Genomic DNA, 55,035 nt, shown 5'->3' on the forward strand with positions numbered 1-55,035 from the left:
CCGATCGCGGTGATCACCCGCGGCACCCCCGGATTCCGGGGGGTCCGGCGCCGGACCCCCAGCCGGCCGGTCAGACCGTCCCGTTCTCCCACCACCACGCGCGGCCCAGATCGGCCCGGCTGTCCACGTGCTGGTGGTCGGTGTTGTAGGTCTCCAGGCCGGAGAACCCGCAGGTTTCCGCCTTCTGGTAGACGGTCTTGTTGGCCACGCCCGGCACGTTCAGGTCGGCCGCCGTGCCGTACAGGTGCATGCTGTCGCTGGCGCCGCCGATCGCCGCGTTGTGCGCGATGCTGCGGAACCCGGAGTTCACCGTGATCGGCTTGTTCCCGAGCTTCTTGCGCAGCGCCTCCAGTTTGTACATGCAGCGGCGGGCGTTCTCCTTGGCGGTGGCCGCGCTGACCTTGCCGCCGCTGAAGGTGCCGCTCGTGCGGTCGGTGAACTCGCTGAAGTTGAAGTGCACGGTGGACCCGTCGCTCTGCTCCAGCGCGTTGAGCGCGGCCTGGGTGGCCGGCCCGGCCTGGCCGTCCGCGCCCAGGCCGTAGGCGGCCTGGAACCGGCGGACCGCCGCCGCCGTGCCGGCGCCGAACTCGCCGTCGATCGAGACCCGGCTGTGGCTGGGCGAGTCGGCCGCCCAGCCCGCGACCCGGATCTGGAGTTCGGTGACGTCGGCGCCCGTGCTGCCCTGGGCGAGGGTGCGGGGCCACGGGTACGCCTGTGCGGTGCCGGCCAGCAGCAGCGGGCTGACCGCGGCGGCCGCGCCGAGCACCACCGCGCCGCGGAGCACCGTGCGGCGGCTCATGGGGAGGGTCATTCTCGTTGAGTCCTTTCCTAGCGGGGATTCAGCGGTTGGCGAGCTGGTCGAGAGCGGCCTGGGTGCCGTTGAAGACGTCCCCGGTCGCCGGCGCGGGGATGCCGTCGGGGATGGCCGCGTCGGTGTACTGCCACATCAGCCAGGTCTTCGACCCGGCGGGCAGGGCCGGCTGCGTGACGGACTGGCGGTAGTCGGCGAGCTGCATCGGATAGGCGGCGAACGCCGTGGTGGCGCCCAGGCACGCGTCCAGGAACGACTTCTGGGTGTAGATGATCGGGGTCCGGCCGAACGCCGCCTGGACCTTGTCCAGCCAGGCCTTGGTGTCGGCGACGGTGACGTACGGCGGGCAGCCGCCGGAGCCGTCGTCCTTCCACTCCAGGTCGAACACGGGCGGCAGGTCGCCGGCGCGTTTGCCGGTGTAGCCGGTGGCCCGCACCGCGGCGATGAACCGGTCCGCCTGCGCGCCGCCGGTGCCGGCCGCCGTGCCCGTGTAGAAGTGGTACGGCGCCACGGCCAGGCCGGCGGTGCGGGCGGCGGGCAGGTCCGTGGCCAGGTACTCGTCGGTGGTGTTCAGGCCGCGGGTCGCCTTGACGGTCGCGAAGTCGACACCGGACGCCTTCACCGCGCCCCAGTTGATCGGCGCGCCCCCGGGGTGCTGGTACTTCGCCGTGTCGACACCGTCGATCGGGTGCCCGGCGGGCTTCGGCGGCGTGCAGTAGGTGTTGCGGCCCGACCAGTCGGCGACCTTCGCCCACGTGGTGGGCCCGGCGACCCCGTCGGCACTGGCGTTGACGCAGTGCTGGAACTCGATCACCCGGTTGCGGGTGCCGCTCCCGAAGTTGCCGTCCACCGTCAGCGGCGGGTAGTGCCCCGGTTCCATGGCGAGGTTCAGCCGGCACTGGAGTTCCTTGACGTCCGTGCCGGTGGAACCGCTCTGCAGGGTCGGGCGGGCCGTGGACAGGCCGCACACCGCGCCCTGCACGGCGTCCGCCGTGCCCTGGGTGGCGCACTTCCTCGGCCGCGCGGACCACGAATTCAACGCGGCCCACGTGTCCGGGCCGATCTGCCCGTCCACGCTCACCGCGGCGCACCGCTGGAACACGCGCACCCGGGCGTCGGTCGCCGCACCGAAGGAACCGTCCGCGCCGATGGGCGTGTACCGGCTCGCCTTCGTCGCCAGGTTCAGTTCGCACTGGGCTTCGGCGACCGCGGTGCCGGTCGCGCCTTGCTTCAGGGTGGGCTGGGCACTGGTGTGCCCGCACACCGCAACGGGTTCGGCCGTGGCGGTGGCGGCGGCGGTCGCGGTGGCGGGGAACACCAGCAGCACCGCGACGGCCAGAGCGAGTCTTTGCATGGCGAGGAGGCTGGCAGCGGCCACCCCCGCCGGTCGCCGGTCCACCCCCGACTCGGGACGCCGGGACAGTTCCACCCCGCCGGACCAGCGGAAACGCCCCGCCTGTGGGACGTCGCTGGGACGCCTGGCCCGACGTCACCGGACGACCACCGAGCGGCTGCCCGAACGGACGTGGCCCCCGCCGGCCGGTTCGGGCAACCTCGGCGACGGCGGGCGCCGCCGAGTAGTTCTCCCCTGTCCGGGTACGCGCTCGGTCGCGGTGCCGGTCCTCGGGCGTGCGGGGGATTCCGCGACAGGAGGGAGATTCGATGCCAGGCGAGTCGGGTGACGAGCACGGGAGCTTGCCTCTGCGGTCTTCGGCCGGGAGCCGGGACGAACCGGAACTGGAGGAGGCGTTCGACCGGATCATCGACGAAGGCCGCGACCGGCTCGGCCGTCCGTTGCTGCCGCTGGCGGCCACCGGCCTGCTCGGCGGGGTCGACGTCGCCGTGGGAGTGCTCGCCTACCTGGTCGTCGAGCACAAAACCGGGCAACCGTTGCCGGCCTCCCTCGCGTTCACCATCGGGTTCGTCGCGCTGCTGCTCGCGCGCAGCGAGCTGTTCACCGAGAACTTCCTCGTCCCCGTCACCGCACTGGCGTCCGGAACGGGCACCTGGCCGCGGTTGCTCCGGCTGTGGCTGGTCACCCTGGTCGCGAACCTGGCCGGGGGTTTCGTGATGGCCGGCATGATCGTCGTCGCCTTGCCCGACCTGCGTGCCACCGCGGCCGAAAACGGCCTGCACTACGCCACCCTGGGCATCTCCTGGCGCTCGTTGCTGCTGGCCGTGCTGGCCGGCGCGGTGATCACCCTCATGACCCGGATGCAGCACGCGACCAACGCCATGGGCGTCAAGCTCGTCGCCGCGGTCGCCATGTCGTTCCTGCTCGTGGCGGCACAGTTGTTCCACTCGGTGCTCGACTCGATCATCATGTTCGCCGGGCTGCTCGGCGGTCAGGCGCACTACTCGTGGGGCGACTGGGCCCTCGCGCTGGCCTGGTCGTCGCTGGGCAACATCCTCGGCGGCATCGGCCTGGTCACCTCGATCCGGCTGCTCCGGGTGTCACACCGAGTCGAGGAGGCCCAGGAGGAGGCCCGCGAGCAGTCCGGTGATCAGGCCTGACCGCCGTCGAGCGAGGGAGCGTCAGGCTCGAGGACCCGGCGTCAGATTGCCCGCTTGGGCGAACAGCCGCATGAAGACGGTACGTCGTCGGCGCGGTGCGGCCACCGCCCGCGGCCGGTCCACGCGCCGCCGGCTCGCCACCAGCGCGCCGGCCAGCATCACGAACAGCATCGCGGCCAGCCTGCGGTCCCGGCCGGGGCCGTAGTAGCGCCGGAACCCGGTCCGCAGCCGCCGGATCTTCGCGGCCAGGCCGGCCACGTCGGTCCCGCCGTGGGTGGCGGCCGTGACGACGCCGTCCCGGTGGTCGATCGCGACGTCGTGGAAGTCGTCGAGCAGCTGCAGGACGTCGCCGAGCTCCAGCAGGACCACCCGTTCTTCCGCGCTCATCCCGGGACGCAGCAACGCGAACAACGCGGTGAGACCGAGGCCGCCCTTGCCGCGGGTGATCCGCTGGACTTCGAGCGCGGAGATCCGCGGATCCCGCTGCGCGCGCGAGGCCCACTCGTACTCGTGCAGTTCTCGCATGATCGGGAACAGCGGATCGTCCGCGGGGCGCGCGACCGCCGTTTCGATGGCGCGATAAATCAAGAGCAGGAGCGTTTCCGGACCGGACAGCGGAACGAACACCTCGCCGCGGAACAGTCCGGCGAGGCGGTCGTCGAGCCGGTGCCCGGCGAAGTTGTCGACGAGATCGTCGTAGATCCGGGTGAACGAACTGCCGAGCGCGGCGAGCGCGGCGTCGAACGGCACGCCGGCCATGGCCGCGTAGCCCCACATCGCCAGCCCGACCTTGACACTCGTTGCCAGCAAAGCATTGTAGGCGTCCTCGGCCAGCCGCGAATCGTCGCCGATCGCTTGCTCGATCAGCGGTGCGACCACTGCGTCGAACGAACGCGTCACTTCGTTCGCATCACGGCACACGTAACGGAATACGGCGGGGATCCCGGCGGCCATCGCGGTGCAGCGCGCGACGCCGAGCGCGTCGCGGAGGACCCCACCCATGGATCGCATGCTAACGCTTCGACGGGCTGTCGCTCGCAAGGAGCTCGGCAATCACCGTATCGAACCAGTCCCTTGTCAGACTCCGGCGAGCGGTGGACGCTGGACCGGTGACGACCGCCGCGCCCCGACGAGAGGCGGAGCGATGTGAGCAAACGCGAGGGTCATTCGATCGCCCGGTCCCCCGCCGGCGAGCTGCGGCCTGATCTGCGCATTCCCCTCCAGACGGCCGCGGATGACGGCCCGGCGCTGCTCCCGGTGCTGGCCAGGCTCGGGGAGCCGCGCTTCGCCGAGGCCTACCGCGGGGCCTGGCGGCGGCTCGCGCTGATCGCCGGAGTGGTGGCGAGCCAGTTCCTCGTGGCCGCGTGGGTGAGGCCGTGGATCGTGGCCGTCGCCGCCGCGGCGACGCTCGACCTGATCGTGCGCGTGACCGCGCTCAAACTGCTGGAACACCGCCAACGCGCGTTCGAGCAGCGGTGGCTGGACGTCCAATCCGGCGTGCTGCGCACGGCGACGTTCGAGGTGCTCCGGTTGCGCGTGAAGCGCCGCGGTTACGACTTGACCAGGCAAGACGAGGTGAGCGAGCTGCTGCGGCGCCGGGACACCGAGCGGGCGTCGCCGCTCAAGGTGGAATTCGGCTACCCGATGGGCACCCGGACCGCGGTCGAGACGGTGCACCTGGACCTCGCCGACGCCGCCCTCGTGACAGCGGCGGGCGCCCGCCGGGTCCGGATCCGGTTCCCCGAGGCCAGGTACCACGCCCAGCCGTCCATGGACCGTCTCGGCTGGCGGTACCCGAGCCGCACGACGTTCTGGGTTCTCGGCTCGGCGATCCTGTCCGCCGTGCCACCCGGCACCCCCACGCCGGACCCGTCCGGCGGCTCGGCGGTGTCCGCCTCCGGTGCCTGAAATCCCGCCGGCGCCCGGTTGACGGGCGCGCGGCTCAAGGCTTTCGGCGCCTTGCCCTCCTCGGGCAGAACCGGTGGCTGCGACCGCCGCCCCCTTCAGGGGAACAGTGGCGGATCGGGGAGTTCGAGCCATTCCAGGTCCATCGGCACCAGAGTGGTCGAAAGCACCAGTTCCCGCAGCAGGTTCACGGTCAGGGTCAGCCCCACCGGCTCCCCACCTCCTCCCGCCGCAGCCCGTGCACCCCGGCGTCGGAAAGCCGTTGCCGGACCCGGGAAACGAGGTGCTCGACGCGCTTGACCGTCCAGTTCTCGTGTGGCCGCCGTTCGGCGAGTTCGGCGGCCGTCTGCTGCCGGGAAAGCGGCAGCGGCTGGGAGTCGTAGCCGAGGTAACGCTGCCCGAGCACCGCCAGCACGAGGTGCTCTTCCGGGGACAGCCGCCAGCGTTTCGGCGGTGCCGTCGGGTGCATCGGGCGGCGCGGGGTGACGCCGGCCTCGCCGTCGGAGACGAGCAGTTCCAGCACGTGCTCGCGAGTGCCGCGCAGGAACAGCGGGGTGTAGCCGTCGGCCAGCGGCAGCGGTTCGCTGTCGCGGTGCACCAGGACGCTGTCGGACAGCCGGATCGGCGAGCGGCCGGTGTTGCTCAGCCACCAGCGGTCCCGCTCGCGCACGAGCAGCCCGTGGACCCGGCTGATCCGCACGTCTTCCTCGCCGACGCAGACGTCCACCTCCAGCCGGCTGCGCCCGAAGGTCACCCGGCTGCCGGGCGACGGCGGCACCGCGATGCCGCCGGTGACGCTGAGCGCGCTCAACGTGCCCGGCACGACGTCGGCCACGCCGTGACGCAAGCTGCGCCGTCGGTGCGGGTCCAGGCGTCCGGTGGTCACGGCCGGCTCCGTTCGCCGGCACCGATGCCGAAGCCCGCGCCGGCCGGCACGAGCCCGCCGTTGGCCCCGACGCGGTCGAACGCGAGGCGGTGCGCGCCCACGGCATACCCGCCGGTCGAGCGGGACACGGGCGCGGCCTGGACTCCTGCGTACTTCCGGTGCGACCCGGCCCGCCGGGTTCGCGGCACCGGTCCGGCAGCCCCCTCGACTGCCGGACCGGCCATCGCCACCACCTGGAGCGCCGCGCCGGCCAGTTCCCGTATCGCCACTTCTCGTCCCGTCTTCTCCGGCCCGTGAACCCGGTCCCGGCTCTCCCTTTCTAGCCGGGGGCGCCGGGGACCGGTCCCGGACGTCCCGGCCGATACTGCCGAAGCAGCACGCAGCACCGGAACTCGTGAGGGAGCGGTGGCCACGACAGGCGAGTATCCGCAGGTGCGGCTGGCGTGCGTCCACGGCGAGCGACACCGCGAGTACGTCGTCAGGCCCACGACCACCGTGGAGTACTCGCTGAGCGACATCCCGGTTTCGCGGGCCGCCACCGGCCTCGTCGAAACCGTGGTGGCCTGCGGCTCGTGTGAGAACCGATTGCGGGTGCGGGTGTTCAGTCCGGCCAAGCGCCGGCGGCGGAAACTGGCGTGGTTCGGGTTGTTCCTGCTCGGGGCCCTCGTCGCCACGCCGTCGGCCATCCGCCTCATCGCCTTGGACGCCCTCGGCGACCCGGCCCCGCTGCCGTACGTGCTGCCGGTGCTCACGACGTCGGCCGGGCTCGGCGGGGCGGTCGTGGGGGCACTGTTCTTCTTCACCGAAGACGGTGTCCGGCTCACCTCGGTGTGGGGCGACGCCGGTCATCGTCTGCGCCGGTGGTGACGCCGACGGCGAGCCGGTCCTGCAGCAACGCGTGGCGGAACTGGTAATGCGATCCGGTGTGCCTGAGCACGCCCAGCTTGTGCGCGTCCTCGAGGAACGACATCAGCCGGAACGGCGTCATCCCGGTCAGCCAGAGCCACACCCGCGCCGTGATGAAGTGCCCCCACGCGCTGGTGGCCAGCACCATCATCCCCAGCCCCGCGCCACCGAGGCCGAACCCGCCCAAGCCGCCCAGCAGGGCCCGCTCGACCGGCGTGAGGTGGAAGATCAGCTTGCTCGCCATGTCGGACTCCGCCACGCCGAGAACGCTTCCGACGACCAGGCCGACGAGGGCACCGAGCAGGCACCCGTAGTACACCGCGGCCCGGTCGCCGCGCAGCACCCCGATCGGGGTGACCGCCTCCTTCGGCTCGGCCGGCCGGGTGAACCGCCGGACCGCCGCGAAGGTCAGGCCGAAGATCAGCCCGCTGCCCACCCCGTACGCCGGCGCGACCAGCTGGCCCGCGATCAACCCGCCCGCCGCCGCGCCGAGAAGACCGAAACCGATGTCCTGCAGCAGGAATCGCCGGCCGAGCGCGTTCCAGCGCGGTGCGCGCGGCACGAACCGCAACGGCGGTTCCGGCCGGATCACGCCCAGCGCGAGCCCGCCGGCCGCGCCGATCGTCAGGCCGAACACGAGCCCGAACACCGGCTGCGCGTACAGCCCGAACAACAGCGAGCCCATCAGCCCGCAGCTCGCGGCGCCCAGCACCACCGGCGTGATGACGAAGACCGCACGCGGTACCTGCCGGTACAGCTGCCACCAGCTCAGATCCGTGGCGCCGCGATCGCCCTCCATCCGGACGGAGTCGAGGTAGCGCGCCAGCGACGTGAGCGTGCGCTGCGCCTTCCCCGGTCCCCAGCGGCCGGACGCGCGCGCCGGATTGTCGTGGGGCGGCGTCGGCCGGCGGGCGAAGACGGTCGGGACGAAGCTGTCGAGCAGGTGGTTCTCGATCAGCTCGCCGGTGCCGAAGCGCTCCTGGTCCAGTAGTTCGGCGGGCTCCTCGGCCGGTCGTTCGTAGGTCGTGCGCGCGAGGAACAGCATCAGCGGCTTCGTCAACGTCGTCGCCAGCAAGCCGTCCGGATTCCGTTCGACGTCGTCGAGTACCGGTGCCCACCGGTCGATATCGGTGCTGAAGACCTCGCGAAGGTAGTCGCCGACGGCGTCCCGTTCCATCGGCAGCAGCCGGACCACGGTCTTCCCGCCGGCCCCCCGTTTGCCCGCGGCCAAGGTGAATTCGGCGGTCCGGCTGGTCAGCACGAACGGGGAAACGAAGGCCGGATTTTCGCGGACGGTGCGCAGGACCGCGGCCCGGCCCTCCTCGGACAATTCGTCGAGCCCGTCCAATATCGGCAGCAGCCGGGCGTCCGCCAGCAGTTCCTTGGCCGCGGTGGCGCCCCAATGCGTCTCGTCGTCGAGAAACGGATAATCCTCGACCAGCCTGCCGAGCAGCCACCGTTCGAAGTTCTCCGCCGGATCCCACGACGACAGCTGGAACATGACCGGGATCCGCCGTGCCGATTCCTTCTTGACCAGTTCGAGAGTGAGCAGAACGCACAAGCCGGTCTTGCCCGAACCGGCGTCCCCGATCGCGATCATCGGCCACGGATCCGCCGCGTACGCGTCGAGGAGCTGTTCGATCGACCCGCCGTCGGGGACGCCGTCCGCGTCGCCGCGCGGCCTGGACACGACTTCCCAGCGGACGCCCATCCGGTCCTCGTCGCTGAAGTGGTGGCGTCGCCCGGCTTCCTCGGTCCACTGGTTGCGGACGGCCTGCCGCAAGGCGAGCGCGGCTTCGTTCACCTGCGACGCCGTGCTCGCGACGCCGTTGCGCGTCCACCACCGCCGCACCGCCGGCGCGAACGGCGCCGAGGCCAGGAGCGCCACGACGATGCCCGAAACAGCCGTGACGGAGCCCGCGCCGTACCGCATGATGACCCAGGTAACTCCGGCCGCCAGGAACAGCCAGAGGACCACGGGCCCGACAACTCGGCGTCGCATACGTCCATCTAACGGGGCGCCGTCCAGGCCGACAAGGTGAATCGTTCCGGTTTCGGCCATCAAGGTGCTGCTGCTCCACCTCGCTCGGCGGCAGAGCAGCAGCACCGTGGATCAGCAGGTGCGGCGGACGTAACCGGCTTCCCCGGCGGGAAGCACATCCTTGTCACGCTGAACAACACTGATCGTGCCCTTCCACGAAGCGCACGCCCTGCTCAACCCCGTGTTCGAGTATTCGACGTCGACGACCCGGTTCGCGAACGGGCCCGTGTAGTCGCCGCACTCGGTGTAGTAGCCGCATTCCTCCACCACCGCGAAGTCCAGGCCGTTCGCGCTGCGGTTGCCGGCCAGTTCCGGGGTGTTCTTCTGGGCGATCGCCAGCCCCTTCGCGTGGGCGTGACTCGACAGCAGCTTGATGTAGTCCTGGGCCTGGGTGGTGCTGATCAGGTTCTTCGAGCGGGAATAGCTGTCGTAGTTGTCCGGCTCGACTGCCTGGAACCCCTTGCTCGCACAGCTGTCGATGATCCCGTCGATCTTCGCGGCGACCCGGGTGCGCTTGTCCGCGGTGCGGATGTCGAGCAGGGTCTCCTTCCAGTCCTTGTCGATGACCTTGTTCCCGTTCGCGTCCCGCAGCAGAAGGTCGCTGCTCCACTCGCCGTCGAGACCCGGGTTGACCTGGAAAGCGTTGATGTAACAGATGTTGTACTGCCCGCTCGCCGCCGGGTCGGAGTTGTCCCGGCTCACGATCTTGACGCCGGACGGCGGCGTGTACGCGCCGCCGATCTGGTAGTCCCACGGCGCGGCGAGCGGCGGCAGCGTCACCGCCGCCGAGGACGTGCCCGCCATCGTCACCAGTCCGGACGCCGTCAGGGCCGCGGCCGTGACCACCGTCGCCACCCACGACTTACGGCCGTGCGAGAGTCTCTTCACATCGGGCTCCACATGCTCGGGCACACCGGTTCCGCGGCAAAACGGCGTGCGGGGAAAGAGTCCCGTGCAACCTAAAGGGCCGGTTGGGGAAGGTCAAACAATCGCGCACCCGCGATGCTCGTTTTCGCCGAGCGCGCATCCTTCCCGCGTCAGCCGGGCGATCGCTTGACCGCCTTTCCCGGGCGGCCGTCCACCACCGTCACCCGCACACCGGCCGCGCGGATCGCGGCGACAGCTTCGGGGCCGGCGGTGGAATCCGTGATGAGCTCGTGGATCTCGCCGACGTCCGCGATCCGCGCCAGGGTGCGCTCGCCCAGCTTGCTGCCGTCGGCCACCACGACCACCCGCTGGGCCCGGCAGAGCATCGCCCGGTTGGTCCGCGCCTCGTTCTCGTCGTGCGTGGTGAGCCCACCCGCCACGTCGATCCCGTCGACACCGATGAACGCCGTGCCGATGTTGATGGACGCCAGTACCTGCTCCGCCCACGGCCCGACCAGCTCGTAGGACCGCGGCCGGGAGACGCCGCCGACCACCACCAGCTTCACCCGGGGGCGCAGCACGAGGTCCATGGCCGTGTTCAACGCGTTGGTGACGACCGTGAGGTCGGCGCGCTGGGGCAGTTCCTTCGCCAGCGCCGCCGTGGTCGAGCCACCGGTCAGGCCGATCACGTGCGGCTCCGCCGGCACCCTGCGGACGGCCTCGCGCGCGATCGCCCGTTTCGCCTCCCGTGACCGGGATTCCCGGTAGCGGACCGGCAGTTCGTGGTCCACGTCCTGGGCCAGGGCACCGCCGTGGGTCCGGGTGAGCAGCCGCTGCTCCTCCAGGGCGGTGAGGTCCCGGCGCAGCGTCGCCTCGGAAACCCCGAACCTCCGGGACAGGTCGCCGACGTGCAGCGAACCCGACGCGCTGAGCTCGTGCAGGATCTGCGCCATGCGCTCGGGACGGGCCAGGCGGCCACGACGCCGATCCGCAGCGCTGCCGGCGGGAATGCTCATGGTGCACACGGTACTGACGTTTCGAACGAATTCGCCCACCGAATGTGCTCACAGTGTCCATACAGGACAACTACGGTCCGCACCGGACCGTGGCTGCGCGCCCGCACGTGGCCCGGAAACGCGCATCCGCGATGTTCGTTTGCTCGATATCCCTTGCTCACCGATCTCTTCGGCGCGTACCAAAAGAAGCACTCGCCGATCCGGCGCAAGTGCACCCTCCGGACGCCATCCCGGCCGGGGGCGGTCCGGAGATCGAAAGGTGAAGTTCTTGACAGAGGAAGAGAAGCAGTGGGGCGGCAGCCGCACCGCCGCCGAGATCCGGCAGCAGCCCGGCGCCTGGCGCCGGGTGGCCCGGGCGGTGGCGCAGGCCCGGTCCGACGTCGACCGGCTTCTCGGCGAAGCGCTGGTGGACCCGCGGGCCAGGGTCGTCCTGACCGGAGCGGGCACCTCGGCGTTCGTCGGCCGGGTCGTGGCGCCGGACCTCAGCCGCCACCTCGACCGGCAGGTCGAGGCGATCGCGACGACCGACATCGTCGCCGACCCGCGCTCGGTCGTCGCCGGCGACCGGCCCCTGCTGCTGGTGTCGTTCGCCCGCAGCGGCAACAGCCCCGAGTCGGTCGCGGCGGCCGACCTGGTCAACCGGCTGGCGCCGGCCGCGCACCACCTCGTCATCACCTGCAACGCGGCGGGTGAGCTCGCCCGCCGCTGGTCGGACGCCAAGAACGCCGTCGTGCTGACCCTTCCCCCGGAACTGAACGACCGCGGGTTCGCCATGACCTCGTCCTTCACCGGCATGGTGCTGGCCGCCTTGCTGAGCCTGGGCCCCGAAGTCGACGTCGAGGCCGCGGCACGCGCGGCGTCGGCCGTGCTGGAGACCGCGGCGAGCCGGGCCGCGGCGGTGGCCGCGGCCCGGCCGTCCCGCTTGGTCTACCTGGGCTCCGGCGCTTTGCAGGGACTGGCGCTGGAGGCCGCGCTCAAGTGCCTCGAGCTGACGGCAGGCGGGGTCGTCGCCGTCGGCGATTCGCCGCTGGGGTTCCGCCACGGTCCCAAGTCCATTTTGGACGAAGGAACCACCGCCGTCGTCTTCCACTCGGCGGACCCCTACACCCGCAGCTACGACGAGGACATCACCCGCGAGCTCGTGCGTTCCCTCGGCCCGGACCGGGTGATCGCCGTCGGCGGCGCGGACGAAGCGCCGGGCGGTGCCCACGTCTGGCCGGTGCCGGGCACGGCGGGCTGGCCGGACGCGCTGCGAGCCGTGGTCGCCGTCATCCCGGCGCAGGCGATCGCCCTCGCGTGTTCGATCGCCAGGGGACTCGAACCCGACAACCCCTTCCCAGGCGGCGAAGTGAACCGCGTCGTGCAAGGAGTCGTCATCCACGCATTCGCACCCCCGGCGGAGGGCTGACCATGTTCCTGGGAGTGGACGGCGGTGGCACCAAGACCGCGTTCTGCCTCATCGACGCGCACGGGACCGTGCTCGCCGAGGCCCGCACGGCCAGCATCTACTACCTCATGCAGGGCATCGGCATCGTCGAACCGTTGCTGCGCCAAGGCATCGACGAAGTCTGCGCCACCGCGGGCGTTTCGCCCGGCCGGCTGTCCTACGCCTTCTTCGGCATTCCCTGCTACGGCGAGATCAGCGCCGACGTCCCGGTGCTGGACGCGCTGCCCGCGCGGATCCTGGGCCCGGTCGGCTACGCGTGCGGCAACGACATGATCTGCGGCTGGGCGGCTTCCCTCGGCGGTGCCGACGGGATCAACGTCGTGGCCGGGACCGGCTCGATCGCCTACGGCGAAAACCGGGGCCGCCGGTGGCGGGGCGGTGGCTGGAGCGAGCTCTTCGGCGACGAAGGCTCGGGATACTGGGTGGCGGTCAAGGGACTCGCCGCGTTCAGCCGGATGAGCGACGGGCGCCAGCCCGCCGGAGTCCTGGCCGACGAGATGCGCGTCGAGCTCGGCCTGGCCACCGACCTCGACGTCATCGACGTCGTCGTCAACCGGTGGCACGGCGACCGGGGGAAGATCGCCGGTCTGAGCAAGGTCGTCACCCGCGCCGCGGACGCGGGCGACCCCCGGGCCGTCGAGATCCTGCGCGAGGCCGCCCGGGAACTCGCGCTGCACGTCGACGTCGGCGCCGGCGCTCTCGGCTTCGGCGCGGACGAGACCGTGCCCGTCTCCTACTCCGGCGGCATGTTCGGCGTCCCGCACGTGCTGGACGCCTTCCGCGAGGCGCTCGCGAGCAGTCCGCACGGCTACGACCTGCGTGAGCCGCTGCTGCCCCCGCACGTCGGCGCGGCCGTCTACGCCGCCCGGCTGTCCGGTCACCCCGTTCACCCCCGACCGGGCTCCCGGCCGGCGCCTGACCTCGAGAGGCTGACATGACGACACCGCACGCGCCCGTCCACCGTCGCGCCGCCTGGATCCCCTACGCCGGCCTGCTGGTCCTGTTCTGGGGCGTCTGGGGCGCCTTCTCGAGCCTCCCGACGTCGCTCTACAAGTACCCGGACCCGATGGTCTACGTCATCTGGTCGGTCACGATGCTCATCCCCGCCTGGTTTTCGCTGCGCGGGCGGAAGATCGACCGCCGCCCGATCGCCGCGGTGTACGGCCTGCTGATCGGGCTGACCGGGGCCGGTGGGCAGCTGGTGCTGTTCAAGGCGCTCACCATCGGCCCGGCCTACATCATCTTCCCCATCGTCGCGCTGTCGCCGGCGATCACGGTCCTGATGGCGTTCGGGGCCCTGCGCGAGCGGCTCAGCACACTGAGCTGGATCGGCGTCGCGCTGGCCCTCGTGTCCATCGTCCTGTTCTCGGTCTCCTCCGGTGCCGCGGCACAAGCCACCGGCCCGTACCTGCTGCTGGCGATCCTCGTGTGCGTCGCGTGGGGGGTGCAGGCGTACTTCATGCGCAAGGCCGCGGTCGTCGGGGTCAACGACGCGACGACGTTCGGCTGGATGACCGTCAGCGGCCTGCTGCTGATCCCCGTCGCCCTCGTCATGATGGGCGGCCTGCCGCTGTCGTTCCCCTGGCAGGCACCCGCGCTGACGGCGATCACCCAGCTGCTCAACGCGGTCGGCGCGCTCTTCCTCGTGATGGCCATGAGCCGGGGGAAGGCCTCGATCGTCGCGCCGGTCACGAACGCCCTGGCCCCCGTCCTGACCATCGTGCTGTCGCTGATCGTGTTCCAGACGCTGCCGACCGGTTTCCAGCTCGGCGGGATCGTCCTGGCGCTCGTGGGGTCGTCGCTGATGGTCTACAGCTCGGAGAAGACCGGCGAGCTCACCCCCGCCGTCGAGCCGCGGGAACCGGCGTCGTGACCATCCTGACGGTCACGCTGAACCCGGCCATCGACGTCACCTACCGGATCCCCGCGCTCGAAGCCGGCACGACGGTTCCCGTCACGGAGGTCCGCACCCGCGCCGGCGGGAAGGGGGTCAATGTCGCCTCGGTCGTGCGGGGTCTCGGTGGTGACAGCCTCGTGCTCGCCTTCGCCGGGTTCGCGCAACCGGACGGGTTCCGGGCCGGTCTGGACGCGCTCGGCCTGCGCCACCGGCTGGTGCCCGCGTGCGAGTCGGTCCGCCGGACCGTCGCCGTGGTCGCCGACGACGGCACGACGACGAACCTCAACGAACCGGGCGCCGAGGTGACGACCGGGGCCGAGGCCGCCATCACGGCCGTGCTGCGCACCGAACTGGCCGCCGGCGCCGGTGCGGCCGTCATCTCGGGCAGCGTCCCGCCCGGGCTCGCCGCCGAGGTCCCCGCCCGGCTGGTCGCGGTGTGCGCCGGGTACGGCGTCCCGGTCATCGCCGACGTCTCCGGCGCGGCGCTGCGCGCGGTCGCGACGGCCGGAGCCGTGCTCATGCCCAATCGCCACGAACTGGCCCAGCTGCTCGGCCCGCTCCCCCGGTCCGCCGCGGACGTCACGGCCGCCGGGCGCCGGCTGGTCCGCGACGGCGCCGCCGCGGTCGTGGCCACCGCGGGCGAGGACGGCGTGATCGCCGTGACGCCGGGAGGTGCCTGGAGCGCCCGGCCGGTGGAAGCCGTCGCCGGAAACCCCACCGGTGCGGGGGACGCCGCCGCCGCGGCACTGGCCCGGCACCTCGCGGCCGCCGGCTCGGTGTCCGGAGTGGACTGGCCGGCCGCCCTCGCGGACGTGGTCGCGACGTCGGCGGCCAGCGTGCGGGAACCGGTCGCGGGCGAGATCGACGCCGAGGCCAGATCCGGCTGGCTCGGCGCGGTCACCGTACGGGAGACGGCGTGAACGCGGACGCCGCGGCCATCTTCGCCCCGCTGCGAGACGAACCTCGGGCGGTCGGCGCGTTCAACGCGATCCTGCTGGAACACGCGGAGGCCATCGTGGCCGGCGCCGAGCAGGCGGGCCTGCCGGTCATCCTGCAGATCTCCCAGAACGCGATCCGGTACCACGGCTCGCTCGAGCCGTTCGCCGTCGCGTGCCTGCGCCTGGCGGCCGGTGCGTCGGTGCCGGTGCTGGTCCACCTCGACCACATCGAGGACCGGCGGCTGGTCGGCGAAGGCCTCGCGCTCGGGATCCGGTCGATCATGTTCGACGCCGCGACCCTGGGCTACGAAGCCAACATCGCGGTCACCCGCGAGGTGACCGGGCGGTGTCACGCCGCCGGCTGCTGGGTGGAGGCCGAGCTCGGGGAGATCGGCGGCAAGGACGGCGCGCACGCCCCGGGCGTGCGCACGGATCCGGCCGAGGCGGCCGGGTTCGTCGCCGCGACCGGCGTCGACTCGCTCGCCGTCGCCGTCGGATCCTCGCACGCGATGGCCGGCCGCGACGCCGTGCTCGACGACGAGCTCATCGGCGCACTGGCGGCGGCGGTCCCCGTTCCCCTGGTCCTGCACGGTTCCTCGGGAGTCCCCGACGACGGCATCCGGCGAGCGGTGGCCCGCGGCATCGCGAAGGTGAACATCGGCACCCGGCTGAACCAGGTGCTCACCGGTTCGGTCCGCGCCACCCTCGCCGAACGGGCCGACCTCACCGATCCCCGCCGCTACCTGGCGCCCGGGCGCGACGAGGTCCGCGACGAGGTCGCCCGGCTCCTGCGCCTGCTTCGGGTGCGTGACACCTGAGCGCCGCGCCGCGAGGAGCGGTCACGCGCTGTGCCCGGGCGTTCCCGAACCGCCATCACGGCTGCGTGACCGGCGCCCAGGGTGAGGCACGTTTCTCGCGGTGGAGCAGAATGCAGCGGTGGTTCACCCCGACCGGAACGACACGCCCGCTGCGGCCGGGCGGAATCCGTCGGCGCCGCACCGGCCGCGGGTGATCGGGGGCCGCTACCGGCTGGGCCGGCTGCTCGGGCGCGGCTCCATGGGCACGGTGTGGGCGGCCTACGACGAACTGTTGCGGCGGGACGTGGCGGTGAAGGAAGTCCTGCTGCCGCCCGGGATGCCCGCCGGCGCGGCCGTGGAGCTGCGGGAACGGGCCATGCGGGAGGCGCGCGCGATCGCGGCGCTGTCGCACCCGAACGTCGTGACCGTGCACGACGTGGTCCGGCAGGACGACGAGCCGTTCGTGGTGATGGAACTGGTCGCCTCGGTCAGCCTGGCGACGCTGGTCGCCGACCGGGGACCGCTGGACCAGGCGCGGGCCGCCGCGGTCGCGGACGCGGTGGCCGCGGCGTTGCAGGCCGCCCACCGGCGCGGTATCACCCACCGCGACGTGAAGCCGGGCAATGTGCTGCTCGGCGAGGACGGGCTGGTCAAGCTCACCGACTTCGGCTTGGCCCGCAGCGTCGCCGAGGCCACCATGACCCACGCCGGGCTGATGCTCGGCACGCCGGCCTACATCGCTCCGGAACTGGCCAGTGGCCAGCCGACCACGCCGGCGGCGGATCTGTGGGAGCTCGGCGCCACGCTGTTCGCCGCGGTGGCGGGCCGGCCGCCCTACGACGTGAACGGCGACCCGCTGGACACCGTGCACGAGGTGGTGCACGGCGCCGTGCCGAGCCTGGCCGGGGCCGGGCCGCTGCACACGGTCATCGCCGGGCTGATGATCAAGGACCCGGCGGCGCGGATGCCGCTGGCCGACGTGCGCCGGCTGGTGCGTCCCGTGCTGCCCGACCCGGGCCAGTCGCTGTGGGACATTCCCGCTGCCGGCGTCACCGGGGTGCGCCGCCCCGCTTCCCGGCCGGCACCAGCGTTCCCCTCGGCCGGCGGCCCCGCGCCGGCGAGCGAGCCGGCTCCGCTGGCGTCCGGCCCCGGCCCGCTGCCGTTCGCGGAGCCGCCCGCGCAACCCCACCGCCGGCGTCGAGGCCGAACGCTCGGGTGGGCTGCCGCCGCGCTGGTGGTCGCGGCGCTGACCGCGGGCGGGATCATCGTCTTCGGCCGGACCGGCGAGGATTCTCCCGCCCCGGCCGCCCCTCTCGCCGCCGGCAGCTCCCCGCCGGCCCCGGCGCCGAAGTTCGCCCTCGTCGACCACACCGGCACCATGAGAGTGGGCGACGAGCCGGGCACGACCTTCACCCTCAAGGTCCCCGGGACCTGGGTCGAGTACGCCGATCCCCACGCGAGCAAGGGGCCGCCGCCCGTGGGCATCGTCAACTACGTCTCCCCGGACGCCCGCCAGGAGATCCGGGTCGAACGCCTGGCCGGCTTCTACGACGTCAAAGCCGGCACCGAGGACTACGTCGACAACCTGCTGATCCTGCCGGGAGTGGTGCACGAGGGCGCCCGGGTGACCACAGTGGACTCGTCGTCGCCCGCCACGGTGGACGTGTTCTACCGCGCCCGCGACCTCGGACCGTCCCCCGGCCGCAGCACCCAGCTGCGCGCGCTGCCGCACGGCCGGGACCTGTGGACGGTGGCGGTCACCGTCCCCATCGACCGCGAACCGGACCTGTCCCAGCTGTTCGACCTCGTCGCCCCCACCGTCGCACCAGCCGGCTGATCACCGCGCGCAGAGCTCGTCCAGCGCCGACTGGCTCTCCTCGTCCGCGGCTCGGTGGATCACCAGGAGCTGGTCCGGGTCCTGGAGGGGCACCAGCGTTTCGAACCGGACGGCGAGCTCGCCGACGTCGGGGTGCCGGATCACCTTCTGCCCGCGTCCGTTGACCTCGACGTCCTGCTCGGCCCACCCCCGCGCGAATCGCTCGTCACGAGCGAGACATTCGGTGATGAGGTCGGTCAGCGCCTGGTCCTGCGGATGCGCGGCCCACGCGGCACGCAGGTGGGCGATCCCCTCCCGCACCACGCGTTCGCGGTCGACGTAGTACTCCCGTGTCTCCGGGTGGATCAGGCACAGCCACATCGCGTTGCGCTGGGCCGGCGGCAGGGTGCCGAAGTCCAGGAGCAGCTTCGCCATCTCGCGGTTCCAGGCCAGGATGTCGTAGCGGTGGTTCATCACCATGGCCGGCAGTGGCGACAGGTCGGCGACCAGCCGGCTCAGCGACGGCGCCACGGTGGTGGCGAGCTTGCCGTCGTGGCGAGGACGCTGCCGGGTCAGGCCGAAGAGGTACGCGCGCTCGTCGGGGGTCAGGCGCAGCGCCCCGGCCAGCGCCTCCACCACGTCCGCCGAGGGCCGCAGCCCGCGGGCCTGTTCCAGCCGCACGACGTAGTCGGTGCTGATCCCGGCCAGTTCGGCGACCTCTTCGCGGCGCAGTCCCGGGGTCCGCCGGGCCTGCCGGCGCGCCGGCAGGCCGAAGTCCCGCGGGTCCAGCCGTTCGCGCCGGGTCCGCAGGAATGCGGCGAGTTCTTCTGTGACGTCCACGGTGGCGGTGATCATGGCTGGTCCAACAGCCGGGGTGGGACTGGTGTTCCCAGGAACTTCCTTCCCTTACCCCCGGCTCGCGGTGGCCGCAGGCTGGTGCTCGACCACGATCACGAACACCGGAGGACACCATGCCGCTCACCCTCGACACCTACCGGCTGCTGGGCCGTTCCGGGCTGCGGGTCTCACCACTGGCCCTCGGCACGGCGACCTTCGGCACCGAGTGGGGCTGGGGCGCCGAGCGGGACGAGGCACGCAAGCTGTTCGACACCTACCTCGACCGCGGCGGCAACTTCATCGACACCGCCGGCACCTACACGGGCGGCAGCGCCGAGCGCATGCTCGGCGAATTCACCCGCGACCACCGCGAAAGCCTGGTGCTGGCGACGAAGTACTCGACGTTGCGCCGGCCCGGCGACCCGAACTCCGGCGGCGCGCACCGAAAGAACCTGTTCGCGTCGGTGGAGGAAAGCCTGCGCCGGCTGAAAACCGACTACCTCGACCTGCTCTTCCTGCACGTGTGGGACACCACGACACCGGTCGAGGAGATCCTGCGCGGCCTGGACGACCTGGTCCACGACGGCAAGGTCCTCTACGTGGCGATGTCCAACGCTCCGGCCTGGGAAATCGCGCGCATGCAGACGATCGCCGACCTGCGCGGCTGGTCGCCGCTGGTCGCGCTGCAGATCGAGTACAGCCTCGTCAACCGCGGCGCGGAACGCGACCTGATCCCGATGGCACGGGCCATGGGGCTGGGCGTGACCCCGTATTCCCCGCTGGGCGGTGGCGTGCTTTCCGGCAAGTACAGCCACGCCGACCTGAGCGCGCCGGACGCCGGCTCCGCGGAAAGCACCCGCAAGAGCTTCAACGCCGGCTTGGGCATGGTCACCGAACGCACCCTCGCCATCGCCGACGTCGTGCGCGAAGTCGCCGCGGACCTGGGCCACACCCCGGCCCAGGTCGCACTGGCCTGGACCCTGCAGAACCCGGGCGTGACGGCACCCGTCATCGGCGCTCGCACCCCCGAGCAGCTGGTGGCGAACCTCGGCGCCCTGGAGGTCGGCTTCTCCGGCGAGCACCTGGCCCGGCTCGCCGAGGTCAGTGCGATCGACCTCGGCTACCCGCACGACCTGCTCGCCAGTGACCACATCCGCGCGGTGACCACCGGCGACCTGAAGCTCGAAAGCCGCCGCTGACCCCGGCCGAGGGCCGCGCTGCCGTCACCGGCCGGCGCGGAAGCCGCCCGGCGCGACGCCGAACCGGCGCTTGAACGCGTGCGAGAACGCGAACGGCGAGGTGTAGCCCACCTTCGCGGCGATCGACGGCAGGGGCAGATCCGTGTCCTGGAGCAGGCGCGCCGCCGTCGTCAGCCGCCACCAGGTCAGGTACGCCATCGGCGGCTGTCCCGTCAGCGCCGTGAACCGGCGGGCGAGGGTCGCCCGGGAAAGGCCCACCCGGGCGGCCAGGTCCTCGATCCGCCACGGCGCTTCGGCGTGCTCGTGCAGGGCCTCCAGTGCGGCGGCGATTTCGGGGTCCCGCAGCGCCTGCGGCCAGCCCGTGCCCGGGTTGCCGTCCAGCCACGCGCGGATCAGGTAGACCAGCAGCAGGTCCAGCAGGCCGGTGAGGACCGTGGCCGAACCCGGCCGCCTGCCGGTCACCTCACCGCCGAGCAGCTCGATGGCCGCGCGCAGTTCGGGGTGACGGCCGACCTCGGCGGGCAGGTGCACGACCTCCGGCAGGCTCGCGAGCAGCGGGTGCCGCCGCGCGTGGGCCAGCCGGTACTTGCCGCACAGGAACTCGGTCCGGCCGTCCGGCTCGGCCACCGCCGCTTCGAACGGCACCGCGCCGGTGGCGTCCGGCGTCGAGGACAGGGTGTGCGCGCCGCCGTGCGGCACCAGGACCGCGTCGCCGGGCCCGAGCGGCACCGGCGTCCCGTCGTCCGGGAGCAGCCAGCCGCTGCCGCGCAGCAGCACGTGGAAGCCCGCGCCCTCGTAGGGGGCGAAGCGGTAGCACCACGCCGCACCGGCCCGGAGGCGGTTCGACACGGGCTTCCCGATCCGAACCGCGGCGATCGCATCACTGAGGACGTCCACCCAGCCATCGTAGCCCTGAGACGCCCAAGCATCAGGGTGAGACGATCACGCATGGAAACACTCATTTGTGCGTCCTAGCGTGGAGCCATGCACATCGGTGAAGTAGAAGTCGTGCGCGTCGTCGAGTGGCGGGGCGAGATCGCCCCGGCGCGGTCCATCCTCCCCGGCAGCCCGCCCCGGCTCTGGACGGACAACGCCGCCTGGCTCGCGCCCGACCACTGGAACCCGGAAACCGGCGGCTACCGCGGCGCCGTGCAGACCTGGGTGCTCCGCAGCGAAGGCCGGGTGATCCTGGTCGACACCGGCGTCGGCAACGACCGGCAACGACCGCAGGTCCCCCTGTTCGACCACCTGGCGACACCCTTCCTCGACCGGCTGGCCGCCGCGGGCGTCCGGCCGGAGGACGTCGACGTCGTCGTCAACACGCACATCCACTACGACCACGTCGGCTGGAACACCGAGCTCCGCAACGGCGAATGGGTGCCGACCTTCCCCCGGGCCACCTACCTGATCCCCCGCGCCGACCAGGTGTACTTCGACCCGCAGAACGCCCATCGCCGCCCCGCTCCCCGCACCGGGCACGAGCAGCTGCGCCGCGAAGGCAGCCTGCTGGTCTACGCCGACAGCGTCGCCCCCGTGCTCGGCCGGACCGTGCTGTGGGAAGGCAGCCACCGCATCGACCGGAACCTGACGCTCGAACCCGCGCCCGGCCACACGCCGGGCTCATCGGTCTTGCGCGTGTCGTCCGGCGGCGATCGGGCGGTGTTCGTCGGGGACCTGCTGCACAGCCCGGTCCAGATCCTGGCACCGGAGCACAGCAGCTGCTTCTGCGAAGACCCACAGCAGGCCGCCACCACCCGGCGCGGCGTCCTCGAACGCGCCGCGGACACCGCCGAACTCGTCATCCCCGCCCACTTCGGCGGACCGGGCGCAGCGGAAGTCCGCCGCGACGGCAGCCGGTTCGCGATCCGCCGCTGGGGCGCGGAAGCTCCGGGAGCGGTGTCACCGCTGCTGTCGTGATCCGTGGAGCGGTCAGGCCTTGAGGTCGAAACCCGTGACGTACCAAGCTCCCGCGTGTTTCTCCACCTTGAGGCTGAGGCTGAACGATCCGGTGTCGCCGGTGGCACCGATGAGTTCGAGACTGTGCAGGGTACGGCCGTCGAGCTCGACCGCCGTGTCCGGCACGGTGACCTTGCTGCCCTTCGCCGGCACGGCGGCCACCTCGACCTTGCCCTGCGGGGGCAGGTCGACACCCGGCTTCGCCCAGGCCGCGCGCAGTGACTTGGCGCTCGACAAGGCCTGGGGGCTCTGGCACAGCGCCTCGGCGTCTTGACCGGCGGGCAGCAGCGGAGCACCGGAAAGGCACGCCTCGGTGTACCGCTCTTCCAGGATCTGGGTGACCCACCGCTCGACCGCGGCCCCGGGCGTCTCCGCGCCGGAAGCGGGCGGCGCCGGAGACGGGGCCGTGACGCTCGCCGCCGGGCCGGCCGGGCCCGTCGACGCCGGGCTCGCCGACCCGGCCACGCGCGCCGGACCACACGCCGCCACGAGCAGGACCATCGGCGGCACCAACGGGAAGAACCACCGCGCCGCCGGCCGCGCCGGGACGATCGTGCTGCCGGTCAAGGGTTTCCTCCTGGCTCAGCCGGTGTTCGGCGCCGGGCTTCGTCGGCCGGATCTTCGTGTCCGGTGCGGGGAACGTCAACCGGCGTCGGGGAAGTCTGCCTCTTTGACCATCTGCGGGTGCGTCATGGCAGGGTGCCGGCTCGCGCGGCCGTCACCGGATCGAACCGTGCGGCAGGACCGCGTGCACCCCCACGTCTCGTTGGCCACCTGGGTGATCCGCAGGTCGACGACGGGGCTGGCGAGCGCCAGCGCGGTCGGCCGGTCCACGGCGTAGAGCTGCTGCAGCCAGGTCGTCATGGCGGCCAGCGCGTCGGCCATGGCCTCGTTGAGATCGGCGCCGAACCCGAACGTGACCCGGCCTTCCGGGGTCTCCGCGTGGATGCCCGGGACCGCGGGGCTCGCCGAGAGGGTCGGGGTGACTTCGGTGGTCATCGGGCATTCGATCGCCGTCCCGCCGGCTTCGCCGTGGCCTTGCGCGGCGTGGCCGTCGCCCAGGTGCAGCAGCGCGCCGGGCACGGTCACCGGCAGCACCACCGTGGACCCGGCGACGAGGTCGCGGCAGTCGATGTTGCCGCCGCCGGCCGCGCGGGGCGGGATGGTGGAGTGCGGTCCCGGCTCGGCGGGCGGGAAGCCCACGACACCGAGGAAGGGCGCGACGCGGACGGTGTGGCCGAGGTTGCTGGTGGCCGTCCCCTCGCCGATGTCCCACGTCAGCCACGAGCCCGGCCCGCCGGCCACGCCCAGCCTGCGGTTGAGCGCGTTGTCCTTCACCCCGCGGAGGTCCAGCCCCAGTCCCCGGGCGTGATCGAGGCGAAGTGCACCCGCAGGACCATGCCCGGCTCGGCGCCGCGCACTTCGATCGGCCCGGTCAGGCAGTGCCCGCGCCGGGCCGGGAACATCGCCGGGCCCGCCACCCGGTGTTCCAGGTGACCCGCGGCGTCGAGCGAGCCGACCACGATCGCCTCGCCCGAGCTCACCGTGAGCACGGGGGGCGTGTCCCGGTCGAAGACGTCCACAGTGGTCTCACGCGTCGCCGGAAGCCGGTGCGGTTCGCCCTGCGCCCGGCGACCGCGGCGGGGCTGCTGCCCGCGCTGGCCGGGTTCGTCGCGATCCTCGGCCTCGTCTCCGCCATCGACCTCGCCGACAGCCAGGTCACCTTGGCCCGGGTGCTGTCGCACGGCCTGCTCGTGGCCGGGGTCGGGCTCCTCTACGGCGTGCGCCGCCGGCACCGCCGGACGTCGACGCCGGGCCCGAGCGCACGCGTCGAGCCCGCGCCGCACGAGGACGTCGCACTCGGCTGGGAGCCCCGGGCCCAGGACGACGGCCGGGGTCCGCGCCGCCGCTTCCCGCACCGGCCGGCCGGCCGGCCGTCGTCGCGCGGCCTGATGAGCGCGGGGGAATCCGGCTCGCCGTAGAGGTGACGAGGGCGCCGCGGCGGGCTGGGCCGGTTCGGCCGCCGGCAGTCCGAAAAGGACCGCCAGGGCCACGGCCCACCGCCGTGCTCTCCGGCCCGGCCACGTGAGGACCCGTCAACCTACGGCCGGGACCGCCGCAGCCGCAGCCCGACCACCACCGCGGCCACGACGACCACGACCGCGCTCAGGATCCACACCCACGCCGGGACGCCCCCGCCGGTGTCGCTCGACGCGGCGGGAGCCGGCGACGCCGTCGTGGCGGGGGCCGCCGCCGCGGACGACGTCGGTGCGGCCGAGCCGGCCGTGGTGGGCGGCGAAGCGGGCGCGGTGAGGGTGAAGTGCACCGCGCCGGTCACCTTGTCACCGTCGTCCGAGACGACCTTGTACGTCAGCGTGTACGCCCCGGCGGGGCCGGCGGGGACCACCGCGGCCGTGATCGTCGCGTCGGTCACCGCCGGCGTCGAGACCGTCCACTTCGCACCGTCCGGACCGGTCACCGAAATCGGGTCCGGCTGCAGCGTCACGGCCTCTTCGAAGGTCAGCTCGACCTTCTTGGGCGCGGCCGCGAGACTCGCGCCCTCGGCCGGCGAGCTCGACTTGAGCGCGGCATGGGCGGACGCGGGTCCGGCGAAAGCCAGCAACCCGGCCAGCGCAAGCAAGGCGGCGGCGAAAAGCCTGGCGATCTTCATGCGGTTTCCTCGATTTCGTGGCGAATAGGACTCTCCGCAGTGCCGACGATGAGCAGCGCCGAGAATACGCAACGGCTCGCTACGGCGCTTCCTCCGGGTAGCCGTCACCTGATCGGCTGATGAGCGCGGACCGGCGCGGAACCACGGCGCTGAGCACTCGGAAACCACGGCACCGGCTGCTTCAGTGCAGCTGCCGCCAGGCTTCGCGGCGCCGTCGCTGGGCGTCCGGGTCGGCGACCGGCGCCGCCGACAGCAGCCGCTGGGTGTACGGGTGCGCCGGCGCGGTCAGGACCTCCTTGGCCGGCCCCTGCTCGACGACGTGCCCGCGGTGCATCACCGCGACCCGGTCGGCCAGTTGCTCGATCACCGCGAGGTCGTGGCTGATGAACAGGCAGGCAAAGCCGAACTCCTGCCGCAGCTCGCGCAGCAGGTCGAGGATCCGGGCCTGGATGGTGACGTCGAGCGCGCTCGTCGGCTCGTCGGCCACCAGCAGGTCCGGGCGCAGCGCCAGGGCCCGCGCGATGCACGCGCGCTGCCGCTGGCCGCCCGACAGCTCGTGCGGATAGCGGGCGGCCAGCGCGGGCGACAGCTGGACGGCTTCGAGCAGGCCCGCGACTCGTCCGTCCACTTCGGATCCGCGGGCCGCGTGGTGCAGCCGCAGCGGGGTCGCGACGCTCTCCCCCACCGTGGTGCGCGGGTTCAGCGAGGACAGCGGGTCCTGGAACACGACGCCGATCCGGCGTCGCAAGGCCTTCGCCGCCCGGCCGCGCACGCGGGTGATGTCCGCGTCCCCGATGCGCACGGCTCCCGTCGTGGGGGCGATCAGCCCGGTGACCGCCCGGGCCACCGTGCTCTTGCCCGAGCCCGACTCCCCGACCAGGCCGAGCACCTCGCCGGGTTCGACGTGCAGGTTCACCCCCGCGGCGGCGTGCACGGCCATCGCGCGGAACCGGCCGCGGTAGGTCACCGACAGGTTCTCCACGCGCAGCAGCGGTGCCTGGGCGGGCACGTCGGGGACCGACGCCGCCGCGGGGTGCCCGGACGCGGCGACGTGCCCCGGCCCCACCGACACCTCCGCGGCCAGCGCGCGTTCGAGCCCGGTCGTCGCCGCGCTGCTGAGCGAGACGACCGAGCCGAGCAGCTGCCGCGTGTAGTCCTCGGCCGGCGCGGTGAAGATCGTCCGGACGTCGCCCTGCTCGACGACTCGGCCGTCGTGCATCACGACCACCCGGTCGGCGAGATCGGCGACCACGCCCATGTCGTGCGTGATCAGCAGGATCGCCGTGCCCAGCCGGGCGCGGAGGTCCCGCAGCAGCTCGAGGATCTCCGCCTGCACGGTGACGTCGAGCGCGGTGGTCGGCTCGTCGGCGATCAGCAGCTTCGGCTCGTTCGCCACCGCCATCGCGATGACGACGCGCTGCAGCTGCCCGCCGGACAGCTCGTGCGGGTACGACCGGAACCGTTCGCGCGGCGCGGGCAGCCCCACCAGGCCGAGCAGCTCGACCGCCCGTTCCCGGGCCGCGGGGGCGGCGAGCGACCGGTGCGTGCGGACGGCTTCGACGAGCTGGTCGCCGATGGTGAACACCGGGTTCAGCGCGCTCATCGGCTCCTGGAACACCATGCCGACCTCGCCGCCGCGGACCGCCCGCAGCTCGGCCGGGGTCATCGCGTAGAGGTCCCGCCCGGCCAGCTCCGCCCGGCCCGTCACGCGAGCCGTGGGCGGGAGCAGGCCGAGCAGGGACATCGCGGTGACCGTCTTGCCGGAGCCGGACTCCCCGACCACCGCGACGACTTCGCCCGCGCGGACCTCGTAACCGACCCCGCGGACGGCTTCGACGTCCCCGAACGAGACCGCGACGTCGTGCAGCCGCAGGAGCCCGGCTCCGGTCACTGGACGATCCCGAACTTGCGGTAGTCGACGTAGGCCGGGAACCGCCCGATCTGCACGTCACCGACCTGCGACCCGTGCAGGAACGAGTTGCGGGTGTAGATGAGCGGCACGACGGGCGAGTCGGCGAGGATCTTCTTGTCCAGCGCCGCCCACTTCTTGCCCGCCTCGGCCGGATCCACCGTCGCCTGTGCCTCCGTGATGAGCCTGTCGACGTCGGGGTTGTGGTAGCGGGACTCGTTGACCCCGCCGTTGCCGATCTCGGTCGACTGGAACAGCGGCTGGATGTTCGCGTTGGCCGACGGGATGTCGGGCTGCCACGAGGTGAGCGTCAGGTCGTAGTCCGAGAGGCCCTTGGTGTCCACTTCGGACGTGTAGGTGTCCTCGTCGAGCGGCTTGATGGTGACCTTGATGTTCGCCCGCGCGAGCGACGCCTGGATTGCCGCGGCCTTCTCCGGGTAGCCGTTTTCGTTGTGGGTGGCCAGAACGAGACCGTCGAGCCCGTTCGGGAAGCCCGCCTCGGCCAGCAGCTGCTTGGCCTTCGCCGGGTCGCCGGACGGCGGTGCCGGGTACAGGTCGTACTGCTCGCGGCCCTGCAGGCCCGGGGTGATGAGCGTGGTGGCGACGTCGCCGGCCAGCTGGGCGCTGCCGGCGCTGGCGACCTGGTACGCGGCCTTGTCGACGGCGTACTGGAACGCCTGGCGCACCTTCGGGTTCGTCAGGTTCCCGCGCTGGGTGTTCAGGGAAAGGTAGGCCAGCGCCCCGGATTCGGACGTCACCAGCCGCGACTTCGCCGACGCGTTGCTCTGGATCTGCGCCAGCTGGGCGGGCGAGGCGAACGACATGCCGAACGCGTTGCGGTCCTTGCCGGTGTCGTCGATCAGCCGCTTGGAGATGACGCTGGTGTCCTGGCCGAGCTCGAAGTCGACGGTGTCCGCGTACGCCTTGCGCGTGGTGTCCTCTTCGCGGCTCCAGTTCGGGTTGCGCACCAGCTTCGCCGCCTTGCCGCGCTCGTAGCTCTGCAGCTGGTACGGCCCGGACGCGACCGGGTGGTCACCGTAGTTCGCCTCGGCCCCCTTGCCCTTCGGCACCGGCGAGAACGCCGGCGTGCTGGCGACCCAGTTGAAGTCGCCGTACGCACGGGCGAGGTGGAAGACGATCGTCTTCGCGTCCGGCGTCTGGATGGTGTCGAGTTCCTTGCCCTCGAACGGGCCCTTGTACGCCAGGCCCGGCGAGAGCAGGTCCTTGTGGTAGGCCAGGCCGCCGGAGAACGCGGGCGCGAACGAGCGCTCCAGGCCCCACTTGACGTCCGCCGAGGTGATGGCGGTGCCGTCGGCGTACTTGAGGCCGTCCTTGAGGGTGAACGTCCACGTCTTGCCGCCGTCACCCGGGCGGCCGGTGTCGGTGGCCAGGTCGGGCACGATCGTGGTGTCCTTGCCCGGGGCGACGTCCCACGACGTCAAGCGGCGGTGGATCAACCCGAGCGTGGTGACGACCAGGTTCGAGCTCTTCGCCGGGTCCCACGTGATCGAGGGCCCGTCGTTGAGCAGGAGGAGGTTCCCGCCCGGCTTGACGGTGCCGCCCGGCCCGGCCGGTGTGTCGTTGGCGCCGCACGCCGTCAGCAGCGTGACTGCGGCCGTCACCCCCGCGACGAGCGAAAGCCAGTGTCCCCGTTTCATCATGTCCCCTTCAGACGAGGCGGGCTCGCGGATCGAGCGCGCCGTAGCAGAGATCGACCAGGAAGTTCAGGACCGTGACGAGCAGGGCCGAGAACAACGTCACGCCGAGCAGGACCGGCAGGTTGAGCGACGCGATCGCGTCGACCAGCAGCCGCCCGACCCCGGCCATGCCGAAGATCCGCTCGGTGATCACCGTCCCGGCCAGCAGCCCGCCGAGGTCGACGCCGAAGACCGTGACGATCGGCAGCAGGACGTTGCGCAGCGCGTGCCGGCCCACGACCTTCCGCTCGGTGAGGCCCTTCGCCCGGGCGGTGCGGATGTAGTCCTCGCCGAGGGTCTCGAGCATCTGCCCGCGGGTGAGCCGCGCGTAGATCGCCGCGTGCAGGAAGGCCAGCACGAACCACGGCAGCACGAGGTGCCACGCCCACTGCGCGGGGTTCTCGGTCAGCGGCACGTACCCGGACTTCGGGACGACGTCGAGCGCGAACGCGAAGATCGTGATGCCGATCATCCCGGCCAGGTAGGCGGGCATGGACACCCCGGCCATCGCGGTGGCCATCGTGATCCGGTCGACGGCGGTTCCGCGCCGCAGCGCCGAAAGCACGCCGAGGCCGACGCCCAGGACGATCCAGATCACCGCCGCGCCGAGCGCGACCGAGAAGCTGACCTCGATCCGGCCGCCGATCTCGCTGAGCACGTCGACGTTGTTCTGGAAGTCCCAGCCGAAGCAGGGTGCGGTGCAGTGGATCGCCGCGACGCCGGTGCCGAACGTGCGGCCGCCGAAGATGCCACCGAGGAAGTCGAAGAACTGCCGGTACCACGGGACGTCGTAGCCCATGAACTCCCGCGCCAGCTGCAGGCCCTCGGGTGAGCACGGCCGGCCGCACGCCATCCGGGCCGGGTCGGCGGGCAGGACGTAGAACACCACGAACGTCACGAAGGCGACGACGAACAGCACCAGCAGCATCCCGGCGAACCGGGTGGCCACGAACCGGGCGGTGCGCATCAGGCCACACTCCCGGAGCGGGGGTCGAGGGTGTCGCGGATCGCGTCGCCGACGACGTTGAACGCCAGCGTGATGAGGAACAGCAGGAGCCCGGGGAAGACCAGGTACATCGGGTCGGTTTCGAAGAAGTCGATGGCGGCGCTGATGGTGCGGCCCCAGCTGGGTGTCGGGGGCAGGACGCCGACGCCGAGGAACGAGAGCGCGGCTTCGTTGCCGATCATCGACGGGATGGACAGGCTGGCCACCACGATGATCGGCGCCCAGAGGTTGGGCAGCAGCTCCTTCGTGAACACGTGCCACGGCCCGCCGCCCATGACCCGCGCCGCGGCGACGAAGTCGCGCTTGGCGAGCGTCAGTGCCTGTGCCCGGACGATCCGGGCCACGCGCGGCCAGCCGAAGAGCCCGAGGACGACGATCAGCGTGACCTGCCGGGGGAAGTCGACCGGCAGGACCGCGCCGAGCGCGATCATGAAGATCAGGTACGGGAAGCCGAGGATGACGTCGGCGGTCCAGGTCACCAGGCGGTCCCACCAGCCGCCGAGGTAGCCGGCGCTGACCCCGAGCAGGACGCCGAGCACGGTGCCCAGCACCGTGGCGCCGAGGCCGACGAGCAGCGACGTCCGCGCGCCGTGCGCGACGAGCGCGAAGAGGTCGACGCCGGTCAGCGGCTCGACCCCGAACCAGTGCGCCCCGCTCACGCCGCCCAGCGCGCCGGCGGGCAACCCGGTCGGGCCGAGCGTGGCGATGTCCGGGACGAGGTCCTGCCCTTCGAGGAGGACGAACAGGTCGGCCCCGGCGGCGAGCAGCACGATGACGACGATCAGGAGCGCACAGACGGACGTCCACCGCCCGGAGCGGACGGCGCGCCACACGGCGGCCGGCAGCGAACGTGCCGCGAGGGCCGGGACACCGGTGGGTGTCGGCGGAGGGTTGACCACAGCACCTTCAAGGTTCGGCCGATCGAGTGACCACCAGGACCTTAAGGAACTTCTCCTGCCGAACCCAGTGATCTGTCCACGATCTCACGATTTGGACGGCAAGTTCCCGCCCGATGTGGTGATTTATGGCTGAGTGCCCGATTTTCTTCCACCACGCGGACACGCCGGCGCGGCCGGACACCAGCACCGCCCCGGCGAGGGATCGACCGGCGTTTCTGGTGCGGCGACGGGGGAAACAGGCCCCGCAACGGACCGTTCCCAGGGCGTGGGCGCGGTTGCGCCCACACGGCGTGGGCACGTCCACTCGGTCCACTCCACTACGCGAAAGGGACCACCATGTCGGTCACCGACGAGCTCCTGGCCAACAACGCCGACTACGCCGCGAACTTCACCGGGCCGCTGCCGCTGCCGCCGTCCAAGCACGTCGCCGTGCTCGCCTGCATGGACGCCCGCCTCAACGTCTACGGCGTCCTCGGTCTCGACGAAGGCGAGGCCCACGTGATCCGCAACGCCGGCGGCGTCGTCACCGAGGACGAAATCCGCTCGCTCGCCATCAGCCAGCGCCTGCTCGGCACCGAGGAGATCATCCTCATCCACCACACCGACTGCGGCATGCTCACCTTCACCGACGACGCCTTCAAGAAGTCCATCCAGGAGGAGGTCGGGGTCAAACCCGCCTGGGCCGCGGAATCCTTCACCGATCTCGACGAGGACGTGCGCCAGTCGATCGCCCGGATCCGGAACAGCCCGTTCATCCCGAAGAAGGAGTCCGTGCGGGGCTTCGTCTTCGACGTCGCCACCGGAAAGCTGAACGAAGTGGGATGACCCGCGGTTTATTCCCGGCGTTCCCCGCTCGTCCCAGCAGTTGGCCGGTCCCGCCCGGGACACGGAATCCGGCGCACACTGCGGACGAGGACCGAAGAGAAGGGAACGCCGGGATGGCAGCAGGAACGGGACCGCGGATCGCCGTCGCACTGGACGGGGCGGGGTGGCACCCCGCCGCCTGGCGGGAACCCGGCGCACGGCCACGCGAGCTGCTCACCGCCGGGTACTGGGCCGATCTGGTCCGCGAGGCCGAGGCGGGCAAGCTGGACTTCGTCACCATCGAAGACTCCCTGGCCCTGCAGACCGCGAACCACCTCGACCGGCCCGGCGAGCGGACCGACCTCGTCCAGGGCCGGCTCGACGCGGTCCTGATCGCCGCCCGCGTCGCCCCGCTCACCTCCCGCATCGGGCTCGTGCCGACCGCGGTCGTCACGCACACCGAGCCGTTCCACCTGTCCAAGGCGATCGCCACGCTCGACTACGTCAGCACCGGCCGGGCCGGGGTCCGGGTGCAGGTGGCCGGGCGCGCCGACGACAACCGGCACTTCGGCCGCCGCGAGTTCGGCGAGTTCCGGCTCGAGGACGCCGCCGAGCCGGACCGGCCCAGCCCGCTGGCCGACCTCTTCGACGAGGCCGCGGACTACGTCGAGGTGCTGCGCCGGCTGTGGGACTCCTGGGAGGACGACGCCGAAATCCGCGACGTCGCCACCGGCCGGTTCGTCGACCGCGAGAAGCTGCACTACATCGACTTCGAAGGCCGCTGGTTCTCCGTCAAGGGCCCGTCGATCACGCCGCGGCCGCCGCAGGGCCAGCCGCCGGTCACCGCGCTGGCCCACGCCGCCGTCCCGTACCGGCTCGCCGCCCGGTCCGCCGACGTCGTCTACGTGACGCCGTCCGACCGCGAGCAGGCCGCCGCGATCGTCGCGGCGGTGCGCGACGAGCAGGAACGAGCCGGGCGCGGTGACGAGACGCTGCACGTCTTCGCCGATGTCGTCGTGTTCCTCGGCGACACGGACCAGGCCGCGGCGGATCGCCGAGCCCGGCTCGACGACCTGTCGGGCGCGGAGTACTCGTCCGACGCACACGTCTTCACCGGCACCCCGGCCGGCCTCGCCGACCTCCTGCTCGACTGGCAGGCCGCCGGGCTCTCCGGCTTCCGGCTGCGGCCGGGCGCGATCCCGCACGACCTGACCGCGATCACCCGCGGCCTGGTCCCCGAACTGCGGTCCCGCGGAGCGTTCCGCACCGAGTACGAGGCGAACACCCTGCGCGGGCTGCTCGGTCTCGCCCGTCCCGCCAACCGCTACGCCGCCGTCTGAGGAGGACCGAGATGACCCGGAAGCAGATCCACCTCGCGGCGCACTTCCCCGGCGTCAACAACACGACCGTGTGGAGCGACCCCGAAGCCGGCAGCCACATCGAGTTCAGCTCCTTCGTCAAGCTCGCGCAGACCGCCGAGCGCGCGAAGTTCGACTTCTTCTTCCTCGCCGAAGGCCTGCGGCTGCGCGAGCAGAACGGGCAGATCTACGACCTCGACGTCGTCGGCCGCCCGGACACCTTCACCGTGCTCGCCGCACTGGCCGCCGTCACCGAGCGGCTCGGCCTGGCCGGCACGATCAACTCGACGTTCAACGAGCCCTTCGAGGTGGCTCGCCAGTTCGCCTCGCTCGACCACCTCTCCGCCGGGCGCGCCGCCTGGAACGTCGTCACGTCGTGGGACGCCTTCACCGGCGAGAACTTCCGCCGCGGCGGCTTCCTCCCCCAGGACCAGCGCTACGAGCGCGCCGAAACGTTCCTGCGGACCGCGTGGGAGCTGTTCGGCTCCTGGCGCGGTGACGAGATCGCCGCCGATGCCGGGACCGGCGTGTTCCTGCGCGACCCCGGCGCGGGCGCCTTCGCCCACCACGACGCGCACTTCGACATCGAAGGCCGGTTCCCGGTGCCGCGCAGCCCCCAGGGCCGCCCGGTGATCATCCAGGCCGGCGACTCCGACGAGGGCCGGGAATTCGCCGCGGCCACCGCCGACGCGATCTTCAGCCGCTACGGCACCCTCGAAGCGGGGCAGGCGTTCTACACCGACGTCAAGGGCCGCCTGGCGAAGTACGGCCGGACGCCGGAGCAGCTGGTGATCCTGCCCGCGGCGACGTTCGTGCTCGGCGACACCGACGCCGACGCCCACGAGCGCGCCCACGTCGTGCGGCGGCAGCAGGTCAGCGGGCAGACCGCGATCAAGTTCCTCGAACAGGTCTGGAACACCGACCTGTCCGGCCACGACCCGGACGGCCCGCTGCCTTCGACCGACCCCGTCGTCAGCGACACCACGATCGCCCCCGGCCGCGCCAGCGTCCGCATGTACCGCGACCCGCTGGCCACCGCCCGGGAATGGCGGCAGCTCGCCGAGGCGAAGAACCTGTCCACCCGCGACCTGATCATCGAGGTCACCGGACGGCAGACGTTCATCGGCTCGCCCGCGACGGTGGCGGCGGCGATCGACGACCTCGTCCAGGCCGACGCGAGCGACGGCTTCATCCTCGTCCCGCACGTCACCCCCGGCGGGCTCGACGAATTCGCCGACACGGTGGTGCCGCTGCTGCAGGAGCGCGGCTCCTTCCGGACCGAATACACCGGCACCACCCTGCGCGACCACCTCGGGATCGAGCTGCCCGAGGGGTGAGCGTCCTTCGGCGAGGGGGTCACCCGACGTCTCGTGGCGGATCGCCGGGCTCCTCGTACCTGATGTGGTGCCGGGCGGCGATGGGATTGATCTTCACCGGATCCAGCTCGCCGTCGGTGAGCACCGACGGACCGGCTTCGAAAAGATCTTCCAGGTAGCACTCCCAGCCGCCGGGCGAGGAGACCTGCAGTACCCGCGGCGGCGGGTCGGACGCGGGGCGCAGCGCGTGCGGCACTCCGTGCGGCAGCAACACGAACGTCCCCGGCGCGGCGGTGAACGCGCGATCGTCGAACTCGACGCCGAGTTCGCCGGCCAAGACGTAGATGCCCTCGTCCGCGACAGCGTGCGTGTGCCGCGGGATGGCCCGGGCCACCGTCGTCTCCAGCAGGGAGAACCGGCCCTCGGTGTCCGCGGTCGACGCCTTCACCGCGAAGGCCGGCGGCAGCGGGACCCGGCCAGGCCGTGCAGCGCCCGGTTCGAGCAGGATGAAACGGTCGTCGGTCATGGGTGTCCTTTGCTGTTCAGTGGAACCGGAGCCCGGTTCCGATGCGTCCTCAGGGTTTGACCGCGCGCGCCACCGCGAGCTGCTGCTGCTTGTGCTCCCGCTCGTGGAGCAGCTCGGTGGTGTGCGGCCGGCTGAGCACGTCCTGCACGGCCCGCTCGACTCCGACCCAGGCCCGGACCCAATCGACGCTTTCCTTGCACCGCACGTCCTGGGTGGCGACGGTGATCTCGTGCGGAGAAGCCCGGCCCGCGGCGAACGCGGGGTCGTCGATCGCGGCTTCCGGCCCGGCGTAGCGGAAACCCGCTGCCGCCATGCACCGCGACCACGCCGCGGCCGCCGCGGTCACCGGCGGTGCGGTCCGGGTGATCTCGTGGCTGCGGCCGCTCAGTGCGAAGCTCACCGGTTCCTGGCCGGGCTTCGCGTCGGGGGCGAGTGTCCGGTCCGCCTCGCCCGCGCACCCCCCGGCAGGCACGGCGCGCCCGCCGATCTGGCCGGTGTGCCTGCCGGTGATCACCGAAACGACGTCCGGCGGCGGCTGACGCGCGGTGGTGCGGGCGCCGTGGGCGGCGAAGACCGCCGGGTCACGGTAACCGTAGGCCGCGGCCTCGCCCGCGTCGACGAGACCGTACCGCCGTGGTTTCGCCGCGTCCCGCACGGGATCGACCGCGGGGAAGGTGAACGCGAGCCCGTGCTCGGCGAGACAGTGCTCCATCAAGGTGTTGCGCGCCTTGACGACCTCCAGTTCTTCGACCGGTGTCAGCAGTGACCGGTCCAGCGGGAGGTCGAGGCCGTGCACCGCCGACAGATCGGCGGGCACCTTCCCCAGCGCGGCGTCGAGCTCGGCCGCGTCGGAGCCGGACGGGGCACCGGGTGCCGTCGAGCAGCCGGCGAGCACGGCCATCGTCACGGCGGCGGTGACGAACCCCGCGGCGCGGCGGGGCCGGCGTTCGGATGTGACCATGGCTGGGCCTCCGAGGGGCGATCGGGGTCGCGCCACGTCGGCGCGACCCCGCTCTGTCCGGCTAGAACTGATCGCGGTTGGCGCAGTCGGAGTAGGTGCCGAAGCTCGCCGGCCACTTGAAGCTGGCGTTCTGGTTCTTCATGGTCGCGTTGAAGTTGCCCGAGGCGTAGGCGCCGAACGTCTGCGACGCGATGCTGCCGTTGCAGCCGCTGTTGTAGTAGACCGTGGCGTAGTAGTCCCAGTTGTTGACGGCCGAGGCGGCGTTGTTCTTCACCTGGACGCCGCGGCCGTTGGTGCCGCCCTCGGTGAACTTCTCGTTGTCGAGGTTGCCGTCGGAATTCAGGTAGTCGGCGCGGGCGCCGGCGAAGTTGCTGTTGAAGTAGAAGCAGAAGTAGGCGGAATCGCATCCGTGGATCACCGATGCCGGCTGGGCCGGGGCTGCGTCGGCAGCCGGGGCCGCGCCGGCCAGCAGGGTGGTGGCGGCGGCGACGCCGATCGCCATTCTCCGGACCTTGGACAGCATGTTGTTTCTCCTTCGTGTAGTTGTGCTTTACCGGGTCTGAACCGCTCGCGAGGGATCGAGCAGGTGGCGGTGCAGGAAGGACAACTCGGCCTCGGCGGCCTGCTCGTGGCCGCCCAGGAAGGGCTCGTAGTGGCCGCCGGGCATCCGGACGAGCTCGCCGCGGGGTGCGCGCCGCGCCGCGCGGACGCCCGGTTCGGCGAACGCCGTCTGGTCCTGGTCGCAGACGAGGACCAGGAGCGGGCACCGCACGCGGGCCGTGTCGCGGCCGGGCCGGTAGAAGCCGAACCAGAGCGGGGTGCGGGCGGCGATCGTCTGCTGCCATTCGGGGTACCGGTTGCCCGGGTTGAGGGCCCGGTCGCCGTCCAGGCCGTCCGGCGTGGTCAGGAACGCGACCGTGCCCGGTTCCCCGGCGAGCGGCACCAGCAGGGGCTGCCTGCCGAGCAGGCTGCCCACAGCGTCACGGAGACCTCGGGCGAGGAGACGCCCCATCGGGAGGGGCCTGCGGTGCCGCATCGTCTTGAGCGCGGCCACCCGGCCGTCGGCCAGGGGCGTCTGGGCGATCGCGGCGGCCAGCCGGGGATTGCGCGCCGCGACGCGGAAGGCGTGGCCGCCGGAGAGCGAGAAGCCCCAGATCGCCAGCTTCGCCGGGTCGACGTGCGGCAGCGTGGCGGCGAACTCGATCGCCGCCTGCCAGTCGGCCAGTTGCTCCTTGACGCGGATGACCTGGCGCGGCCGGCCACCGCTTTCCCCGAAGTGCCGGTAGTCGAGGGCGAGAACGGTGAACCCCGCCTCGTGGAATCGCCGGGCGAACGGGTCGGTGCCCGGTTCCTTGGTCACCCCGCCGCCCGCGGTCATGATCACGCAGGCACCGTTGGCCCCCGGGTAGTGCCAGGCGACGCACTCGGCGTCACCGCTGGCGAAGCGGACCTTCTTCCGGTCCTCGGCCCCGTGTTCGCGCTCGGTCACCGGGCCGCCTCGAAGTCCGCGACGTGGTCGGCGGCCCACTCGGCGAAGGTCCGCGGCGAGTGGCCGAGGATCTTCTCCAGTTCCGGCGTCGGCGGGAACTGCGGGCGCGTGCGGTGCGCGGCGTACCGGGCCATCATCGCGGTGACGAACGGTTCCGGCAGCCCACTGGCCACCATGCCCCGCGCCGCCGGTTCGGCCGGGATTTCGTGGAACCGCAGCGGCCTCCCGAGCGCGACGCCGATCTGCCGGACCATCTCCTCGTGCGACAGCGACTCCGGGCCGGTCAGGTCGATGCGCCTGCCGAGCAGCTCGTCGTCGGTGAGGGCCTTCGCCAGCACCGCGACCAGGTCACGTTCGTCCAGCGGCGACTCCTCGAAGCCGGCGTACACGAAGCGGACGTCGTCGCCCGCGCGGACCTGGCCGCCCCAGGCGCTCAGCGCGTTGAGCGCGAACGAGCTGGGTCGCAGGCTGACCCAGTCGAGGCCGCTCGTCGCGGCCGCGTCGTCGGCCTCTTTGTTGCGGTCACCGCGGAAGCGCGACGGCTGCGCGTCGAGCGGATCGTCCACATTGGCCGCGGCGAGCGCGACGACCCGGCGAACGCCCAGGTCCCGGGCGAGCGCAACGACGTCGTGGGCGGCATCGCCGACGGCCCTCGAGTGGAGGAACAACGCGTCCGCGCCGCGCAACGCGTCGGTGAGGGTTCCCGGCCGTTGCGGGTCCCCGTCGACGACTTCGACGCCGGCGGGCAGTCCCGCGTCGCGTGGCGAGCGCGTGACAGCGCGGATCTCGCGGCTTTCGCCGAGTTCGGCGAGTTCGGTGGCGAGGAGGCGGCCGACAAGTCCGGTCGCCCCGGTGAGCACGATCATGGCAAGTCCTTCCCCCGAGCGGCGGACCCGTTCCGGGTACCTCGCGTCTGAACTTCAGATGATATGAGAACCGTATCATATGAATGACGTACTGAACGTCAGTTGTCACGGACGAACGCCGGATCAGGAGTTCTCGCGTCCCAGCCACCACAGTCCGCCGACGAGCCCCACACCGCCGGCGACCACCACGCCGAGGGCCGCGTACAGCCAGCCACGGCCGAGTTGACCGCCGACCGCGACCACCAGGACCGCCAGACCGGGCGGCAACCACAGCCGTCGCAGCGCCACCACCAGTACCGACCGCGCGGCCCGGCGCAGCGTGCGCATCAAACTCCCATCGACTGGAACGATCGACAGTCCTACCATGGTTGAGTTCGACCACTGGGGAGGCGGTGGTGACATGACCCGAGGCGGCTCGCGTCGCGTTCCGGGCTCTGGAGGCGCGAGAAGAAAACCCCGCCGCTGCCGGTACGACGGCGCCATCGTCACCCGGACCGGCCAGGAGAAGGGCAAGTTCTTGTGTCACCAGTGCGGCCGGGTGCTCAACTACGAGGAAACAAAGACGGTGTGAATGTCGACGCCTTCACTGCCTGACGCGACGCTCGGTGTTGCGGGCAAGATCGGCCGGAACTTCAGCGTTGTGACGGTGGTGCCGTCGCTGTTCTTCACCCTGTGGATCTACGCGCTGTACGCGAGCGGCGCCTGGATCCACGAGCCGAACCTAGGCAAGCTCCGCGACGCCTTCGCCAACTGGTCACTTGCCGGAGCCGCGTGGCTGGTGCTCGCCACCGTGCTCGTGGGGCTGTTCATCCACCCGCTCCAGTTCCCGACCGTGCAGTTGCTCGAGGGGTACTGGGGTCCGTCGCGGCTCGCTCGCGCCGCCGTCAAGCTCCGCACGGCACATTACCGGGCCAAGGCGCAGAAGATCGGAACCCGGCTGAAGGAGCACGAGGAAAGTCTGCGGGACAAGCTAAACGTCCACCTCGGAAAAAGGGTCGGCGGACTCAGCACCGACGAGTGGCGACGCGAGATGGATGAGTACCTCGCCAAGAAGGCGGACGACGAGGCGTTGTCGCACGCCCTCGCCGAGGACGTCTACTCCAAGGCGAGCCGCCGGTTCCCGGAACGAGCCCGCATGATGCCGACGCGGCTCGGGAACGCCTTGCGGGCCGTGGAGGACAGGGCGGGGCGTCAGTACGGGCTGGACGCGATCACCGTGGCACCGCACCTCGCGCTCATCGCGCCGGAGAGCCATGTCGCGTACCTGCAGGACTCGCGGGAGCAGCTCGATCTCGCCGTCCGGCTGTGCTCGGTGTCGTTGCTGGCCACGGTGATCACGTTGTCGGCCATGCTCGCGGACGGGTTGTGGCTCTTGCTCGCACTCATCCCTTACACGCTCGCTTACATCGCCTATCGTGCGGCGGTCTCGGCGGCCGATGAGTTCATGACCGCCGTGTCGACGATCATCGATCTCGACCGGTTCGCGTTGTACCGCCACCTCGGACTGAGCCGGCCGCGAACCACCCACCAGGAGCGTCACCGGAACGCGAAGCTGATGCTGTTGCTCCAGAACGAACCGCCGGATCCGGACGAACCCGAGGTCTCCCTGACCTATGCCCGCGAGGAACCACCGGACAAGACCTGACCTGCCGGTGCGGTTTTCACGGTGTCAGCGCGAGCCCAAGCGTTGAGCGCAACCAGCGAACGATGCAACGCGGAACCTCGATCTCGACCATGCTAGTTCGTGGCGCTGCGGCGTTCGAGGAAGACGGTGTCCTGCCAGACGCCGTCGCGTTGGGCGATGCGTTCGCGGACGCCGACGGTGCGGTAGCCGGCGGCGTGGTGGAGCGCGAGGCTCGCGCGGTTCTCCGTGAAGATCGACGTCTGCAAGGTCCACAGCCCGTCCTCGTCGGCCGCCATGACCTGCTTGCGCAGCAACGCTTTGCCGACCCCGCGGCCGCGCTGGCCGTCGGCGACGTAGATCGACGTCTCGGCGACACCGGCGTAACAGTCGCGTGTGGACACCGGAGTCGCGGCGGCCCAGCCGACGACCTGACCGTCACGCTCGGCGACCCAGCGGTGCCCGGGAAGCCACTTCGCGTCGAGAGTGGCGCGGCTGGGGACGGCGGTTTCGAAGGTCGCGATGCCGGTGGCGACGCCCTCGGCGTAGATGCGGCGCACCGCGGCCCAGTCCCCCGCCTCCAGCGCGCGAACGACCACGTCGGCAGGCACGTCGTCCGGGCAGCACGGGCGCGGCGCGAGCAGGCCCATCACGGCGTCGGCGGCGTGCGGCAGCCCGGCGCAGCACGCCTGGTTCACGGTGACGACGGTGGCGGTCCCGACCTTCTCCAGGTGCACGAACCCCACGTCGGCGAGCTTGCGGACGTGGTGCGACGTCGTGGACTGGCTGGTACCCAGGATCTCCGTCAACGCCCCGACCGTGATGCCCTTCGGCGTGGTCGCGACGGCGTGCAGCAGCCGGACGCGGACCGGCTCGGCGAGGCAGGCGAACCAGCCGGCGTAAGTGGCCGCTTCCGCGGCGGGCAGCACCTGGGCCTGAGGCAGGACGATCGGCATGCCGACAGTGTATCGACCCCGATCGATGGTTGTATCCATCGATCCCAGTCGATACTCTCAACGGCAATAATCGAGCTGAATCGATGGAAGGTGCTGGGGATGGACGAGCTGCCCGTCGTGGTGATCGGAGCGGGACCGGTGGGGCTTGCTGCCGCTGCAGAGCTGCTGGAGCGCGGACTCGAGCCGCTGGTGCTGGAGCAGGGGACGCAGGCCGGAGCCGCGGTCGCCGAGTGGAACCACGTCCGGCTGTTCTCCTCGTGGTCGGAGCTGGTCGACCCCGCCGCGGCCCGGCTCCTCGAACCCGCCGGCTGGGGCCGGCCGGACGCTGCCGCCTACCCGACCGGCCGCGAGTGGGCCGAGGCCTACCTGCGACCACTGGCCGACGTGCTCGGCCGGCGCGTCCGGTTCGGCGCCGAGGTGATCGGCGTCGCGCGGCGGGGCCGAGACCGGATTGTGGACAGCGGCCGCGAGGGCGAGCCGTTCTCCGTGCACGTCCGCACCGCCGCCGGCGAGCAGCGCGTCTTGGCGAAGGCGGTGATCGACGCGTCGGGAACGTGGTCGGCGCCCAACCCGCTCGGCGGCGAAGGGCTCCCGGCGATCGGCGAACGCGCCGCGGCCGACCGGATCTCCTACCGCGTACCGGACCTGGTCCAGGGCGCGGCCAGGTATGCCGGCAAGCACGTCGTCGTCGCCGGCAGCGGACACTCCGCACTCACCGCGCTCGTGGCGCTGTCCGGCCTGGCCAACGGCACCCGGATCAGCTGGATCCTGCGCCGCGGCGGCGTCGGCACCGCGTTCGGCGGTGGCGACGCCGACCAGCTGCCCGCCCGCGGTGCACTCGGGCTGCGCGCGAAAGCGGCCGTCGACGCCGGGCTGATCACCGTGGTGACCGGTTTCCGGACCGAGGTCGTCGAGCGTGGCGACGACGGCCGGCTCGCACTGGTCTCGGCGAACGGCCGGCGGATCGACGCGGTCGATGAGGTCGTGACGCTGTCGGGGTTCCGGCCCGAGCTGGGGTGGTTGTCGGAGATCCGGCTCGAACTCGACCCGACGCTGCAGGCGCCCGTCGCGCTGGCCCCGCTGGTCGACCCGAACGTGCACTCCTGCGGCACCGTCCACCCGCACGGCGCGAAGGAGCTGTCGCACCCGGAACAGAACTTCTACCTGGCCGGGATGAAGAGCTACGGCCGCGCGCCGACGTTCCTCGCCCGGACCGGCTACGAGCAGGTCCGCAGCATCGCCGCCGCCCTCGCCGGCGATGACGAGGCTGCCGCGCGGGTCGAGCTGATCCTGGCCGAGACCGGGGTCTGCGGCGGTGCCGGGCTGTTCGACGAAGCCGGGCCCGCGGCCGGCGGGTGCTGCGGTGCTCCCGACCCGGAGATGCTGACCCTGTCGGCGCCACCGGCCCTGTCGAACTGAGGACACGTTGCCGCCGGCGAGCGGATCAAGGACCGCCAGGTCGGTGACGGCTTGTAACGGCGAGGTACGCGGCAGCGACTCCCGTGACAGCGCGGTGCCCCGCCACCGTGCTCGATCCAAGGTGGTTGCGATGATCTTGCTCGCTGTCGGAAACGAAGTCCCGGCCAGTGCGTGGTGGCGTCCCGGAGCCGCGCCTTGTGCCATCACCGCGACGGGGACGGAGCTGCTGGGCTGGTCCCAGTCGCCTCTCGCCGGGCTCCTGGTCACTGCGGTCCTCACGGCGGTCATCGGCACAGCGGTCGTGGTGCGGCGCGCCTTCCGCCGCCTCGACGCCATGCTGGCCGAAGAGCTCGGCTCAGCCTCGCCCGACAGGGGCCGGTGAAATCCTCGAAGCGATCGCTTCGGAAACCGAAGTAGCGCGCAGGAACCGTCCAAACCAGACACCGAGGCGGCCGCACCAGGCTTGATCCGCGTGTCGGATCGGTCCTACTCTTCAGCGTCGATGATGGCCGAGGAGGACCCATGCGAGTTACCGACCGTAGCCGTGGTCACCGGGTGATCATCTCGTGCGCACTGGCCGCCGGTCTGCTGGCCGCGACGAGCCCGGCAGCGGACGCGGCGCCGGCACCGCGGTACTCCCCCGGTGCACCAGGCGCCGGGGATCCGTACTTCCCCGACATGGGCAACGGCGGCTACGACGTCGGCCACTACGACATCCGGCTGGCGTTCGACCCCGGCACCGGAGCGATCGACGCGACCACGACGATCCTCGCCACGGCCACCCAAGACCTCTCCCGCTTCGACCTGGACTTCCAGGGACCGCTGACGATCAGCAGGCTCTCGGTGAACGGCCGGAACGCTGCCTTCACCCGCAGCGGCGCCCAGGAGCTGGTGATCACCCCGCCGCACGGTCTGGGGAAGGGCAGCCCGTTCGTCGTGTCGGTGACCTACGCCGGTGTCCCGCAGAAGATCGACGACCCCGCGCTGGGCCTCTCCGGCTGGGTCGCCACCAAGGACGGCGCGGTCGCGCTCAACCAGCCGATCGGCGCCGCGACCTACTACCCGGTGAACGACAGCCCCGACGACAAAGCGACCTACACGCAGACCATCACCGTGCCGACCGGGCTCACCGTGCTGGCCAACGGCGAACCCGGGCCCACCACCACCCGCGATCACCAGACCACCTTCCGGTGGACCATGAACCGGCCGATGGCCAGCGAGCTGAGCATGCTCGCGATCGGCGACTACGACGTCACCCGCGGCGTGACGGCAGGCGGCCTGCCGAACATCACCGCGATCGGCAAGTCGATCGACACCAAACCCGGTCAGGGCAAGGTGTTCAACCAGACCACGGCGCAGCTCGTCCAATGGGAATCCTCGGTGTACGGGCCGTACCCGTTCGACTCGACTGGCGGCATCCTCGCCGACGTCGGCGTCGACTACGCCCTCGAGACCCAGAGCCGGCCGGTCTACGACCAGAGCACCAGCGACGTCGACGGCGACCTGCTCGCCCACGAACTCGGCCACCAGTGGTTCGGCGACAGCCTCACTCCGGTGCACTGGTCGGACATCTGGCTCAACGAAGGCTTCGCGACCTACTCGGAATGGCTCTACCAGGAGAAGTTCACCGGCGTCCCCGTACAGCAGACCTTCGCACAGGTCTACGCCGACGAGAAGGACTGGAGCGGCCAAGTCGCCGACCCCGGCCGTGATCACATCTTCGACGATCTGGTCTACAACCGCGGCGCGATGACCCTGCAGGCACTGCGCACGAAGATCGGCGACCGCGCCTTCTTCGGAGTGCTCACCCTGTGGCCGACGGCGCACCGGTACGGCAACGTCTCGACGCAGCAGTTCATCCAGTTCGTCGAGCGGCTGACCGGCCGCAACCTCGACTCGTTCTTCCACACCTGGCTCTACCAGCCGGGCAAGCCGACACTCTGACCCCGATGCTCACGCTGCCGTCGGCGGAGGCAGCACGATGCGGAAGAGGTGCCTGATCCGGTCGAGGTCGACGTCGGCCGCCAGGCGGGCCTCCTCCGGCAGGTCGTCGACGGAAGGGTCGATCCCGAACAGCAGGCGTGGAAGCGCCGGGTGGACGACGAGGCCGATCAGCTCGTTCGCGGCCCCTTCGGCTTCGTCGGCCGCGAGCCCCCACGCTGTCACCAGGTGTGCCGCGAGGTCGCCGGCCGTGGACCCGAACAGGACGTCGTAGAGGCCCGCCGCGAGCTCCGGCAGCCGGTCGGCCTCGGCGATGCCGAGACGGAGCATCCTGGCGACCGAGGACCACCGCAACAGCTGGACGAAGCGCCCGCAGTACCGCACGACCGCTTCCGCCGGCTGGTCGGCGTATTCGGCGGGCGTGCGCATCCGCGCGCCGAACAGGTCGCGGATGCGCTCGACGACCGCAAGGAACAGCGTGTCCTTGGTCGGGAAGTGCGCGTACAGGGACCGCTTCGACGTTTCCGCGCGCGCCGCGATCGCATCCATGGAGGTCCGCTCGAAGCCGTCCTCCAGGAACGCGAGCTTCGCCGCGTCGAGGATGTGCTCGCGCAGCGCTTCCCCGCGCCGGGCCATGGCGTCCACCTCCAAGTATACGGTACAGTAGAGTTTACTTCTGCTCCTTACCGTTCGGAGTCATCATCCATGATCGTGATCACCGCCCCCACCGGGCAGATCGGCAGCAAGCTCGTCGCCACGCTGCTCCGGCAGCGTGAGCCGGTCCGCCTCGTCGTCCGGGACCCGGGCAAGCTGCCCGCCGAAGTCCGGGAACGAGCCGAGGTCGTCGTCGGGTCGCACCGCGAGCGCGACGTCCTGGACCGTGCCCTCGACGGCGCCGACGCGCTGTTCTGGCTCATGCCGGCGGCCGCGACCGCGAGCAGTCCCTACGAGGCATACGTAACCGCCTCCATCCCGGGCGCCGACGCCGTCGTACGCCACGCGGTACCGCGCGTCGTGATCATCTCTGCGCTCGGGCGCGGATCGCAGATCTACGCCGGGCACGTGTCGGCCTCGCACGCGATGGAGGACCTCTTCCGCAGCACCGGCGCGCACGTGCGCGCACTCGCTTTGCCCACCTTCATGGACAACATCCTCCGGCAGGTGGCCACGATCCGGAACGGTGTCGTCTCCGGCACCCTCCCGGCCGATTTCACCATGCCGTGGATCGCGACGAAGGACATCGCGGCCCTCGCCGCCGGCTACCTCCTCGACCACACCTGGACCGGACAGGACCCGGTCGAGGTCCTCGGCGGCGAAGACCTTTCGTACCAGGACATCGCCGGAATCCTGACCGACGTTCTCGGCGCACCCGTCCGGTACGAGCCCGGAGAACGCGCTGCCGTCGAACGATTCCTCGTCGGCCGTGGTTTCTCCGAGGCGATGGCCCGGTCCATGATGGACATGGACCTCGCCGGCGAGCGCGGCATCGCCAACGCGACGCCGCGCACCGCCGAGAACACCACGCCCACCACTTTCCGCGAGTTCGCCGAAGAAGCCGTCAAGCCTGCGGTGCGCCCTTCGGCTCCGAACCTCGCGAGCACCAGTTGTGCCCAGTAGTTCGACGAACCATGAGTCGCTTCAGATCTCCTGAATGGACTGGGTGCCGAGGACGACGGCGAGGGCCAGCCGGTCGGCGTCTTCGGTGCCGGGTTCGGCGGTGTAGACGCTGATCCGCAGGTCGTCCAAGGCGACGAGCAGCGTGTCGCAGTCGAGGGTGATCGGGCCGGCCGCCGGGTGGTCGATGGTCTTGCGGCGGGACGGGTCGGGCGGGGGCGGCGGGGCTTCGGCGTCCCAAAGTTCGGCGAAGCGCGGGCTGCCGGCGGCCAGGTCGGCGATCAGGCGCCGCAACGCACGGTCGGCGGGGTAGCGCGCCGCGGTCTGGCGCAGGTCGGCCACGAGCCGGGCTTCGTGTTCGGCCTGTTCCCGCGGGGTGTGCACGACCCGTGAGGGCAACCGGGTGACGTTGCGCCAGACGGCGTTGCGGTCCAGGCCGCGCCAGCTGGTCGTGTCGCCCATGAGCGCGTCGTAGGGCGCGTTGGCCAGCACGAGCGTCCAGGTGGCGTCGTAGACGACCACCGGCGTGTGCGACAGCCGGTCGAGCAGCCGCTGCACGCTGGGCGTGACCCGCGACGGCACGACGTCGGGGCCGGGCGCGGCGTGCCCGGCCAGCCGGTACAGCAGGTCGCGTTCGGGGTCGGCCAGGCGCAGCGCGCGGGCCAGCGACTCCACGACCTGCGTCGACGGCGCCGTCGCGCGGCCCTGTTCGAGGCGGGTCAGGTAGTCGGCCGAGATGCCGGCGAGCGCGGCCAGTTCTTCGCGGCGCAACCCGCTGGCCCGGCGCCGCCGGCCCGCCGGGACACCGACGGCCCCGGGTGCGACCCGGTCGCGCCAGCGGCGCACCGTCCGGCCGAACTCCCACGCTTCCACGTCGTCCATTCTGGACGAGTCCGCACCGGTTGTCCTGGTCCTGGCAGTCCTACGAAAACCGGACGACTGGCTGGGCCCCGGCCATCGCTCGCAGGCTGGAGCCATGACCGAACCCGGAACCGTCCTCATCACCGGCCCCACGCGCAACCTGGGCCGCCACGCCGTCCTGGCCATGGCCGCCCGCCCGGCCGGGCAGCGACCCGATCTGCTGCTCGTCGGCCGCGCCGGACGCGACCTGACCGCGGTCGCCGACGAGGCCCGTGTCCTCGGAGCGCGCGTCCACGAGATCGGCTGCGACCTGGCGAACCTGGCCGACGTCCGTGCCGCCGCGGCCACCGCCCGGAGCCTGCTGGCCGACGGCGCCGTCCGGCCGCTGCGCGCACTGGTCGCCAACGCCGGCACCATGTCGCCCGACACCAGGCGGGCCTCGGCCGACGGCTACGAGCTGACCTTCGCCGTCAACCACCTCGCCCACGCCCAGCTCATCGGCGACCTGCTGACCTCGTTCACCGCCCCGGCGCGGGTCGTGCTGATCGGCTCGAACACCTACCACGCCAACTTCTGGCGCAAGCTGCTGCAGGTGCCCGGGGCGAAGTGGGCCGACCCCGCCGAGCTGGCCCGCCCGGCCGGCGGCGAGCAGCCCCCGGGCATGGCCGCGTCCGGGGTCGCGTACTCCAACGCCAAGCTCGCGATCCTCTACTACGCCCACGAGTTGCAGCGTCAGGCCGGCCGGGGAATCACCGTGTCGGTGTTCGAACCGGGCTGGATGCCCGGCACCGCGCTGGGCCGCGGTGCCCCCGCGGCGGTGCAGGCGGTGAGCCGCGCGCTGGGCCGGATTCCCGGCGTTTCGATGCCGCAGCGCTCGGGGCCGCTGCTGGCCGCGATGGCCCTCGACGAGCGGTGGGCGCACCTGCGTGACGGCGCGTTCGTGGTGAAGACCAAGCTGACGGAGGTCCAGCCGGTCGCCCACGACCGCGACCGGGAGCGGCGCTTGTGGGAGGCGACCGCCGAGTTGCTGGACCGCGCCAGCGTGTCGCGCACCCCGGACGCCGAGGGATGACCGACCAACCCGGCCCACGCTCGGCGGCATGAGGGACGGGCCGGCTCGGAAGTTCGGCGCCGATGGTCACGTTTCGGCGGGAAACCGGACAGGTTCCCGATCCGCACGCCCGACACGATCCGCGACGGGCCGTCGTCGGTTTGCCCGCGACGGGCAGCGAAGAGTGTCACCTGGCGACCACCAGGTGACCGCTGCTCGCCGGGTGATGGGTCGAATCCCAGGCAATGATCGAGAACAAGCGACCAAGCCACGCGAACACCTGAGCGCGCCGGAAGGACACGTCATGACCGCGACCGGACCCACGGCCCCGACTGCACCAGGGGTGCGGTCCTGGTGGGGCATCCCGTACGCCACCGCCGAGCGATACCGCCGCCCCGTGGTCGCGGGCTTCGACCCGGACCGCCCCTACGACCGCAAGGGCGTCGCCCCCGTCCAGCCCGACACCGGCGACTGGCTCGAAGCGGACAGCGGAACCGGCGAGGACTGCCTGAACCTGAACGTGTGGGCGCCCGCACAGCCGGCCGGGAAGGCGCTCCCGGTGGCCGTCTACGTCCACGGCGGCGGATTCGAGTTCGGCGCGAACACGCAGATCACCTCGAACGCCGCCGGCCTCGCCGCGACGGGGCGCGTGGTGGGCGTGTCGGTCAACTACCGGCTCGGCGCACTGGGTGCGGTCTCGCTCTCCCAGTACGGCGGGCGGCTCGCCGAGGCCAGCAACCTCGGCCTGCAGGACGTCATCGCCGCGCTCACCTGGATCAAGCAGCACATCGCCTCCTTCGGCGGCGACCCCGACAACGTCACCGTCTACGGCCACAGCGCCGGCGCCTATGCCACGTTCGGGCTGCTCGGTGCGTCCTCCGCGGACGGGCTGTACCGGCGACTCGCCGGGTTCTCCGCCGGGCCCTCCCGCCTCCAGCCCGCCTGGTGGGCCGAGGAACTCGCGGACCGGTTCGTCACCGAACTCGGCGTCGCGAGCAACCCCGAGAAGCTGATCGACCTCGACCCGGCCTCCCTGGTGACCGCCCTGCACAAGGTCACCCCGACGGACCTCGGAGTCCGCGGCGGGATGGACTGCCGGAGCCTCGGTGTCGTCCTGGACACCGGCCGGCCCGGCGCGGTGCTGACCGCCCACCCCATGGACGTCCTGGCCTCGGGCTCGCACCGGGACATCGACGTACTCCTGAGCTTCGCCAGCGACGACATGGGCTGGTGGGTGGCGAACGACCTCGACCGGTTCGACCCGCACACCGTCGACCGCATCACCGACGAAGTCGCGGGCTGGCGCATTCCCCGCTCCCGCGCGAAGAAGCTCGTCGATGCCTACGACCAGGGCGGCCGCACCCCTGCCGAGGTCCGCGCCGCGCTCCTGACGGACTACATCTTCGGGCTCCCCGCGGCCCGCGGCGCCCTGACCCACGCCGCCGCGGGCGGCAACGCCCATCTCCTCGCAATCGGGCCCGCCGAGGGCGCGCCCGCCGTGCACGGCACCGAGATGTACGCCCTCGTCGGCCAGGAACAGCCGGGCCGCAGCACCGAACAGGCCGAGCGTGACACGCGTATCCGCGACATCGTGCTCGACTTCGTCACCGGCGAGCAGACCCGGCTGTGGCCCGCCGTCACCGACCGGCCCACCGCGGAAAGCGTCGGCCACCCGCCCTTCGAGGCTGCCGCCCACTACCAGGCGGCCCTCGATCTCTGGGCGAACATCGACCGCCCCTGACGGTCACCGGCCACCACGTACACGACAAGGAGCTCGGCATGAACCCATCGACAGCAACCGGCGACGCCGCACCGGCGACGATGCGGGCCGTCGTCGTCACCCGGCCCGGCGGCCTCGACGCACTGGAGATCAAGGATGTCCCGGTGCCCGTCCGCAAGCCCGGCTGGGTGCGGATCAAGGTAAAAGCGTTCGGCGTCAACGAGTCCGAGGTCACCACCCGCAAGGGCGAGTCGAGCCCGGACGTCACCTACCCGCGCGTGCCCGGCATCGAGTGCGTCGGCGTGCTCGATGAGGCCGACGGGGACAGCGGGCTGCGGCCGGGACAGCAGGTGGCCACGATGATGGGCGGCATGGGCCGCTCGTACGACGGCGCGTACGCCCAGTACGTGACCGTCCCCGCGGAACAAGTCATCCCGTTCGAGACCGGCCTGCCGTGGGAGGTCGTCGGCGCGCTGCCGGAGATGTTCCAGACCGCGTACGGCTCCCTCGCCACCGGCCTCGGCCTGCAGGCGGGGCAGACGCTGCTGATCCGCGGCGGCACCTCCACGGTCGGGCTGAGCGCGGCCACGATCGCGAAGGACCTCGGCGCCACCGTGCTGTCCACCACTCGCAGCCCGGAGCGGGCCGGGGAACTGCGGGCCGCGGGCGTCGACCATCCCCTCGTCGACAACGGCACCATCGCCGCCCAGGTGCGCGAGCTGATCCCGGACGGCGTCGACGCCGCACTGGAACTGGTCGGCTGCTCGGTCCTCGCCGACACCCTCCGCGCCGTCCGCCGGGACGGCAAGGTCTGCTTCACCGGAGCACTGGCGGGCCAGTGGACGATCCCCGACTTCTCCCCGTTCATGATCCCCACCGGGGTGCACCTGACCTCCTACGGCGGCCAAGCCGCCGACCTCCCGGCCGACGTCTTCGCCCACCAGCTCCAGGCCATCGCCGCCGGGCGCCTCACCGTCCCGGTCGCGAAGGTCTACCACGGCCTGGAGCAGATCCGTGCTGCCCAGGCCGACGTCGAGTCCGGCGCCACGCCGGGCAAGCACGTCGTCGTCCTGGACGACTGAGAAGGCGCTTCTCGTCGCTTCCCGAGGAAAGAACAGACGCCAATGGAGCGAGGCGCCACTTCGAGGCCCGGGACGCGGTCAGTTCTTCGCAGGCGCGGGAAACCGGCGCTCTACGGCCGCGCGCCCGTTGCCCGGCCGGTCAGGGTGCGCGGGGCCCTGCTCACGAGCGGGTGGTGCCGTCGCGTGCCGCGAACGCGGCCGGGGTGAGGCCGGTGCGGTCGCGGAAGAAGCGGCCGAAGTTCGCGGGATCGGTGAAACCGAGGTGAGCGGCCACGGCCCGGGCGTCCCACCGGGCGACTCCCAGCAGGCGCCGGGCTTCGAGCAGCCGCCGCTCGTCGATGAGCTCACGCACCCCTTTGCCGGTGGCGTCCTGGGCGGCGCGGCTGAGGGTGCGCACCGAACAGCCGAGCAGCTCGGCGTAGCCCGCAGCCCGGTGCAGCTCGCGGAAGTGCAGTTCCAGGGCGTCCACGAACCGTCCGTAAGTGCCACCGCGGCCCGTGCCGGCCGGGGCGATCCCGGGGGCGTTGGCGAGGCGCAGCAGCAGCGATTCGAGCAAGCTGCGGCGCAGGGCGTGGTGGACATCGAGAGGGCGGCGCCCGAGCGCCCGGTGTTCGTCCAGGAGCTGGAACGCCGTCTGCTGGAGCCAGCGGGCGTCGTCGGGGTGCGGGGTCAGCACGGCGGGCGCGTCGTGCGCGGTGAGCGGGGCCAGCAGGCGCGCGGTGGCGGGCGTCAGCACGTCCGGCTCGAACAGGATGAACGGGCCGCGGGCCTCGCCGGGCGGATGGAAGCACAGCGCGTGCCCGGGACGCACCCACAGCCACTGGCCGGGCGCGACGGTCCGCGTGACGTGGTCGACGTCGTGCCGCAACTCGCCCTCGGTGACCAGGATCAGGTAGTGGAAGGTGACGCGGACCGGATGGGGTGGATTCCACGGCCAGTCGTCGTGCTGGGCGAAGAAGTCCTCGACGGTACTCACCTCGAGGCCGTACGGAGTACCGACCCGGGGCTGGAAACCGTACAACGGAACCGCGACCGGTTCGCTCGCCCTCCGGTGTCGCTTGTCGACCATCACGTGTCCGCAGCCTACCGTCCTGGTGATCGGTTTCGGGGGAAGGATGGGTCGTGTCGCCACCACAGACCGTCACCACCCGAAAAGGCTCATCACCATGAACGGATCGACCCTGCAGAAGACCGCCGCCGACTGCGCGGGGGAACTTCCCGGAGCTCGGCTGGAGCACCCCTTCGGCCCCGGCTGGGAGGTCTTCAAGGTGCGCGGCAAGGTGTTCATGCTGATGACCGAGGTTCCGGGGCGTCCCGTCGTGATCCTCAAGGCGGACCCCGGCGACGCCATCGCCCTGCGGGAACAGAACAGCCACATCACCCCCGGCTACCACATGAACATGAAGCACTGGATCACGCTGGAGGGCGGGGACGGCGTCGACGAGACGCTGGTCGAGGAGCTCGTCACCGACTCCTACCTGCTCGTGGTCTCCCACCTGGCCAAGGCCGAGCGGCCCGTCGACCCGCACACCTACGGCAGTGGCACGCGGGCGGCCCGGTGAGCGCGGCCGGTGACCGGCTCCAGGACGCCGCGCGCGCCGCGGCCCTCGCGCTGCCCGGGACGGACCACGGCTACCCCTTCACCGAGCACCTGGACGTGTACAAGGTGGCGGGCAAGGTGTTCCTGATCGTCACCGACGACCCGGACGACCAGATCATCACGGTCAAGTGCGAACCCGAACACGCCCGCGCGCAAGAACGCGGCTACGCCTCGATCACCCCGGGCCGCTATCTCGACAAACGGCATTGGATCTCGCTGGGGCCGGGCCCCGGCATCACCAAGCGACTGGTCACCGACGCGGTCGAGAACTCCTACGACCTGGTCGTCGAGCGGCTGCCGCGACGCGACCGCCCCGGGGCTCGCCCTGTGCAACGCTAGGCCACAACCGCACACGTCCCGCCTACGACCCGAGAGTCCGATGGAACCGACCCTGCCGCTCTTCGACGAGGGGCCCGCCCGCCCACTCGCCGACCGCCTGCGCCCCACGCAGCTGAACGAGGTCGTCGGGCAGGACCACCTCCTGGCCCCCGACGCCCCGCTCGGCCGCATGGTCACCCAGCAACGTCTCGGCTCCGCCGTCCTGTGGGGGCCGCCCGGCGTCGGGAAGACGACCATCGCCCGGCTCCTGGCGGACGGCAGCAACCTGACCTTCGAATCGGTGTCGGCCACCTTCTCCGGCGTCGCCGACCTGCGGAAGGTCTTCGCCGCCGCACGAAACCGGCGGAGCATCGGACAGGGCACCCTGCTGTTCGTCGACGAGATCCACCGCTTCAACCGCGCCCAGCAGGACAGCTTCCTGCCCTACGTCGAGGACGGCACGATCGTCCTGATCGGCGCCACCACGGAAAACCCGAGCTTCGAACTCAACGGCGCCCTCCTCTCCCGCACCCAGGTCCTCGTCCTCAAGCGCCTCGACGAAGCCGCACTGTCCACATTGCTCGACCGCGCCGAGCAGCTCACCGGCCACCGGCTACCCCTGGACGACGACGCCCGCCGCGCCCTGATCGCCATGGCCGACGGCGACGGCCGCTACCTCCTCAACATGACCGAACAGCTCCAAGCCCTCCCGGACACCGGGACACCCCTGGACACCACCGCGCTCGCCCACCACATCCAGCAGCGCGCCCCGCTCTACGACAAGGCACAGGAGAGCCACTACAACCTGATCTCCGCACTGCACAAGTCGATGCGCGGCTCCGACCCCGACGCGGCCCTGTACTGGCTCGCCCGCATGCTCGACGGCGGCGAGGACCCGCTGTACGTGGCCCGCCGGCTGGTCCGCTTCGCCGGCGAAGACATCGGCATGGCCGACCCGCACGCGGTCCAGCAGACGCTCGCCGCCTGGGACGTCTACGAACGGCTCGGCTCCCCCGAGGGCGAGCTGGCGATCGCCCAGGCCGTCGTCTACCTAGCCACCGCCCCGAAATCCATCGCCGTCTACCGCGGCTTCGGCGCGGCACATCGCGCCGCCCGGCGCACCGGCTCACTCACGCCGCCCGCCCACATCCTCAACGCCCCGACCCCCCTGATGAAGGACCTCGGCTACGGCAAGGACTACGAGTACGACCCCGACACCGCCGACGGCTTCTCCGGTGCCGACTACTTCCCTGGCGACATGGACCGCGAGACCTACTACCAGCCCACCCAAAACGGCTACGAGGTCGAGATCGCCGAGCGCCTGCGCCGCTGGGCCGCCTCGCGTGCTCGCCGTCAACGCGGCTGACCGGACGACTGCCACCGCCTGCTGCCCGTTCACGTGGGCGCGGTTCCGGTCCGGTCGGCTATGCTTTTCGGCGATGATCACGGGGACGGCATCGCGCCACACACGGATTGGCGACCCCGTGTTCTGCTGAGCGCCGTCCGGGTCGATGCCGGCCCGCTCTCCGATCGAGGATCCAGCGCTGTCGCGCGGGCTCCGCCTCCGTCGTGTCGATCACCGGCTTGACACATCAACCACGACCGGAGGATTCATGCCCACCGAGAACCTGCAGATCCCCACCACGGACGGCCAGGCCGACGCCTTCGCCGCCTTCCCCGATGACGGCGAGCGGCATCCAGGGGTGCTGATGTACGCGGACGGCTTCGGCATCCGGCCCGTGGTCCGGGAGATGGCCCGCGAACTGGCCGGGCACGGGTACTACGTGCTCGTGCCCAACTTCTTCTACCGGCACGGCCCGGCGCCGGTGATCGAACTCCCCGAGTACATCGGAGAAGCGGCCCGGCCCGCGGTCTTCGCCCAGCTGATGCCGTTGATCGAGGCGCACACCGCCGAACGTGCCTTGCGCGACGCCGACGCCTACCTCAGGTTCCTCACCAGCCGGCCCGAGGTCGCCGCCGGACCGGTCGCGGTGACCGGCTACTGCATCGGCGGCCTCCTGGCGGTCCGCACCGCCGCGGCCCACCCCGGCCAGGTCGCCGCCGTCGCCGGATTCCACGGCCCGGTGGGCGCCGACGGGCCCGAGAGCCTCGCCAAGCTCACCGCCCAAGCCCACTTCGGCCACGCCGAAACCGATCTCACCCCCGAGGCTCTCCACGAGCTCGGCCAGGCCCTCGAAACCGCGGGCATCGACTACACCTCAGAGATCTACCCCGGCACCGTCCACGGCTTCACCATGGCCGACACCGACGCCTTCGACGCCGCCGCGCTGCAGCACCACTGGGACAGCCTGCTCCGCCTTCTCGACCGCGCCTTGGCCGCCGGCTGAGACTCCTCGTAGACCGCATCTGAACAGACGCCGTGTCGACAAGTCGGTTCCGGCGGCGACTGCCGCCACGCCGAGCAGAAAATCGATAGGTTGACGAGGACTGTCGATCGCGGCCGACGTCGTTCGACGCGTAGCCGAAGGCACGATCACCGGCTGACCAGACACCAAGGACACTCCATGACCGAACTGAGCACCGACCAGGTCCGGCGAGCGATCGTCGAACACACCCGGCGGCTGGCGGAGTCCGCCGCCGAGGCCGGACCGGACGCCGCCGTGCCGACGGCTCCCGGGTGGACCGTCGCCGACCTCGTCGCGCACGTGGGCCAGACCCAGCACTGGGTCGCGGAGATCATCGAGCGGCGCATCGCCGATCCCGCACAGCTGCCGACGGAGATGGCCGTGGTTCCCGCCGATCCCCGCGAGTGGCAGGCGTGGCTCACGGAGTCCGCGCAGCGGTTCGCCGGCGCGTCCTCCGATGACGCGCTCGACGCGCCCGTCTTCAACGCCGCCGGGGACGAGCGGTCCGGGACGCGCTTCTGGATGTCCAGCATGCTCAACGAGGCGGTCGTCCACGGCTTCGACGCCGCCGGCGCCGCGGGTCGCCCGCTCGACGTCGACGCGGACATCGCCGCCGCGCTCATCGGCAACCACCTCACGATGCTCACCTCCCCCACCTGGGAGCTGCAGCGGCCCGCGTCCGCGCACGCCATCCGCGGCACCGGGCAGACCCTGCAGTGGCGGGCCACCGACACCGCGGACGGCGTGGGCGCCTGGTTCGTCGAACGGCGGCCCGCCGGGGCGACGTGGGAGCACGCAACCCGGCCGGCCGACGTGACGGTGACCGGCCCGGCACGATCGCTGCTGCTGATCCTGACCAGACGCATCCCGTTCACCGACCGCGAAGCCACCGACATCGGCATCGACGGCGACACCGGCCTCGCCCAGCACTGGCTCGACAACACCGCGCACGTCAGCGGCTGACCGGCCAGGGCGAGCCGCGGATCGGCTCAGGCGGACCGCGTGGCGGGTGGGGTCGCGGCGATCAGCGGGGTGAGCGCCTCGCGCAGGATGTCCGGCCCCTGCTCGGTGAGCACCGACTCGGGGTGGAACTGCATCGACCGGAAGTGCGGGCCGCGCAGTGCGTGTACTTCACCGGTGACCGGGTCGGC

General features: G+C 71.8%; 58 protein-coding genes (1 of these 58 only partly in view). 29 read left to right on the forward strand and 29 right to left on the reverse strand.

Going from position 1 to position 55,035, the window contains the following annotated elements; translation table 11 throughout:
- Nucleotides 1–70: 70 nt before the first annotated feature.
- Nucleotides 71–811, reverse strand: a complete 741-nt coding sequence (locus AB0F15_RS26065) for a D-Ala-D-Ala carboxypeptidase family metallohydrolase (protein WP_360275295.1) — start codon at nt 809–811, stop codon at nt 71–73.
- A 28-nt stretch (nt 812–839) separates the two neighbouring features.
- Nucleotides 840–2,165 carry a GH25 family lysozyme gene (locus AB0F15_RS26070; RefSeq protein ID WP_360275298.1) on the reverse strand — a complete coding sequence of 442 codons (1,326 nt, stop codon included), beginning with the start codon at nt 2,163–2,165 and terminating at the stop codon, nt 840–842.
- A gap of 308 nt (nt 2,166–2,473) precedes the next feature.
- On the opposite strand from AB0F15_RS26070, the gene AB0F15_RS26075 reads away from it, so the two are divergent.
- Nucleotides 2,474–3,325, forward strand: coding sequence for a formate/nitrite transporter family protein (locus AB0F15_RS26075; protein ID WP_360275301.1), 852 nt, complete (start codon nt 2,474–2,476; stop codon nt 3,323–3,325).
- A gap of 21 nt (nt 3,326–3,346) precedes the next feature.
- On the opposite strand, the gene AB0F15_RS26080 is transcribed toward AB0F15_RS26075, so the two are convergent.
- Entirely contained in the window at nt 3,347–4,327 is a 981-nt protein-coding gene (locus tag AB0F15_RS26080; protein ID WP_360275304.1) for a hypothetical protein, read from the reverse strand.
- Nucleotides 4,328–4,471: 144 nt separating this feature from the next.
- Here AB0F15_RS26080 and AB0F15_RS26085 point away from each other — a divergent pair, with 144 nt between their 5' ends.
- Nucleotides 4,472–5,233, forward strand: coding sequence for a hypothetical protein (locus tag AB0F15_RS26085; protein ID WP_360275307.1), 762 nt, complete (start codon nt 4,472–4,474; stop codon nt 5,231–5,233).
- Nucleotides 5,234–5,429: 196 nt separating this feature from the next.
- Here the strand turns inward: AB0F15_RS26085 and AB0F15_RS26090 are convergent, their stop codons facing one another.
- Both AB0F15_RS26090 and AB0F15_RS26095 read right to left on the reverse strand, forming a co-directional pair.
- Nucleotides 5,430–6,116, reverse strand: coding sequence for an FHA domain-containing protein (locus tag AB0F15_RS26090; protein ID WP_360275310.1), 687 nt, complete (start codon nt 6,114–6,116; stop codon nt 5,430–5,432).
- Complete coding sequence (locus AB0F15_RS26095; protein WP_360275313.1) at nt 6,113–6,385, reverse strand: hypothetical protein; 273 nt, start codon at nt 6,383–6,385, stop codon at nt 6,113–6,115. Before AB0F15_RS26095 ends, AB0F15_RS26090 begins: the two co-directional genes overlap by 4 nt.
- 136 nt (nt 6,386–6,521) lie before the next feature.
- Between AB0F15_RS26095 and AB0F15_RS26100 the strand changes: the two genes are divergently transcribed.
- Entirely contained in the window at nt 6,522–6,983 is a 462-nt protein-coding gene (locus AB0F15_RS26100; protein WP_360275315.1) for a hypothetical protein, read from the forward strand.
- On the opposite strand, the gene AB0F15_RS26105 is transcribed toward AB0F15_RS26100, so the two are convergent.
- The 3 genes from AB0F15_RS26105 to AB0F15_RS26115 form a co-directional block, all read right to left on the reverse strand.
- Entirely contained in the window at nt 6,937–9,084 is a 2,148-nt protein-coding gene (locus AB0F15_RS26105) for an NACHT domain-containing protein (RefSeq protein ID WP_360275318.1), read from the reverse strand. The genes AB0F15_RS26100 and AB0F15_RS26105 overlap by 47 nt on opposite strands.
- 51 nt (nt 9,085–9,135) lie before the next feature.
- Nucleotides 9,136–9,951, reverse strand: a complete 816-nt coding sequence (locus tag AB0F15_RS26110) for an endo alpha-1,4 polygalactosaminidase (RefSeq protein ID WP_360275321.1) — start codon at nt 9,949–9,951, stop codon at nt 9,136–9,138.
- A gap of 149 nt (nt 9,952–10,100) precedes the next feature.
- Nucleotides 10,101–10,946, reverse strand: a complete 846-nt coding sequence (locus AB0F15_RS26115; protein ID WP_360275323.1) for a DeoR/GlpR family DNA-binding transcription regulator — start codon at nt 10,944–10,946, stop codon at nt 10,101–10,103.
- Between the two features lie 268 nt (nt 10,947–11,214).
- On the opposite strand from AB0F15_RS26115, the gene AB0F15_RS26120 reads away from it, so the two are divergent.
- From AB0F15_RS26120 to AB0F15_RS26145, 6 genes are all read left to right on the forward strand, one after another.
- Nucleotides 11,215–12,354, forward strand: coding sequence for an SIS domain-containing protein (locus AB0F15_RS26120; RefSeq protein WP_360275325.1), 1,140 nt, complete (start codon nt 11,215–11,217; stop codon nt 12,352–12,354).
- Between the two features lie 2 nt (nt 12,355–12,356).
- Nucleotides 12,357–13,331: a BadF/BadG/BcrA/BcrD ATPase family protein gene (locus AB0F15_RS26125; protein WP_360275327.1), complete on the forward strand. Its 975-nt coding sequence runs from the start codon at nt 12,357–12,359 to the stop codon at nt 13,329–13,331.
- A complete protein-coding gene (locus tag AB0F15_RS26130) occupies nt 13,328–14,266 on the forward strand; it encodes a DMT family transporter (RefSeq protein WP_360275330.1) in 939 nt (312 codons plus the stop codon). Before AB0F15_RS26125 ends, AB0F15_RS26130 begins: the two co-directional genes overlap by 4 nt.
- Nucleotides 14,263–15,210 (forward strand): hexose kinase, encoded by a 948-nt coding sequence (locus tag AB0F15_RS26135; protein WP_360275332.1) that lies wholly within the window; start codon nt 14,263–14,265, stop codon nt 15,208–15,210. Before AB0F15_RS26130 ends, AB0F15_RS26135 begins: the two co-directional genes overlap by 4 nt.
- Nucleotides 15,207–16,046: a class II fructose-bisphosphate aldolase gene (locus tag AB0F15_RS26140; RefSeq protein ID WP_360275334.1), complete on the forward strand. Its 840-nt coding sequence runs from the start codon at nt 15,207–15,209 to the stop codon at nt 16,044–16,046. The genes AB0F15_RS26135 and AB0F15_RS26140 overlap by 4 nt, the downstream gene beginning before the upstream one ends.
- Nucleotides 16,047–16,164: 118 nt before the next feature.
- Nucleotides 16,165–17,862: a protein kinase gene (locus AB0F15_RS26145; protein ID WP_360275337.1), complete on the forward strand. Its 1,698-nt coding sequence runs from the start codon at nt 16,165–16,167 to the stop codon at nt 17,860–17,862.
- On the opposite strand, the gene AB0F15_RS26150 is transcribed toward AB0F15_RS26145, so the two are convergent.
- Complete coding sequence (locus tag AB0F15_RS26150) at nt 17,863–18,696, reverse strand: helix-turn-helix transcriptional regulator (protein ID WP_360275340.1); 834 nt, start codon at nt 18,694–18,696, stop codon at nt 17,863–17,865.
- A gap of 116 nt (nt 18,697–18,812) precedes the next feature.
- On the opposite strand from AB0F15_RS26150, the gene AB0F15_RS26155 reads away from it, so the two are divergent.
- The gene (locus AB0F15_RS26155; RefSeq protein WP_360275342.1) at nt 18,813–19,877 is read left to right on the forward strand and encodes an aldo/keto reductase; all 1,065 of its coding nucleotides are present in this window, start codon (nt 18,813–18,815) and stop codon (nt 19,875–19,877) included.
- A 24-nt stretch (nt 19,878–19,901) separates the two neighbouring features.
- On the opposite strand, the gene AB0F15_RS26160 is transcribed toward AB0F15_RS26155, so the two are convergent.
- On the reverse strand, nt 19,902–20,774 hold the full coding sequence (locus AB0F15_RS26160) for an AraC family transcriptional regulator (protein WP_360275345.1): 873 nt from the start codon (nt 20,772–20,774) through the stop codon (nt 19,902–19,904).
- Between the two features lie 87 nt (nt 20,775–20,861).
- Here AB0F15_RS26160 and AB0F15_RS26165 point away from each other — a divergent pair, with 87 nt between their 5' ends.
- Complete coding sequence (locus tag AB0F15_RS26165; RefSeq protein WP_360275347.1) at nt 20,862–21,794, forward strand: MBL fold metallo-hydrolase; 933 nt, start codon at nt 20,862–20,864, stop codon at nt 21,792–21,794.
- A gap of 12 nt (nt 21,795–21,806) precedes the next feature.
- On the opposite strand, the gene AB0F15_RS26170 is transcribed toward AB0F15_RS26165, so the two are convergent.
- The 3 genes from AB0F15_RS26170 to AB0F15_RS26180 all read right to left on the reverse strand — a co-directional run bounded on the left by AB0F15_RS26170 (nt 21,807) and on the right by AB0F15_RS26180 (nt 23,416).
- Entirely contained in the window at nt 21,807–22,400 is a 594-nt protein-coding gene (locus AB0F15_RS26170) for a hypothetical protein (protein ID WP_360275350.1), read from the reverse strand.
- Between the two features lie 75 nt (nt 22,401–22,475).
- The gene (locus AB0F15_RS26175; RefSeq protein ID WP_360275353.1) at nt 22,476–23,171 is read right to left on the reverse strand and encodes an acetamidase/formamidase family protein; all 696 of its coding nucleotides are present in this window, start codon (nt 23,169–23,171) and stop codon (nt 22,476–22,478) included.
- Nucleotides 23,168–23,416 (reverse strand): acetamidase/formamidase family protein, encoded by a 249-nt coding sequence (locus tag AB0F15_RS26180; protein WP_360275356.1) that lies wholly within the window; start codon nt 23,414–23,416, stop codon nt 23,168–23,170. The genes AB0F15_RS26175 and AB0F15_RS26180 overlap by 4 nt, the downstream gene beginning before the upstream one ends.
- 27 nt (nt 23,417–23,443) lie before the next feature.
- On the opposite strand from AB0F15_RS26180, the gene AB0F15_RS26185 reads away from it, so the two are divergent.
- The gene (locus AB0F15_RS26185) at nt 23,444–23,815 is read left to right on the forward strand and encodes a hypothetical protein (protein ID WP_360275358.1); all 372 of its coding nucleotides are present in this window, start codon (nt 23,444–23,446) and stop codon (nt 23,813–23,815) included.
- Nucleotides 23,816–23,934: 119 nt separating this feature from the next.
- On the opposite strand, the gene AB0F15_RS26190 is transcribed toward AB0F15_RS26185, so the two are convergent.
- The 5 genes from AB0F15_RS26190 to AB0F15_RS26210 form a co-directional block, all read right to left on the reverse strand.
- On the reverse strand, nt 23,935–24,504 hold the full coding sequence (locus AB0F15_RS26190; protein WP_360275361.1) for a copper resistance CopC family protein: 570 nt from the start codon (nt 24,502–24,504) through the stop codon (nt 23,935–23,937).
- A gap of 181 nt (nt 24,505–24,685) precedes the next feature.
- Nucleotides 24,686–26,395 carry an ABC transporter ATP-binding protein gene (locus AB0F15_RS26195; RefSeq protein WP_360275364.1) on the reverse strand — a complete coding sequence of 570 codons (1,710 nt, stop codon included), beginning with the start codon at nt 26,393–26,395 and terminating at the stop codon, nt 24,686–24,688.
- On the reverse strand, nt 26,392–28,071 hold the full coding sequence (locus AB0F15_RS26200; protein WP_360275367.1) for an ABC transporter substrate-binding protein: 1,680 nt from the start codon (nt 28,069–28,071) through the stop codon (nt 26,392–26,394). Before AB0F15_RS26200 ends, AB0F15_RS26195 begins: the two co-directional genes overlap by 4 nt.
- Before the next feature lie 10 nt (nt 28,072–28,081).
- Complete coding sequence (locus tag AB0F15_RS26205) at nt 28,082–29,077, reverse strand: ABC transporter permease (RefSeq protein ID WP_360275370.1); 996 nt, start codon at nt 29,075–29,077, stop codon at nt 28,082–28,084.
- On the reverse strand, nt 29,077–30,015 hold the full coding sequence (locus AB0F15_RS26210; RefSeq protein WP_360275373.1) for an ABC transporter permease: 939 nt from the start codon (nt 30,013–30,015) through the stop codon (nt 29,077–29,079). The genes AB0F15_RS26205 and AB0F15_RS26210 overlap by 1 nt, the downstream gene beginning before the upstream one ends.
- A 336-nt stretch (nt 30,016–30,351) precedes the next feature.
- On the opposite strand from AB0F15_RS26210, the gene AB0F15_RS26215 reads away from it, so the two are divergent.
- From AB0F15_RS26215 to AB0F15_RS26225, 3 genes are all read left to right on the forward strand, one after another.
- Nucleotides 30,352–30,840: a carbonic anhydrase gene (locus tag AB0F15_RS26215; protein WP_360275376.1), complete on the forward strand. Its 489-nt coding sequence runs from the start codon at nt 30,352–30,354 to the stop codon at nt 30,838–30,840.
- Between the two features lie 113 nt (nt 30,841–30,953).
- A complete protein-coding gene (locus tag AB0F15_RS26220) occupies nt 30,954–32,159 on the forward strand; it encodes an LLM class flavin-dependent oxidoreductase (RefSeq protein ID WP_360275379.1) in 1,206 nt (401 codons plus the stop codon).
- A gap of 11 nt (nt 32,160–32,170) precedes the next feature.
- Nucleotides 32,171–33,514 (forward strand): NtaA/DmoA family FMN-dependent monooxygenase, encoded by a 1,344-nt coding sequence (locus AB0F15_RS26225; RefSeq protein WP_360275382.1) that lies wholly within the window; start codon nt 32,171–32,173, stop codon nt 33,512–33,514.
- 19 nt (nt 33,515–33,533) lie between these two features.
- Here the strand turns inward: AB0F15_RS26225 and AB0F15_RS26230 are convergent, their stop codons facing one another.
- The 6 genes from AB0F15_RS26230 to AB0F15_RS26255 all read right to left on the reverse strand — a co-directional run bounded on the left by AB0F15_RS26230 (nt 33,534) and on the right by AB0F15_RS26255 (nt 37,662).
- Complete coding sequence (locus AB0F15_RS26230; RefSeq protein ID WP_360275385.1) at nt 33,534–34,019, reverse strand: cupin domain-containing protein; 486 nt, start codon at nt 34,017–34,019, stop codon at nt 33,534–33,536.
- A 49-nt stretch (nt 34,020–34,068) separates the two neighbouring features.
- Entirely contained in the window at nt 34,069–34,980 is a 912-nt protein-coding gene (locus tag AB0F15_RS26235; protein WP_360275388.1) for a hypothetical protein, read from the reverse strand.
- A 61-nt stretch (nt 34,981–35,041) separates the two neighbouring features.
- On the reverse strand, nt 35,042–35,503 hold the full coding sequence (locus AB0F15_RS26240; protein ID WP_360275390.1) for a peptidase inhibitor family I36 protein: 462 nt from the start codon (nt 35,501–35,503) through the stop codon (nt 35,042–35,044).
- Nucleotides 35,504–35,530: 27 nt separating this feature from the next.
- Entirely contained in the window at nt 35,531–36,469 is a 939-nt protein-coding gene (locus AB0F15_RS26245; RefSeq protein WP_360275393.1) for an alpha/beta fold hydrolase, read from the reverse strand.
- Nucleotides 36,466–37,335, reverse strand: a complete 870-nt coding sequence (locus AB0F15_RS26250) for an NAD(P)H-binding protein (protein ID WP_360275396.1) — start codon at nt 37,333–37,335, stop codon at nt 36,466–36,468. The genes AB0F15_RS26245 and AB0F15_RS26250 overlap by 4 nt, the downstream gene beginning before the upstream one ends.
- A 123-nt stretch (nt 37,336–37,458) precedes the next feature.
- Complete coding sequence (locus AB0F15_RS26255; RefSeq protein ID WP_360275399.1) at nt 37,459–37,662, reverse strand: hypothetical protein; 204 nt, start codon at nt 37,660–37,662, stop codon at nt 37,459–37,461.
- A gap of 37 nt (nt 37,663–37,699) precedes the next feature.
- Here AB0F15_RS26255 and AB0F15_RS26260 point away from each other — a divergent pair, with 37 nt between their 5' ends.
- The gene (locus tag AB0F15_RS26260) at nt 37,700–37,906 is read left to right on the forward strand and encodes a hypothetical protein (protein WP_360275402.1); all 207 of its coding nucleotides are present in this window, start codon (nt 37,700–37,702) and stop codon (nt 37,904–37,906) included.
- The gene (locus tag AB0F15_RS26265) at nt 37,907–38,980 is read left to right on the forward strand and encodes a hypothetical protein (RefSeq protein ID WP_360275404.1); all 1,074 of its coding nucleotides are present in this window, start codon (nt 37,907–37,909) and stop codon (nt 38,978–38,980) included.
- A gap of 92 nt (nt 38,981–39,072) precedes the next feature.
- Here AB0F15_RS26265 and AB0F15_RS26270 read toward each other — a convergent pair whose 3' ends face one another.
- On the reverse strand, nt 39,073–39,912 hold the full coding sequence (locus AB0F15_RS26270) for a GNAT family N-acetyltransferase (protein ID WP_360275407.1): 840 nt from the start codon (nt 39,910–39,912) through the stop codon (nt 39,073–39,075).
- Nucleotides 39,913–40,011: 99 nt separating this feature from the next.
- Between AB0F15_RS26270 and AB0F15_RS26275 the strand changes: the two genes are divergently transcribed.
- The 3 genes from AB0F15_RS26275 to AB0F15_RS26285 all read left to right on the forward strand — a co-directional run bounded on the left by AB0F15_RS26275 (nt 40,012) and on the right by AB0F15_RS26285 (nt 43,275).
- A complete protein-coding gene (locus AB0F15_RS26275) occupies nt 40,012–41,331 on the forward strand; it encodes an NAD(P)-binding domain-containing protein (protein ID WP_360275410.1) in 1,320 nt (439 codons plus the stop codon).
- A gap of 130 nt (nt 41,332–41,461) precedes the next feature.
- The gene (locus AB0F15_RS26280) at nt 41,462–41,713 is read left to right on the forward strand and encodes a hypothetical protein (protein ID WP_360275412.1); all 252 of its coding nucleotides are present in this window, start codon (nt 41,462–41,464) and stop codon (nt 41,711–41,713) included.
- Between the two features lie 140 nt (nt 41,714–41,853).
- Entirely contained in the window at nt 41,854–43,275 is a 1,422-nt protein-coding gene (locus tag AB0F15_RS26285; protein ID WP_360275415.1) for a M1 family metallopeptidase, read from the forward strand.
- Nucleotides 43,276–43,284: 9 nt separating this feature from the next.
- On the opposite strand, the gene AB0F15_RS26290 is transcribed toward AB0F15_RS26285, so the two are convergent.
- Nucleotides 43,285–43,908 carry a TetR/AcrR family transcriptional regulator gene (locus AB0F15_RS26290; RefSeq protein ID WP_360275418.1) on the reverse strand — a complete coding sequence of 208 codons (624 nt, stop codon included), beginning with the start codon at nt 43,906–43,908 and terminating at the stop codon, nt 43,285–43,287.
- Nucleotides 43,909–43,977: 69 nt separating this feature from the next.
- Here AB0F15_RS26290 and AB0F15_RS26295 point away from each other — a divergent pair, with 69 nt between their 5' ends.
- The gene (locus AB0F15_RS26295; protein ID WP_360275421.1) at nt 43,978–44,889 is read left to right on the forward strand and encodes an NAD(P)H-binding protein; all 912 of its coding nucleotides are present in this window, start codon (nt 43,978–43,980) and stop codon (nt 44,887–44,889) included.
- A gap of 21 nt (nt 44,890–44,910) precedes the next feature.
- Here the strand turns inward: AB0F15_RS26295 and AB0F15_RS26300 are convergent, their stop codons facing one another.
- Entirely contained in the window at nt 44,911–45,768 is an 858-nt protein-coding gene (locus AB0F15_RS26300; RefSeq protein ID WP_360275424.1) for a helix-turn-helix transcriptional regulator, read from the reverse strand.
- 94 nt (nt 45,769–45,862) lie between these two features.
- Between AB0F15_RS26300 and AB0F15_RS26305 the strand changes: the two genes are divergently transcribed.
- The 3 genes from AB0F15_RS26305 to AB0F15_RS26315 all read left to right on the forward strand — a co-directional run bounded on the left by AB0F15_RS26305 (nt 45,863) and on the right by AB0F15_RS26315 (nt 49,600).
- Nucleotides 45,863–46,819 carry an SDR family NAD(P)-dependent oxidoreductase gene (locus AB0F15_RS26305; protein ID WP_360275426.1) on the forward strand — a complete coding sequence of 319 codons (957 nt, stop codon included), beginning with the start codon at nt 45,863–45,865 and terminating at the stop codon, nt 46,817–46,819.
- A gap of 283 nt (nt 46,820–47,102) precedes the next feature.
- Nucleotides 47,103–48,539 (forward strand): carboxylesterase family protein, encoded by a 1,437-nt coding sequence (locus tag AB0F15_RS26310; protein WP_360275429.1) that lies wholly within the window; start codon nt 47,103–47,105, stop codon nt 48,537–48,539.
- A 38-nt stretch (nt 48,540–48,577) separates the two neighbouring features.
- Nucleotides 48,578–49,600, forward strand: coding sequence for a zinc-binding dehydrogenase (locus tag AB0F15_RS26315; RefSeq protein ID WP_360275432.1), 1,023 nt, complete (start codon nt 48,578–48,580; stop codon nt 49,598–49,600).
- Between the two features lie 160 nt (nt 49,601–49,760).
- Here the strand turns inward: AB0F15_RS26315 and AB0F15_RS26320 are convergent, their stop codons facing one another.
- Nucleotides 49,761–50,576, reverse strand: coding sequence for an AraC family transcriptional regulator (locus AB0F15_RS26320; protein ID WP_360275435.1), 816 nt, complete (start codon nt 50,574–50,576; stop codon nt 49,761–49,763).
- Nucleotides 50,577–50,766: 190 nt separating this feature from the next.
- Here AB0F15_RS26320 and AB0F15_RS26325 point away from each other — a divergent pair, with 190 nt between their 5' ends.
- The 5 genes from AB0F15_RS26325 to AB0F15_RS26345 all read left to right on the forward strand — a co-directional run bounded on the left by AB0F15_RS26325 (nt 50,767) and on the right by AB0F15_RS26345 (nt 54,847).
- Complete coding sequence (locus AB0F15_RS26325; RefSeq protein WP_360275441.1) at nt 50,767–51,162, forward strand: MmcQ/YjbR family DNA-binding protein; 396 nt, start codon at nt 50,767–50,769, stop codon at nt 51,160–51,162.
- Complete coding sequence (locus AB0F15_RS26330; protein WP_360275444.1) at nt 51,159–51,539, forward strand: MmcQ/YjbR family DNA-binding protein; 381 nt, start codon at nt 51,159–51,161, stop codon at nt 51,537–51,539. The genes AB0F15_RS26325 and AB0F15_RS26330 overlap by 4 nt, the downstream gene beginning before the upstream one ends.
- 40 nt (nt 51,540–51,579) lie before the next feature.
- The gene (locus AB0F15_RS26335) at nt 51,580–52,884 is read left to right on the forward strand and encodes a replication-associated recombination protein A (protein ID WP_360275447.1); all 1,305 of its coding nucleotides are present in this window, start codon (nt 51,580–51,582) and stop codon (nt 52,882–52,884) included.
- Nucleotides 52,885–53,131: 247 nt separating this feature from the next.
- Nucleotides 53,132–53,866, forward strand: a complete 735-nt coding sequence (locus AB0F15_RS26340; protein ID WP_360275450.1) for a dienelactone hydrolase family protein — start codon at nt 53,132–53,134, stop codon at nt 53,864–53,866.
- Between the two features lie 177 nt (nt 53,867–54,043).
- A complete protein-coding gene (locus tag AB0F15_RS26345) occupies nt 54,044–54,847 on the forward strand; it encodes a maleylpyruvate isomerase family mycothiol-dependent enzyme (RefSeq protein ID WP_360275453.1) in 804 nt (267 codons plus the stop codon).
- 26 nt (nt 54,848–54,873) lie between these two features.
- Here the strand turns inward: AB0F15_RS26345 and AB0F15_RS26350 are convergent, their stop codons facing one another.
- A protein-coding gene (locus AB0F15_RS26350) for an anthranilate synthase family protein (protein ID WP_360275456.1) crosses the window boundary here: on the reverse strand, nt 54,874–55,035 show its end. The gene runs 1,785 nt beyond the window's last position; the window shows 162 of its 1,947 coding nt (coding positions 1,786–1,947); its start codon lies off the right edge, out of view — the gene reads right to left on this strand; the stop codon is at nt 54,874–54,876.

This window comes from Amycolatopsis sp. NPDC026612, assembly GCF_040638285.1.
GTDB lineage: Bacteria > Actinomycetota > Actinomycetes > Mycobacteriales > Pseudonocardiaceae > Amycolatopsis.

Excerpts from the sequence above, each read along its gene's own strand:
- AB0F15_RS26280 (WP_360275412.1), top strand. The coding sequence starts at position 41,462 with ATGATCTTGCTCGCTGTCGGAAACGAAGTCCCGGCCAGTGCGTGGTGG.
- AB0F15_RS26125 (WP_360275327.1), top strand. The coding sequence starts at position 12,357 with ATGTTCCTGGGAGTGGACGGCGGTGGCACCAAGACCGCGTTCTGCCTC.
- AB0F15_RS26155 (WP_360275342.1), top strand. The coding sequence starts at position 18,813 with ATGCCGCTCACCCTCGACACCTACCGGCTGCTGGGCCGTTCCGGGCTG.
- AB0F15_RS26235 (WP_360275388.1), bottom strand. The coding sequence starts at position 34,980 with ATGGTCACATCCGAACGCCGGCCCCGCCGCGCCGCGGGGTTCGTCACC.
- AB0F15_RS26230 (WP_360275385.1), bottom strand. The coding sequence starts at position 34,019 with ATGACCGACGACCGTTTCATCCTGCTCGAACCGGGCGCTGCACGGCCT.
- AB0F15_RS26070 (WP_360275298.1), bottom strand. The coding sequence starts at position 2,165 with ATGCAAAGACTCGCTCTGGCCGTCGCGGTGCTGCTGGTGTTCCCCGCC.
- AB0F15_RS26165 (WP_360275347.1), top strand. The coding sequence starts at position 20,862 with ATGCACATCGGTGAAGTAGAAGTCGTGCGCGTCGTCGAGTGGCGGGGC.
- AB0F15_RS26300 (WP_360275424.1), bottom strand. The coding sequence starts at position 45,768 with ATGGACGACGTGGAAGCGTGGGAGTTCGGCCGGACGGTGCGCCGCTGG.
- AB0F15_RS26075 (WP_360275301.1), top strand. The coding sequence starts at position 2,474 with ATGCCAGGCGAGTCGGGTGACGAGCACGGGAGCTTGCCTCTGCGGTCT.
- AB0F15_RS26315 (WP_360275432.1), top strand. The coding sequence starts at position 48,578 with ATGAACCCATCGACAGCAACCGGCGACGCCGCACCGGCGACGATGCGG.
- AB0F15_RS26115 (WP_360275323.1), bottom strand. The coding sequence starts at position 10,946 with ATGAGCATTCCCGCCGGCAGCGCTGCGGATCGGCGTCGTGGCCGCCTG.
- AB0F15_RS26335 (WP_360275447.1), top strand. The coding sequence starts at position 51,580 with ATGGAACCGACCCTGCCGCTCTTCGACGAGGGGCCCGCCCGCCCACTC.
- AB0F15_RS26295 (WP_360275421.1), top strand. The coding sequence starts at position 43,978 with ATGATCGTGATCACCGCCCCCACCGGGCAGATCGGCAGCAAGCTCGTC.
- AB0F15_RS26285 (WP_360275415.1), top strand. The coding sequence starts at position 41,854 with ATGCGAGTTACCGACCGTAGCCGTGGTCACCGGGTGATCATCTCGTGC.
- AB0F15_RS26250 (WP_360275396.1), bottom strand. The coding sequence starts at position 37,335 with ATGATCGTGCTCACCGGGGCGACCGGACTTGTCGGCCGCCTCCTCGCC.
- AB0F15_RS26200 (WP_360275367.1), bottom strand. The coding sequence starts at position 28,071 with ATGAAACGGGGACACTGGCTTTCGCTCGTCGCGGGGGTGACGGCCGCA.
- AB0F15_RS26130 (WP_360275330.1), top strand. The coding sequence starts at position 13,328 with ATGACGACACCGCACGCGCCCGTCCACCGTCGCGCCGCCTGGATCCCC.
- AB0F15_RS26255 (WP_360275399.1), bottom strand. The coding sequence starts at position 37,662 with ATGCGCACGCTGCGCCGGGCCGCGCGGTCGGTACTGGTGGTGGCGCTG.
- AB0F15_RS26260 (WP_360275402.1), top strand. The coding sequence starts at position 37,700 with ATGGTTGAGTTCGACCACTGGGGAGGCGGTGGTGACATGACCCGAGGC.
- AB0F15_RS26215 (WP_360275376.1), top strand. The coding sequence starts at position 30,352 with ATGTCGGTCACCGACGAGCTCCTGGCCAACAACGCCGACTACGCCGCG.
- AB0F15_RS26105 (WP_360275318.1), bottom strand. The coding sequence starts at position 9,084 with ATGGCCGAAACCGGAACGATTCACCTTGTCGGCCTGGACGGCGCCCCG.
- AB0F15_RS26225 (WP_360275382.1), top strand. The coding sequence starts at position 32,171 with ATGACCCGGAAGCAGATCCACCTCGCGGCGCACTTCCCCGGCGTCAAC.
- AB0F15_RS26150 (WP_360275340.1), bottom strand. The coding sequence starts at position 18,696 with ATGATCACCGCCACCGTGGACGTCACAGAAGAACTCGCCGCATTCCTG.
- AB0F15_RS26080 (WP_360275304.1), bottom strand. The coding sequence starts at position 4,327 with ATGGGTGGGGTCCTCCGCGACGCGCTCGGCGTCGCGCGCTGCACCGCG.
- AB0F15_RS26345 (WP_360275453.1), top strand. The coding sequence starts at position 54,044 with ATGACCGAACTGAGCACCGACCAGGTCCGGCGAGCGATCGTCGAACAC.
- AB0F15_RS26305 (WP_360275426.1), top strand. The coding sequence starts at position 45,863 with ATGACCGAACCCGGAACCGTCCTCATCACCGGCCCCACGCGCAACCTG.
- AB0F15_RS26065 (WP_360275295.1), bottom strand. The coding sequence starts at position 811 with ATGACCCTCCCCATGAGCCGCCGCACGGTGCTCCGCGGCGCGGTGGTG.
- AB0F15_RS26290 (WP_360275418.1), bottom strand. The coding sequence starts at position 43,908 with ATGGCCCGGCGCGGGGAAGCGCTGCGCGAGCACATCCTCGACGCGGCG.
- AB0F15_RS26325 (WP_360275441.1), top strand. The coding sequence starts at position 50,767 with ATGAACGGATCGACCCTGCAGAAGACCGCCGCCGACTGCGCGGGGGAA.
- AB0F15_RS26275 (WP_360275410.1), top strand. The coding sequence starts at position 40,012 with ATGGACGAGCTGCCCGTCGTGGTGATCGGAGCGGGACCGGTGGGGCTT.
- AB0F15_RS26220 (WP_360275379.1), top strand. The coding sequence starts at position 30,954 with ATGGCAGCAGGAACGGGACCGCGGATCGCCGTCGCACTGGACGGGGCG.
- AB0F15_RS26205 (WP_360275370.1), bottom strand. The coding sequence starts at position 29,077 with ATGCGCACCGCCCGGTTCGTGGCCACCCGGTTCGCCGGGATGCTGCTG.
- AB0F15_RS26270 (WP_360275407.1), bottom strand. The coding sequence starts at position 39,912 with ATGCCGATCGTCCTGCCTCAGGCCCAGGTGCTGCCCGCCGCGGAAGCG.
- AB0F15_RS26190 (WP_360275361.1), bottom strand. The coding sequence starts at position 24,504 with ATGAAGATCGCCAGGCTTTTCGCCGCCGCCTTGCTTGCGCTGGCCGGG.
- AB0F15_RS26240 (WP_360275390.1), bottom strand. The coding sequence starts at position 35,503 with ATGCTGTCCAAGGTCCGGAGAATGGCGATCGGCGTCGCCGCCGCCACC.
- AB0F15_RS26310 (WP_360275429.1), top strand. The coding sequence starts at position 47,103 with ATGACCGCGACCGGACCCACGGCCCCGACTGCACCAGGGGTGCGGTCC.
- AB0F15_RS26265 (WP_360275404.1), top strand. The coding sequence starts at position 37,907 with ATGTCGACGCCTTCACTGCCTGACGCGACGCTCGGTGTTGCGGGCAAG.
- AB0F15_RS26340 (WP_360275450.1), top strand. The coding sequence starts at position 53,132 with ATGCCCACCGAGAACCTGCAGATCCCCACCACGGACGGCCAGGCCGAC.